Below are 56,367 nucleotides of genomic sequence, written 5' to 3' on the forward strand. Positions count from 1 at the left end.
GCCAGCATGCGTTTCTGAGTGGCCCGCACCTCGAATTGACCGTCAACCTGCGTTACGCCACAGCCATCGCCTGGCTGCTGGTGGAAGAACAGAATACCCCCCTCCCCGCCCCGGATGATTTGTTGGGTATGGCCAGAATCTGGCGCCAGACCTTTCAGCCCCAGGGGCGTCTGCGTGATTTCACCTGCGCCTGGCAAACCTGTGTTTCACCCCTGAATCAGGTCGCCTGCTGACACGTCTGAATCCAAAGATCGCGCAACACGCCGCGATTCTGGTCGGATTGTCCTACAAAACCGCTCTAAATCAAGCGATACAGCCTATGGCGCCGGGACGAAAATATTGGTAATTTTCGCCCCGGTGATCACCAGGAGTTCTAATAATGAAAAAAGTAATGCTCAAAACCACCCTTAGCCTCGCCGTTGCCTTGGCATCCACCCAGATCTTCGCGAGTGGCTTTGCCCTCAACGAACAGAGCATCAGTGGAATGGGGACTGGTTTTGCGGGACGATCTTCATCTGCCGATGATGCAAGCACTGTTTTTGGCAACCCTGCCGGCATGTCGCGAATCAAGCGCCAGGAAGTCACTGGCGGGATCGCAGCTATCGATGCCTCGTCTGATATCAAAGACGCCCAAGGCGCCCACCCGGGTACCAACAAAGGCGACATGGTGCCATTCACAGCCGTTCCGATGGGCTATTACGTCAAGCCGATTGATGATCACTGGGCATTCGGCCTCGGTGTCTACGCACCTTTTGGTCTGATTACCGACTATGAAAATGGCTTCCAGGGTGCCGGTTTCGGCAGCAAGAGCGAAGTCAAGGTTGTCACCTTCCAGCCTACCGTCAGCTACGCCTTTAACGACAAAGTATCGATTGGTTTCGGCCCGACCATCAACCGCATTGGCGGCACTCTGGAGTCGGATGTACCTCTTTTTGGCGATACCCACGTCAAAATCAAAGGGGATGATGTCGCTCTTGGCTACAACTTCGGGGTCCTGGTACAAGCAACTGACACCACTCGTGTCGGCCTGACCTATCACTCGAAAGTGAAATACAAGATTGAAGGTCATACCGATATCAGCGCAGGCGCAAATTCACCTTCCGCCCTCCTGAAAAGCAATCGATACGATGCTTCGCTGAAAATCGAAACACCTGAATCTGTCGACTTCTCCGTGACACAACAGCTGACGGATGCGTGGACCCTTTATGCAGGTTCCACCTGGACTCGCTGGAGCCGTTTGAAAGACATCACCGTCAACAACGACGGCGTAACCGCGGCACAAGGCGGTGCATTGTCCCCGGCCCTGTTCGGCACCATTACGGAAGAGCAGAACTGGCACGATACCTGGGCCTACGCCATCGGTACCTCCTACCAGCTGAATAAGCAGTGGGTATTGCGCACCGGCCTGAGCTTTGACCAGTCGCCTACCAACAATACCGACCGATCCCCACGTATTCCTACAGGTGACCGCACAATCTTCAGCCTTGGCGCCGGCTACAACGTCACCGATGATCTGACCATCGACGTCGCCTACTCCTACCTGAAGGAAGAAGCTGTCAAGATGGATCGCTCCAACCTGGTAGACAGTTACAGCGCCAAGTACGAAAACAGCGCCAACGGTTTCGGTGTCGGTGCGACCTACCGCTTCTGATGATTCCCGGCGAGCCTGAACCGCTCGCCATCGGAATCAAAAAAGCCCCGCTCTCCTCACGGAGGCGGGGCTTTTCATTTGCAGGAGCAGCCGGTCGACGCTCGAATGCTCGCGATGGACGCGAACGATGACGCGTGCTTTCAGGATGTACGAGACGCCTTGAGGTTTTCGCGAGCAAGCTCGCTCCTGCAGGTCAGGGGGTCGAAACGAGCGGCGGTGAAGCCAGGGCTTTTTCCACCGCGGCGATGAACTCGGGATCATCCGGCCTGGTCAGGCTGGAGAAACTGGCGATCACCTTGCCCTGGCGATCCACCACATACTTGTAGAAATTCCACTTCGGCGCGCTGGTTTGACGGGCGAGGACTTGGAACAAGTGCGTCGCATCGTCGCCACGAACCTTTTGCGGTTCGGTCATGGTGAAGGTCACGCCATAGTTGACGTAGCAGACCTTGGCGGTTTCGGCACCGTCCCTGGACTCCTGTTTGAAGTCATTGGACGGAACGCCAATCACCTCCAGCCCTTGCCCCTTGAAGCGCTGGTTCAGCGCCTCAAGGCCTTTGAACTGCGGAGCAAAGCCACAGAAGCTTGCGGTATTGACCACCACCAACGGTTTACCGGCGAAGCGCTGGCACAAATCGATGGATTCCTTGGCACGCAACTTGGGCAACGAGCCTTGCAAAAGATCCGGGCAACCTGCCGCGTGAGCCAACCCGGTAAACGCGACCAGTAACGCGGGAACTGCCAGGCAGCGCATCAGCATGTCGGGACACCCTTGAGAATTCGTCAGGATTCGACGTTACTCGCCCCGCCATCCCGCTAGCAAGTCCCCATGCCCAACTGCAAAAGCGCCAGCCCGCCCTGATGCCAGCCCCACCATGTCAGGGCAAGCAGCAAGGCGCAGACAGCGCAAATCGTGATACGAGGCCAGAGACTGTTCATATCGCACTCATTTGTGTTTGCAGGCGCGCCACCGGCCGTTCACGCACCGGCCAGTTCAGGGCGGCGGCCAACAGGCTCAAGAGAATCGCGACCTGCCAGATCAAGTCATAGCTGCCGGTACGGTCGTACACCACGCCACCCAACCAGCCGCCCAGGAACGAACCGAGCTGGTGAAACAGGAAAACAATCCCGCCGAGCATGGACAGGTTTCGCACACCAAACAAGGTCGCCACCGTGCCGTTGGTCAACGGCACCGTCGACAGCCACAAAAAGCCCATGGCCATGCCGAATAGGTAGGCCGTGGTGGTTGTCACCGGCACCCACAGGAACAACGCAATGACCACCGCCCGCAGCAAGTACAAACCGGTGAGCAACCGCGGCTTGGACATGCGCCCGCCGAGCCATCCAGCGGTATAGGTGCCGAATATGTTGAACAGGCCGATCAGCGCCAGCACCGTGGTGCCGACCGTCGCCGGAAGATGTTGATCCACCAGATAGGCCGGCAAGTGCACACCGATGAACACCACCTGGAATCCGCACACAAAAAAGCCGAACGCCAGCAGCCAGAATCCGGAGTGGGAGCAGGCTTCGCGCAGCGCTTCGCCAAGGGTTTGTTCGTGCCCCAGGACAGGCAGCGGCTTGTCCTTGAGCATGCTCACCAGCGGCACGATCAGCGCCACCAGCAAGCCCAGCACCAGCAGCGCCGCGGACCAGCCAAGCCATCCGATCAAACCGAGGGTGCCGGGCAACATCGCGAACTGGCCGAACGAACCGGCAGCACTGGCGATCCCCATGCCCATGCTGCGTTTTTCCGGTGGCACCGCGCGGCCGACTACACCCAGAATCACCGAGAACGACGTACCGGACAGTCCGATGCCGATCAGCAGGCCGGCACTCAGCGACAGGGTCACCGCCGAGTCGGAGAGCCCCATGCACATCAGACCCGCTGCGTACAGGACGCCACCGATCAGCACCACTTTCGCTGCGCCGAAGCGGTCGGCCAGCGCGCCGGTGAATGGCTGGGCAAGGCCCCAGATCAGGTTCTGCAGGGCGATGGCGAAGGCAAAGACTTCCCGACCCCAGCCGAACTCGGCGCTCATCGGAGCCAGAAACAGCCCAAAGCCATGTCGAACGCCCAGAGACAACGCAAGGATCAGCGCACTCCCCAACAGAACCCAGCCGCATGTACGCCACATCGATGTCATTGTTGTTCTCCGGTAGCGGGTATATACCCGCTTATAATCGAAAAAACCGGCATCATGCCAGTTCATCCAGCAGCTTCAGTAAGATTTCGCGCTTCTCGGCCCCCAGGCGATCGATCAAACGCTGCTGCGCGCCCTCCCAGGCCGGCAAGGCGGCCTTGAGGCGCTCTGCCCCGGCCTCGGTCAGCAGGACGATGCGGTTGCGCATGTCCTCGCCCTCGACCAGCGTCACCAGGCCATCACCCTCCAGCACCCGCAAGTTGCGCCCCAAGGTGCTGCGATCCAGCCCCATGGCCTCGGCCAGGGTTGAGATGCTCGGCTGATCCAGGCGTTGCAGGTTGCACAGCAAAGAATACTGCGCAACGTTGATCCCGAAGCCGTCGAGAGCGCCGTCATAATGCCTGCTGACGCCACGGGCGGCGCGACGCAGGTTGATGCATAAACATTGGGAATCGAGCATGGTGCGTGTATATACCCGCGAGTCGGTTAAATCAAGTTACAGAACCGGAGTAACAGTCAGAACAGCGCCAAGCCTACCAGCACTGCAACTTCCAGCAACTCCAGCATCGCACCCGCCGTGTCACCCGTCGTGCCGCCCAGGCGCCGCAGCATCACCTGGCGCAACCAGACAAACCCCAGCGCTGCCAGCACCAGCGCCAGCACACCACTGACGCCGGCAATCAGCACACAAGCCAGTGCGCTGACCGCCAATACCTGCTTGCCCGTCGAACGCGGTAGATGATCGGCCAGCGCCTGACCCAAGCCACCGGCGCGCACATACGGTGTGGTCAGGAACAGGCCGAGCAAGGCGCTGCGCCCTATCAACGGCACGATGATCAATGCCAGCGAATGCGATTGCTCGATCAACGCCAGCAGCGCGGTGAACTTGAGCAACAACACCAGCACCAACGTCACCACCGCGATCGGCCCGCTGCGCGGGTCTTTCATGATGGTCAGCGTACGCTCACGGTCGCCAAAACCGCCGAGCCAGGCATCGGCGCTGTCCGCCAGGCCATCCAGATGCAACCCTCCACTGAGCAGCACCCAAACGCTCAGCAACAGCGCCGCGTGCAGCAACGTCGGCGTGCCCAGCAGCAGCCAGTTGAATACCCACAAAATCGCGCCAAACAGTAATCCCACCAGCGGATAAAACAGCAGCGACCGCCCCAGATCCCGGGGCTCAGGCATGCCGGGCAGGCGAATCGGCAGGCTGCTGAGAAATTGCAGGGCTATCCAGAATGGCAGCATGGTCAGAGCACTTCCTTCAACACGCCGACGGACTCCAGCGTCAGCGAAAACAGTGCGCCATGCCCGACCTCAACGTTGAGCAGTTGCTCTCGCGGCAGCCCCCGGGCTTTTGCCAGCAACAGGCGCATCACTCCACCGTGGCTGATCAGTAAAATGCGCTCACCGGCACAGGTCGCGTGCAAACGCTCCAGCGCTGCCAGCACCCGCGCCGAAAAATCTGCTACCGGTTCACCCTGAGGCGGCGTGAACGAATATGGATCGGCCCAGAACAAACCCAGCGCCTGCGCGTCGGTTTCCATCAACGCCGCCGCGCTCTGCCCTTCCCAGGCGCCGAAATGCAACTCTTGCAGGTCTTTATCCAGGTGCACCGGCACACCCGATTGCGCACCGAGTTCCTCGGCAAACCGCGCACAACGTTGCAAGGGTGAACTGACCAGCCGATCCCATGGCCCTTGCCCGACCACCGCGGCGCGCATCTGCGCCCAGCCCGTATCGGTCAATGCATCATCGATACTGCCGCGCAGGCCGCCGCCGAGTTCGGTTTCACCGTGCCGCAACAGATCCACGCGCAAGGTCATGCCGGACGATCTGCCACGGCGGCTTCGGCGAAGGTCGCCATCTGCCCGTGCAGGTCGCACGCCAGGCGCAGCAGCGGCACAGCCAATGCCGCGCCACTGCCTTCACCCAGACGCAGGCCGAGATCGAGCAAGGGTTGCGCCTTCAGGGCTTCCAGCACATGACGATGCCCCGGCTCGGCGCCGCGATGACCGAACAACAGCCACTGACGGCAATCAGGATTCAAGCGCACCGCAACCAGCGCCGCGACACTGCAAATAAAGCCGTCCACCAGCACCGCGACACCCTCCTGGGCACAGGCGAGATAGGCACCGACCAGCGCGGCGATCTCAAAACCGCCGAGGTTGAACAGGGTCTGCAAGGCATCGCCACGCTGCGCACCATGCAATGCCAAGGCGCGTTCGATCACTTGGGCTTTGTGGCTGACACCTTCTGCGTTGAGCCCGGTGCCTGGCCCGGTCAAATGGCCCACCGGGCAATCGAGCAGCGCACACGCCAGGGCGCTGGCGGCGGTGGTGTTGCCGATGCCCATTTCGCCACCGATAAACAACTGCGCACCGGTGGACATTGCCCGCTGCACGCTGTCACGACCGGCCTGCAAGGCGAGTTTCCCCTGGGCCTGGGTCATGGCCGGCCCCTGGACAAAATTCGCCGTGCCTGGGCCGACATTCAGGTGCCGCACGCCCGGCAGGTTCAGCGACGGCGTCACCGTGCCGAGGTCCACCACCTCAAGGGAAGCGCCCAACTGCCGCGCCAGTACACTGATCGCCGCACCACCGCTGACGAAGTTGAGCAGCATCTGCCCGGTCACTTCCTGGGGAAACGCCGACACCCCCTCAGCGACCACACCATGGTCGCCGGCAAAAATCGCAATCCACACCTGCTCCAGACTCGGCTTGACCCGCCCCTGCAATCCCGCCAGTTGCACCGCCACCGCTTCCAGCTGGCCGAGGGAGCCGGCCGGTTTGGTCAGTTGCTGTTGCCGCGCCTGGGCCTGTTCGACCGCTTGGGTATCGACCGGCTTGCACGGGTTCAGCCACCAGGATTGAGTCATAACGCAGTTCCTTTCAGAGTCAGAGGCAGGCCGGCGACGGTCAGGACGACACGCTGACAACGCTCAGCCAGAGCTTGATGCAGCCAACCGGCTGCATCGACATAGCGGCGAGTCAATTCGCCCAGCGGCACGACACCCATTCCGGTCTCGTTGCTGACAAAAATGATTTCACCCGGCAACAACGCCAGGCAGTCCAGCAAGGCATCACGCTCGGCTTGCAAGCGCTCGGCATCGTCGAGCATCAGCAGGTTGGTCAGCCACAGGGTCAGGCAATCCACCAGCAGGCAGCGGTCGGCGCGGGCGGATTCGCGCAGCACCCGGGCCAGCTCCACCGGCTCTTCGATCAATGCCCATTCGGCAGGACGACGGGCGCGATGATGGGCCACCCGCTCGCTCATTTCTCCATCGAGTGGCTGGCTGGTGGCGATGTATGTGACGGCCAGAGCGCTGTCGATGGCGAGTTTTTCAGCCAGACGACTCTTGCCGGAGCGGGCACCGCCGAGGATCAGTTGGAGCATGGTTGTTTCCTTGAAATCTTCGGTGAGGCGACTGGCCCCTTCGCGGGCAAGCCCGCTCCTACAGTTGACCTGCGTCGATCATAAATATTGGGTACACCTCATAACCCTGTAGGAGCGGCGATGCGGCGGTCCGACTTGCCCGCGAAGGGGCCATGACAGTCACCTCATACCCCACAGAGTTTCCGCAACAGCCCGGTATCCAAATGCTTCTCCACCAGATCCGCCAGCCGCTCGATATCACGTTCGCGCAAGCCGTGGTAATCCACGTCCTGCACCTCCTGCAAACCCGCCCAGCGCAGCAGCGCACTGCACGCCGCCGGCGATTCGAACAGCCCGTGCAGGTAGGTGCCGAAAATCTGCCCGTCAGCACTTTGCGCACCATCACAGCGGCCGTCATCCAGATGCACGGCGGCATGTTCCAGGGCCGGTCCGGTGGTCACGCCAGCATGAATTTCATAACCCGCAACGGGCGCATCTTCCAGCGCCAGGCGACCACGCACATTGCGCAACTGCTTCTCTTGTTCGAGCAGAGTCTGGAACGCCAGCAGCCCCAAACCGGCACTGGAACCCGGCGCACCTTCGAGACCCAGCGGGTCATGCACTTGCTCACCGAGCATTTGCAGGCCGCCACAAATTCCCAGCAGTTTCCCGCCGTAACGCAGATGCCGGGCGATGGCGGTGTCCCAGCCGTTGGCCCGCAGGTACGCGAGGTCGCTGCGCACACTTTTCGAGCCAGGAAGAATGATCAGGTCGGCAGGCGGAATCGCCTGGCCGGGGCCAATGAATTGCAGGTCCACTTGCGGATGCAGGCGCAGCGGATCGAAATCGGTGTGATTGCTGATGCGCGGCAGCACCGGCACCACCACCTTCAGCACCTGCTCGGCTTTGTCGGTCTGGCGTTGATCGATGCCGTCCTCGGCCTCCAGGTGCAGGTCCATCACGTACGGCAGCACGCCGATCACCGGTTTGCCGGTGCGCTCTTCGAGCCAGTCGAGACCGGGTTGCAGCAACGCGATGTCGCCACGAAAACGATTGATCACGAAGCCTTTGACCCGCGCCTGTTCGCTCGGCGACAGCAGTTCGAGGGTGCCTACCAGGTGGGCGAAAACCCCGCCGCGATTGATATCGGCGATCAGCAGCACCGGGCAATCCACCGCTTCGGCGAAACCCATGTTGGCGATGTCGCCGGCCCGCAGATTGATTTCCGCCGGCGAGCCCGCGCCCTCGACCATCACCAGCGGATACGCCGCGCTCAAGCGCTCGTGGGAGGCCAGCACCGCTTGCATGGCGATGGTTTTGTAGTCGTGATAGGCGACGGCATTCATGGTCGTGACAGCGCGGCCATGGATAATCACCTGGGCACCGGTGTCACTGTTGGGCTTGAGCAACACCGGGTTCATGTCGGTGTGCGGTTCAAGGTGCGCGGCCTGGGCCTGTACCGCCTGGGCGCGGCCGATCTCGCCACCGTCGGCGGTCACCGCACTGTTGAGTGCCATGTTCTGCGGCTTGAACGGCACCACCCTTATGCCCTGACGTGTGACCCAACGGCACAGCGCGGTTACCAGCGTGCTTTTACCGGCGTCCGATGTAGTGCCCTGCACCATCAGCGTGGTCATTGGTTTTCCTTGGCGAAATCGTCGAACGCCCGCGCCAGTCGTACCCAGGCGATTTCGTCACCGGGCAAGCCGAATCGCAGGCTGCTGTTGTGCGTGAACAATCGCAGGAGAATGCCGCGCCGGGCCATGAACTCATGCAGCTCTTCGGCGCGCTCGGTGATCAGCCACTGGAACAGCGCACAACCGCCCTGAGGCTGGAACCCCTGTTGTTCCAGCAACGACGCAAGGCGCTCGCTGGCCTCATCCGCGCGCACCCGTTGCCGCGTCTGCCCTTCGGTATCGCGCAGGCAGGCCTGACCCACTACCCGGGTTGCCCCGCTCACGGCCCACGGCCCCACTTGTTCAGCCAGCAACTTGAGCAACTTGCGCTCGGCCAGCACAAACCCCAGGCGCACTCCGGCCAGGCCGAAAAACTTCCCGAAGGAGCGCAGGACGATCAACCCGACTTGATGGGCATACGGAGCCAGGCTCAGATGCGGCGTGTTATCCATGAACGCTTCGTCCACCACCAGCCAGCCACCGCGCTGGGCCAGCCGCGCGTGCCAGTCGAGGAGGCGACTGGGCGTCAGGCTCAAGCCTGTGGGGTTATTCGGATTGACCACCACCAGCACATCGAAACTGTCGATAAAGAAGTCGACTTCGTGCACCAGCACTTCACGCACGATGTAGCCGTTACGACGCCACGCTTCAGCGTGCTCGGCATAACACGGCGACAGCACGCCGACCTTGCCCGCCCGACGCAATCGCGGCAGCAGCTGGATTGCCATTTGCGAGCCGGCCACCGGCAAAGCCTGCAAGGTGCCGTAGTAATCACAGGCGGCTTGCTCCAGACCATCGTCCGCTTCCGGCAAACGGGCCCAGGCCCGCAGCGGAATATCCGGCACAGGAAACGGCCAGGGCGCAAGGCCCGTGGACAGATCCAGCCAGTCGGCTTCATCTATGCCGTATTCGAGCGCCGCCTTGCGCAATCGCCCCCCGTGTTCAAGCATAAAATTCGGCCCCCAGGCAGAGAATCAGCAGCCATAACCATACCCCGCGCTGGACCAATTGCCAGCCCCGGTCAATGGAGTCGGCATCCGCCGGCACGCCTTCGCCCAACTGCGGACGCTGATGCAGTTCGCCATGATAAATCGCCGCCCCGCCCAACTCGACGCCAAGGGCGCCCGCCCCTGCCGCCATCACCGGGCCGGCGTTCGGGCTGTCCCAGGTCGGGCCCTGGGTGCGCCAGCATTTCAACGCCAGCCGGGTTTTGCCCAGCAGCGCGTAAGTCAGTGCCACCAGGCGCGCAGGAATGTAATTGAGCACGTCGTCGACCTTCGCCGCCGCCCAGCCGAACCGTTCGAAGCGCTCATTGCGATAACCCCACATCGCATCCAGCGTATTGCTCAGGCGATAGAGCACCACGCCCGGCGCACCCGCCACGGCAAACCAGAACAACGCCGCGAACACTGCGTCGCTGCCGTTTTCCAGTACCGACTCGGTAGCGGCACGGGCGACTTCGGTTTTATCCAGATCACTGGTTTTACGGCTGACCAGATAACTCACACGTTTGCGCGCTTCATCAAGATCATCGCCGCGCAATGCCTTGGCCACAGGCGTGACGTGCTCACCGAGGCTGCGCATGCCGAGGGCGCAATAGAGCGCGAGAATCTCGATGATCCAGCCGACATAAGGCGCCCAGGACAATGCCGTGACCAACAGCGTCAGCGGCAACACGGCGATCACCCACGCGGTGACGCCATGACTGCGCCAGCCGCGACCGCCGCCATTGAAGCGTTGCTCGATGCGGTCGGCAAAACGGCCGAACGCCACCAGCGGATGCCAGCGTTTGGGTTCGCCCAGCAGCGCATCCAGCGCAACCGCAGCGACACTCAACAACGCCACACTCATTGACTCACTCCCCAATAGTTTTCATACAGCAATTCATGTAGCGGACGCGCCTGCGCCCAGCCTTCTAGCACCAGCATCGGTGCCGGATAGAACTCCTTCACCGGCCCAAGGCACAGCACCGCCAGCGGTTTGGCTCCCGGTGGCAGCCTCAACAGGTCCGCCAGTGCCTGTGGTTCGAACAGCGACACCCAGCCCATGCCCAGCCCTTCGGCGCGGGATGCCAGCCACAGGTTCTGGATCGCACAGGACAGCGAGGCCATGTCCATTTCCGGCAAGGTGCGGCGGCCGAAGATATGCTGCTCGCGGTCGTCCATCAGTGCGGCGACCAGTACCTCGGCGCAATCGTTGATGCCTTCCACCTTGAGCTTCATGAACTCGTCGCTGCGCTCGCCGAGGGCTTCGGCGGTGCGGACGCGTTCTTCTTCCACCAAGGCCTGGATTTGTCCGCGCAAGGCACGATCGCTGATGCGGATGAAGCGCCAGGGCTGCATCAGGCCGACACTCGGTGCCTGATGTGCGGCCTCGAGCAGGCGCAGCAGCAATTCGGGCTCGACGGTGCCGCCGCTGAAGTGGCGCATGTCGCGCCGTTCGGCGATGGCGCGATAGACCGCTGCGCGTTCGGCTTCGGAAAATGCGTCGTCCGTCATGGCCGTTTCGCTGGCAAGGCAGCTCCTACAGGGGCTAGCTGATCCATTGTAGGAGCTGGCTTGTCGGATCGCCGCATCGCAGCGAAAGCGGCTTCAAGGTCAGGCGCAAACAATGCGGCAATCGCCGAGGGGTTCGACGGAAAATAAAAGTGCACATAAGAGGCGGTCATCCGCCCTTCACGGTAGACCGCCTCCGCTCCGCGTCCGCCGTTAGGGCTCAAGCCACGGGCAATCGGCGCCAGTTCAGTGGTGGTCAGCGAATGGTGATAGGTGTGCCCGCGCAGCGAACCTTCCGGCAGTTCCACCGCTTGCAACGCCAGCGCGGCCAGACGCTTTTGCATGACCGCATCACCGGCCAGCAAGCCAACCAGTTCGGCGCGAGTGCCCTCGACATCGGTCAGGGAATCGAGCAGATACAGCATGCCGCCACACTCGGCGAGCAACGGTTTGCCTGCCCGGTGGTGGGCACGGATCGCGTCGAGCATCGCGGTGTTTTGCGCCAACCCAACATGGTGCAGTTCCGGGTAACCACCGGGCAGATACAGGCTGTCCGACTCCGGCAACGCACGGTCGCGGATCGGCGAGAAGAACGACAACTCGGCGCCCATCGCCCGCAGCAGATCCAGGCTCGCGCCGTAGGTGAACGCAAAGGCTTCATCGCGGGCGACGGCAATGCGTACACCGGCCAGCAGCGGTTCGGCTGCAATGACATCAGGGGCGGCGAACTCGACCGCCGGCGGCAGCGCAACCTCGCAACTACTGGCCAGTGCATCGGCGGCCGCATCGAGGCGCAGGTCGAGATCGTTCAGCTCACTGGCCTGCACCAGCCCCAGGTGCCGGCTCGGCAATTCGATCCCGGTTTCCCGGGACAGCGCGCCGTACCAGCGCAAACCTTCAGTCAGGCTGCCTTCGAGCAGTTGCGCGTGGCGCAGCGTACCGACACGATTGGCCAGCACCCCGGCGAACGGCAAGTCCGGCTGATAACGCGCCAGCCCCAGGGCCAGGGCGCCAAAGGTCTGGGCCATGGCCGTGCCATCGATCACACCCAGCACCGGCACACCGAAATGCCGCGCCAGATCGGCGCTCGACGGCGTACCGTCGAACAGCCCCATGACGCCTTCGATCAGGATCAGGTCGGCTTCAGCAGCGGCTTCCCACAGCAGCCGGCGACTTTCTTGCTCACCAACCATCCACATGTCCAGCTGATACACCGGCGCACCGCTGGCGCGCTCGAGGATCATCGGATCGAGAAAGTCGGGGCCGCACTTGAACACGCGGACCTTGCGCCCCTGATTGCGATGCAATCGGGCCAGCGCCGCGGTGACGGTGGTCTTGCCCTGGCCGGAAGCCGGCGCGGCAATCAGTACCGCCGGACAGAGTCGAGGCTGACTCACAATTCGACGCCTTTCTGCGCTTTGATCCCGGCCTGGAAGGCGTGCTTGATCATGCCCATTTCGGTGACGGTGTCGGCCATCTCGATCATTTCCGGCTTGGCGGCACGCCCGGTGACTACCACGTGTTGCATCGGTGGTCGGGCCTGCAAGTCGCTGAGCACCTGATCGAGATCGAGGTAGCCGTGCTTGAGGGCAATGTTCAGCTCATCCAGCACCACCAGACCGATGGACGGATTGCGCAGCAGTTGCTGCGACACCGCCCAGGCGGCTTCGGCGGCGGCGATGTCGCGCTGACGATCCTGGGTTTCCCAGGTAAAGCCTTCGCCCATCACATGAAAGCGCACCTGCTCGGGAAAGCGCCGGAAGAACAGCTCTTCGCCGGTGCTGTTGCGGCCCTTGATGAACTGCACCACGCCGCACTGCATGCCGTGCCCCATGGCGCGGGCAAGCATGCCGAAGGCCGAACTGCTCTTGCCCTTGCCGTTGCCGGTCAACACCAGCAGCAGGCCGCATTCGTTCGGGGAATTGGCGATGCGCTCGTCGATCACGGCTTTTTTGCGCTGCATGCGCGCCAGGTGGCGTTCGTCACGATCGGGGGTATCAGTCATGGGGGAGCTCTCCGTTGAGGCAGGAATAACGGCGGGCAGGCACAAGAATAGAAGGCAAAAAGCCTGGCATCGCCCACCGTGATGCCGCTGGATGAATCAGGCCGGTCTCCGGGCTCATGAGTGGCGCGAGGCCAGACTGTGCGCCTTCCCGCATCGAATCGACACAGTGGCATCACACACAGTTTTCACTCATTTACCGTTGCGGGGGCAGCGCCGGAATTGCGGGCCTTCGACCAACAGAAGGACTCACTCACCGGCTTCCCTGTTTCACTCTGTCGACCCAAGCCACAGAGCACCTGAAACAAGCCGCGAAGGTTAGAGGGTTGGGGGTGGAGCGTCAATTAAAGCCGGGAGGCGATCGACCGAATATCTGCCATCAATCAATAAACTGACGTCAATCTTGTGCCACGCCCAAAGCAGTGATATCAAAGAGCCACAACCCCACAACACAATAACAAGGGTGAACCCATGCAAGGCATGATCATCAGCAATCCAAAGCTGGAATTCCTGCGCCCGGTGCTCGAGCGCTGGTTCGAATGCATCGACCGCTATAACGCCGTCCGCGGTGATGGCGACACACCGTACTGGCACGACGAAAAGGCCAACCTCGGGCTGCTGTCCGCCGCCGCCTGGATGGCCGAGATGGTCACGCTGCAACAGACGCCCACCCGCAAACAGACCGAAGAAGGCGAACGCAACAGCCGTGCCGACCTGTTCCTCGCCTCGCCCGAAACCCGCGCGTACATCCAGACCAGCCAGCGCTGGCCACGGGTCAACAGCCTCAACCTGACCCAGGCCCTGCTCGACATCACCAGCGATGCAAAGCGACTGAGCCACGCCAGCGACCTGAAAGTCGGCTGCCTGTTCGTTGCCCCGCAAAAAGCCCAGCAAGGCGCAACGCCGGAAGAACTCCAGGACATGGTCGACGACCTGCAAAAGGAACACACCTGCGCCGTTGCCTGGTACTTCCCTTACGCCTATCGCAAGTTGCGCAACGAAGCCGGCAACTATCACCCCGGCATTGCGGTGCTGTTCAAGGAAGCACGTGGCTAAGGGTTGAACCATCGGACGACAACGCATCTCTATGATTAGAACAAGGCATTCATAGGGAACACCAGCATGCGCAAGCCCCCGCTCGTTCTCGTTATCGCACTCTGCGGAGGGCTCGCCGCTTGTGGCGAGACCTCCCGCCTGCAAGTCTCCGACGGCACCGGTCCATCGCCACAATTGCCGGAACCGAACAAAACCCTGATCCCGACCATGAACATCGCCCCGGCCATCGGTTGGCCGCCGGGTGCAAAACCCGTCGCCGCCACGGGCACTCAAGTGGCCGCTTTTGCCGAAGACCTGGATCACCCGCGCTGGCTTTATGTGCTGCCCAATGGCGATGTGCTGGTGGCGGAAACCGCCGCACCACCCAAACCCGAAGACGGCAATGGCATTCGCGGCTGGGTCATGAAGAAAGTCATGGGGCGTGCCGGCTCTACCGTGCCCAGCCCGAACCGCATCACGTTGCTGCGGGACAAGGATCACGATGGCATCGCGGAAACCCGCACGGTGTTTCTGCAAAACCTCAATTCCCCTTTCGGCATGACGCTGGTCGGCAACGACCTGTACGTGGCCGACACTGACAGCCTGCTGCGATTCCATTATGAAAACGGCGATACGCAGATCAAGTCACCAGCCATCAAGGTGATCGACCTGCCGGGCGGCCCGCTGAACCACCACTGGACCAAAAACGTCATCGCCAGCAAGGACGGCAGCAAGCTCTACGTCAGCGTGGGTTCCAACAGCAACGTCGCCGAAAACGGCATGGACAAGGAAGAAGGTCGCGCAGCGATCTGGGAAGTGGACCGTGCCACCGGCCGGCACCGGATCTTCGCCTCCGGCCTGCGCAACCCCAACGGCATGGCCTGGGAACCGCACAGTGGCGCACTGTGGACCGCGGTCAACGAGCGGGATGAAATCGGCGGTGATCTGGTACCGGACTACATCACCTCGGTGAAAGACGGCGCGTTCTATGGCTGGCCGTTCAGTTACTACGGCCAGCATGTCGATGTTCGTGTCGAGCCGCAGAACCCGGACCTGGTGGCCAAGGCCATTGCCCCGGACTACGCCGTCGGCCCGCACACGGCGTCACTGGGCCTGACCTTCGCCGAAAACAGCAAGCTGCCGGCGCCATTCACCCAAGGGGCATTCATCGGTCAGCACGGCTCGTGGAACCGCAAGCCACACAGTGGCTACAAAGTGATTTTCGTGCCGTTCAGCGCAGGCAAACCTGTCGGAAAGCCCATTGAAGTGCTCAGCGGTTTTCTCAACGACAAAGAACAAGCCATGGGCCGCCCGGTGGGCGTGGTGATCGACCGGCAAGGCGATCTGCTGGTGGCCGATGACGTGGGGAACAAGGTGTGGCGGGTTTCGGCTGCCAGGTAACGGGATACATCACCTGTGGGAGCGACGGTGCGGCGATCCGACCTGCTCGCGAATGCGCACGGTCAGTCGACAAATTTGGTGACTGATACACCGCTTTCGCGAGCAGGCTCGCTCCCACAAAGGCTTAGCGTTTGCGACAGAGTGTTAGCCCATCACCCAACGGCAACAACGACAGATCCACCCGCACATCGTCTTTCAACGCTCGGTTGAGCGCCTGGATTGCCCGGGTGTCCGCGCTCTCGGGGCTGGCCTCGAGCACACGCCCGCTCCACAGGGTGTTATCGAACACCGCCAACCCACCGACCCGCAGCAATCCCAGGGCGTGTTCCAGATAAGCCGGGTAGTTGGCCTTGTCGGCATCAATGAACACCAGGTCGTACTGCCCGCCCTGCCCTTGTCGCTCAAGCTCGGCGAGGGTTTCCAGCGCCGGAGCCAGTCGCAGGTCAATCCGCCCGGCGAGCCCCGCCTCTTGCCAGTAGCGCCGTGCGATGGCGTTGTAGTCGCCGGGGATATCACAGCAAATCAGCGAGCCATCAGCCGGCAATGCCGCCGCCATGCACAGGGCACTGTAACCGGTAAAGGTGCCGACTTCGAGCAAGCGCCCGGCCCCCGTCAGTTTCACCAGCAAAGCGAGAAACTGCCCCTGCTCCGGAGCCACCTGCCAACGTGCCATCGGCAGCGCCTGGGTCTCATCGCGCAAGCGCTTGAGCAGTGGCGTTTCGCGCAGGGAGACATCGAGCAGGTATTGGTACAGGGCGTCGTCGAGATTAAGCGTGCGAGCAGTCATGACCGGCAGCTCCGGACGTTACGGGTTGCGCGCCAGGTGTTCAGGCTGCAGAACACGCTTGGCGCTCAGATAAGCTTTTTGCCAATAGGCCTTGGACAAGCTGTCGAGCTTCACGGTGCCGCCAGTGGCTGGTGCGTGGACGAAGCGCCCTTCTCCCACGTAGATGCCGGCATGACTGACCTGGGAACCGCCATTGGTGGCGAAGAAAATCAGGTCACCGGTTTGCAGGCCTTCCTTGCCCACATTCGCCGCTTGCATGGAGATCATCTCGCGAGTGGTGCGCGGCAAGGAAATACCGGCGACATCGCGATACACGTAGCCGATCAGGCCGCTGCAATCAAATCCGGAATCCGGCGTGTTGCCACCCCAGCGATAAGGCGTGCCCACAAGGCCGAGCGCGCGAAACAGCACGTCTTCCGCTTCGGGCGAAAAAGCTTGTGAGGAGCCAAATACGATGGGAGCGCGAACCACCGGCGCAGGTGGCGGTGTACGACTGGCGCAGGCGCTGAGTAGCGCAGCGAAGAACATGATTGCGAGGCGGGCCGACGTCGTCATAAGCAGAGCATCCTGATCTGGCTGCGGCTTTTTTCTGCTGGGAATGCAGAAAAGAAAACCGCCTGCGCGTGACGCAGGCGGTTTGCCATCATTCATATATCAGGATTCTAGCGGTTATATGGCAAACTTCAAGTAAGACTTTAAGTTCGCCTTACAAATTGTCCGCTTATTTACGTGCAGTGACGATTGGCGACGCATTCGGTGCCATCGCCAGGGCGCGCTTGGCTTCGATGAAGGTCTTGCTCCAGTAGCTGTCACCCAGGCTATCGATCCGCACACCACCGCTACGGCGGCTGCTGGAGTGGATGAACTGGTTGTCACCCAGGTAGATCCCGGCGTGACTGACGCGACCGCGACGACCGTTGGTTGCGAAGAACAGCAGGTCGCCCGGCTCAAGCTTGCTGCGCGAGACCAGCGGAGCGTCCACGTTGATCATTTCGCGGGTGGAGCGTGGCAGGTTCATGCCCGCTTCTTCGCGGAACAGGTAACCGATGAAACCGCTGCAATCGAAGCCGGCTTCAGAAGTACCGCCGAAACGGTAACGGGTACCGATCAGGGACATGCCACGTTCGAGGATGCTGTCGGCCAGGACCGGAAGCTGGTAGGACTTGCCGCCAGCGAAGTCTGCGAGTTCTTTTTCGGTCGCCAGCTCTTCCTGAAAGAAAGCGGAAGACTGGGCAGTAACGGAGTTTTGAACCTGTTGCTGCGGGGCTTGCTGGGACACCGGAGTGTGGGCAGCGCAACCGAACAACAGGGTAACGAGTGCGAGAGGCACGAGGGGTGCGAAGCGATTTAGCATGGGCACGACCGTGGCTGATAGTTGTAAAGAAGCCGAGACTATGCCCGCTATCATCCTCATTTGCAAATTCAATCGATCTTTTTGTGACTTATCCGTTTCTCGTTTACATCTAAGCGCTTAAGCCCATTTTAAACATACGCGCAGCCTGCAACCGGGCAGGAAAGCTGGGTTTCTGGTGCCTGTAATTCGCCGAACTGGCTAAAAGCCCCGGATTCAGCGGGTTTACCAGCCGAGGGTTTCTTTCAAAAACGGGATTGTCAGCTTGCGCTGAGCCTGGAGGGAGGCCTGATCGAGACGCTCGAGCAGCTCGAACAGCGCACTCATGCTGCGGGTACCGCGAGTCAAAATGAAATGCCCGACTTCATCGGTCAGATGCAGCCCGCGACGGGATGCGCGCAATTGCAGGGCACGCAATTTGTCCTCATCGGACAGCGGGCGCATCTGGAAGATCAAGGCCAGGGTCAGGCGCGATTTGAGATCCGCCAGCTTCACCGGCAACTCACGGGGGGATGTCGACGCGGCAATCAGCAAGCGTCGACCACTGTCGCGCAAACGATTGAACAGATGGAACAGCGCCTCTTCCCAGTCCGCCTTGCCGGCAACCGCCTGCAGGTCATCGAGACAGACCAGCTCGTACTGCTCAAGGTTGTCGAGAATTTCAATACCGCGATCGAGCAACTCGGCCAGCGGCAGATAGACCGCAGGTTCCCCCAATTGCTCGAAGCGCAGGCAGGCGGCCTGCAACAGATGCGTACGCCCGACCCCATCCTTGCCCCAAAGGTATATCAGGCTCTCGGTCCAGCCGGCGTCGGCTTCGCACAGCCGCTCGACATAGCCGAGTGCAGCGGCATTGGCGCCTGGGTAGTAATTGATAAAGGTGGCGTCGTCACGCAGACGCACACCTAGGGGCAGCTGAATCGGTTTCATCCTGACTGAACAGTTCCAAAGGAACCGTTAGTGGCCTCTGTGTAAAGTTTGCGAAGTTTATACCCGTGAGCCGGGTCGCACAATGCGACAGACAACAAGCAAAATCAAAGGTTTGCGTTAATGCACCGGTTTTATGACAGTTTCTTTGGCGGTGCATGTGACAGTCGCGCGATGCAAGCAGGCTGATCCGGCATGAACCCGGGCAACCCGCCATCAACCATCGACGCCCCTTACCACTCCGGCTCGTCGACACTCCCGTAGATTTCAGAATCCTTATACAAATCATGCACATGACGCACCAGCACCATGATCACCGCCGCGACCGGCAATGCCAATAGCACACCGGTAAAGCCAAACAGCTCACCACCGGCCAGAATCGAGAAAATCACCGCCACCGGGTGCAGGCCAATCCGGTCACCAACCAGCAACGGCGTCAGCACCATACCCTCCAGCGCCTGGCCGACCATGAACACCGCGACAATGCCGAGCATCGGATAAAGATCACCACCGAACTGGAACAACCCCGCAAGCAGCGCCGCGCCAATGCCGATGATAAACCCCATGTACGGCACGATCGCTGCCAGACCGGCAATCAGGCCAATCAACAAGCCCAGTTCCAGCCCGACCAGCATCAGGCCCGCTGCGTAGATCACACCCAAGGCCACCATCACCAGCAACTGTCCGCGAACGAACGCGCCGAGCACTTCATGGCATTCACCCGCCAGGGATACCGCGCGCGCTTCACGATCACGGGGCAGCAGGCTGCGGATCTTGGCCATCATCAGGTCCCAATCCCGCAACAAGTAGAAGCTCACCACCGGAATCAACACCAGATTCGCCAGCCAGCCAATCAACGCCAACCCCGAGGCAGTGGCATGACTCAGCACCACGCCGACAATATCGGTGGTTTGGCTCATATGCTCGCTGATGGCGGCCTTGAGCTTGTCGAACTTCCAGAAACCTTCCGACAAGCCAAACTTCGATTGCGCCCAGGGCAACGCCGTGTGCTGTAGCCAGTCGAGCATCTGCGGGGCCAGCTCATACAAACGAAACAACTGCCTGGCGAGCAACGGCACCAATACCAGCAGCAGCGCGGTGAAGATCAATGTAAACAGGGCAAACACCGCCACGACGCCCCAGGTTCGAGACAGGCCTGCCTTCTCCAGCCGATCCACCAGCGGGTCGAACAGGTAGGCCAACAGCAGCGCCACCAGGAATGGCGTCAGGATCGGATGCAACAACCAGACAAACGCACAAAGCAGGACCACCCCACCGAGCCAGAACCAACGCCGCGTATCGGCCATGAACCACTCCATTGCTTCTATATAAAGAAAGAAAAACTACCAGCGATAACGCAGTTGTGGTGTCGGGGCTGGCGCTGGGGCAGGCACCGCACCACCGGCGGCAGGCTGAACCGGCACTGCCGGGGCCGGTGCCTGACCCGCAGGCGCTTCCTGCAGCCTCGCCAGCGACAGTTGTGCACGCAGCTGATCGGCGCTGCCATTGACCCTATAGACAATCCGGTCGCCGTCGACACTTTGCACACGCCCGCCAAATGGCTCCAGCAAGCGCCCAAGGGACGCGTAGTGCTCAAGATTCATGCCTTGCACCTCCAGCAATTGCTCACTCGAAGCACCGGCCTTGGCAACAAACCGCGGCGCCAGGCGCTCGTTGACCGCCAGCATCACCGCATCGGCCACGGCGGCCTGATCGGCGCCTTGCACGCTACCCGCCTCTTTTTTATCCCCCAGCCACAATTGCCACTTGGCTTGCCACTGCCCGCCCTCTTCCTTGGCGTGTACCGCGAGCAGGGCGTCGGCGTTGTAGCGTTCCGATGCCGCTTGCAAAGGCGCGGGATCTGCGCCCTCCAGATTCGGCGCGGTCGCGACGATCTGCTCATTCAAGTCCGCCAACGGCAAGCGCAATGGCAAGCCACGGTGCTGGGCCGCCCGACGCAGCGGCGCCGCGCTGGCCTGACCGTCGCCCACCAGGCTTGAACCCTCGGTGGAGTCATTCAACCACCAGCCGAGGATCGACGGCCGATTGCCCCCCCACATCGCCAGGCCGGCGCGGCGCAAGGCCTGCTCGGTGGTGCCCGGATCGAAATCGACTTTCAGGACTTCCGGCGGCCCCGCCTCAAAGCCGTATTGGCTGATGATCTGTTGCGGGTCTTTGCGAATCGCTGCCAGCCCTGGACTTTGAGCGGCCTTGGGGTCGCCGGTCAGGCGCAACACCAAGGTGTCCAACGCACGCTGGGTCGCCTGGTCGCGCTCCTCGGGCGATTGGCCATTCACCGGCTCGCGCACCTGGTAAAGGCCTTTGACAGTTTCGGCGTGACTGACCAGGCTGACTACTGACAAACAACTCACAAGCAAGAATTTACAAAAACGCATGGAAGATTCCTGACGACAAGAGCGGCTGGAACAGACCGCATGAAGACGATCGAGCAAGACTGTGACCGTTGCCCGACGCAAAACATTCACACGTTCCGGGTAAGTTTTCGCACTGTCATAACGATAGACGGTTAATCGCGATACCTTATACAGCCATGCAGGATGCCACCGACACCGCGCATCAACGGTTTTTTTTGAACGGATATGGCCCTGCTGTCGGCCTGAGGATGGCCGCTGCGGCTCAAGCCTGATAAAATCGCGCGCCTTCGCAGACCGGCAACAGCCGGGTAGTGTCCGAATAGCGCGCATGGTTCTCGCCTACGCAGTTTCGGCGCTCCCGACGGACTCGGTCGTTACCCAGAAATCCCCCCCCTAAAGGCCTGGATCATGAGCAAGCAACCCTCCCTGAGCTACAAGGACGCCGGTGTAGACATCGACGCCGGTGAAGCATTGGTCGAACGCATCAAGAGCGTCGCCAAGCGCACTGCGCGCCCGGAAGTCATGGGCGGCCTGGGCGGTTTCGGCGCCCTCTGCGAAATCCCGGCCGGCTACAAGCAGCCGGTGCTGGTTTCCGGTACTGACGGCGTCGGCACCAAGCTGCGCCTGGCCCTGAACCTGAACAAGCACGACAGCATCGGCATCGACCTGGTCGCCATGTGCGTCAACGACCTGGTGGTGTGTGGCGCCGAGCCGCTGTTCTTCCTCGACTACTACGCCACTGGCAAACTGAACGTCGACACCGCTGCCCAGGTTGTGACCGGTATCGGCGCTGGCTGCGAACTGTCGGGTTGCTCCCTGGTCGGCGGCGAAACCGCTGAAATGCCGGGCATGTACGAAGGCGAAGACTACGACCTGGCCGGTTTCTGCGTCGGCGTCGTGGAAAAATCCGAAATCATCGACGGCTCCAAGGTTGCTGCTGGCGATGCCCTGCTCGCCCTGCCGTCTTCCGGCCCGCACTCCAACGGCTACTCGCTGATCCGCAAGATCATCGAAGTGTCCGGCGCCGACATCGAAAACATCCAGCTCGACGGCAAGCCGCTGACCGACCTGCTGATGGCCCCGACCCGTATCTACGTGAAGCCGCTGCTCAAGCTGATCAAGGAAACCGGCGCTGTCAAAGCCATGGCCCACATCACCGGTGGCGGCCTGCTGGACAACATTCCGCGCGTTCTGCCAAAAGGCGCGCAAGCCGTGGTTGACGTGGCCAGCTGGAACCGCCCGGCAGTGTTCGACTGGCTGCAAGAGAAAGGCAACGTTGACGAGAACGAAATGCACCGCGTGCTGAACTGCGGCGTGGGCATGGTCATCTGCGTGGCTCAGGAGCACGTTGAAGCCGCCCTGAACGTTCTGCGCGAAGCGGGCGAGCAGCCTTGGGTCATCGGCCAGATCGCCACCGCTGCCGAAGGCGCGGCTCAGGTCGAACTGAAGAACCTTAAGGCACACTAATGCCTAAAACCTGTGATGTGGTGGTGCTGTTGTCCGGCACCGGCAGTAACTTGCAGGCCCTGATCGACAGCACGCGGACCGGCGACAGCCCGGTCCGCATCGCTGCGGTGATTTCCAACCGCGCCGACGCCTACGGCCTGCAACGCGCCAGGGACGCGGGTATCGATACCCGCACCCTGGATCACAAGGCTTTCGAAGGTCGCGAGGCCTTCGACGCCGCGCTGATCGAACTGATCGACGCCTTCAACCCCGAACTCGTGGTACTGGCCGGATTCATGCGCATTCTCAGCGCTGGCTTCGTACGCCACTATCAGGGTCGCCTGCTCAATATCCATCCTTCGTTGCTACCCAAATACAAAGGGTTACACACTCATCAGCGCGCACTGGAGGCCGGCGACACCGAGCACGGCTGCTCCGTGCACTTCGTCACCGAGGAACTCGATGGCGGACCACTGGTCGTACAGGCTGTAATACCGGTAGAGTTACAGGATTCGCCGCAGAGTCTGGCGCAGCGGGTCCATGTTCAGGAACACCTGATCTACCCGATGGCCGTACGCTGGTTTGCCGAAGGTCGTCTGACCCTCGACGAGCAAGGTGCTTTACTGGATGGACAGCTACTCGCGGCCAGCGGCCACTTGATTCGAAACTAGGAGATTTTATGCGTCGCGCCCTGCTCTTCGCTTGCGCTCTGCTCGCCTTGCCCTTCGCCCAGGCGGCGGACCTTCAACCCTTCTCCGCCAGCTACACCGCCGACTGGAAACAGCTGCCCATGAGCGGCACTGCCGAGCGCAGCCTCGAAAAAACCAGCGACGGCAAATGGAAGCTCAGTTTCAAGGCGTCGATGATGATCGCCAGCCTGTCCGAGGAAAGCACCCTGACCCCGGACAAGGACACGCTTCTTCCAGTGTCGTACCACTTTGAACGTGGCGGTTTGGGCAAGGCCAAGAAATCGGATCTGGATTTCGACTGGAACACCAAAGTGATCACCGGCACCGATCGCGGCGACGCGGTCAAGGTTGCCCTGAACCGCGGCATGCTCGACAAATCCACCTACCAGTTGGCCTTGCAGCAAGACGTTGCCGCAGGCAAGAAAAGCATGAGCTATCAGGTGGTCGACGGCAATGAAGTCGACACCTATGACTTCCGCGTGCTGGGCACTGAAAAAGTCGACACCAAGGCCGGCAAGATCGATGCGATCAAGGTTGAACGAGTACGCGACCCGACACAAAACAAGCGCATCACCGTGATGTGGTTCGCCAAGGACTGGGATTACCTGCTGGTCCGCCTGCAACAGGTCGAAACCGACGGCAAGGAGTACAACATCATGCTCCTGGACGGCACGGTCAACGGCAAGACTGTCAAAGGCAGCTGATCCGGATCGGTACCATGAAGCCCCGCAATCGCGGGGCTTTTTTGTGGGTTCGAAAATTGGAACACCCGACAAGCGCAATGGTTCTATACCTTCAAGGTCTTTTTTGATCGAATGAGTTTTTCTGATACCTGCGAGGTTTCCCATGACTGTCACCGTCAACACTGTCTGCGCCGAAGGTTTTCGCCACAGCGTACAAATCGATGACCACGAACTCTTCGCCGACGTGCCCGTCACGGCCGGCGGTGATGGCTCTGCGCCGGAACCGCACGATTATTTCGATGCCGCGCTAGGCGCCTGCAAGGCCCTGACCCTGAAGCTGTATGCCAGGAAGAAGGACATCCCGCTGACCGGTGTCGGCGTGGAGGTCAAGCGCGACAACAGTCAGGAACAGAAAGGCCAATACGCGCTGCACGTCAAACTGACCCTCAAGGGCGTACTCACCGACGCCCAGCGTGAAGAACTGCATCGCGTGGCCGATCGCTGCCCGATCCACAAGCTGATGACCACGTCTGAAGTGAGCATCGAAACGCATTTGTCCGAAGGCGCGTTCAGCCAATAGCGGCAAGGGCTGCGCAAGCGGGTTATGCTCGAACGCATCACCCGCTCAGCCTGGAACGCACCATGAACACTCCGCTCGTGATCCGCCCCCGCACCGAAGATGTCGAAGGCCAGCCGATTCTCCGCCCGTTGCCATCGGCCAAGTGCCGCAACGTCGGGCCATTCGTGTTTTTCGACCACATGCTGGAAACCCGTTATCCGCCGGGCAAAGGCATGAACATCCGCCAGCATCCGCACATTGGCCTGTCTACCCTCACCTACTTGTTCCAGGGGCAAATCCAGCACAAGGACAGCCTCGGTTCCGATCAAGTGGTCGGGACTGGCGATGTCAGCTGGATGACGGCCGGTAGCGCCATCGCCCACGTCGAACGCACGCCTGAGGCCCTGAAAGAAAGCGGCTTCACGATGCACGGCTTGCAGATCTGGCTGGCTTCGCCCAAGGACAAAGAGCAAGGTCCGGGGCATTACAGTCACCATCCGGCGTCGACTTTGCCGGTCAGCGAAAACCTGGGGGTGAAGATCCGCATGATTGCCGGGTCGGGCTTTTGCCTGGAATCACCAGTGCCGGTGCTTTCTCCTACGCTGTACGCGGAACTGCACCTGCAAACGGCGACGACATTACTGATCCCCACCGAGCATGAAGAACGTGCGCTGTATGTGTTGAGCGGCGAGGTGCAAATGGGTGGCGAGCCGCTGGAGCCGCATTCGCTGGTGGTACTGCCTGCCGGGGAAGAGATGACCCTGTTTGCTGAAAGCGACAGTCACGCCGTGTTGTTTGGCGGTGCTCCGCTGGACGGACCACGGCGGATCAACTGGAACTTTGTCGCGAGCGATCCGGCGGCGATTGATGAAGCACGCCGACGCTGGGCGGCCGGGGATTGGCCGACGGTGCCGGGGGAAAGTGAGCGGATCGAGCTGCCTTAAGCACTGTATTGCCTGCCAGGCCGCCATCGCCGGCAAGCCGGCTCCTACAAGGGAATTGCGTCATACACATTATTTGCCAACGACTCGATCAACTGTAGGAGCTGGCTTGCCAGCGAAAGCGTCCTCAAGATCGCCTTCGCCGGCAAGCCGGCTCCTACAGGGATCCGGATCAGCCCTTGAACACTTCATCCAGCAAGTTATGCATCGACGTGAACGCCCGGGCAGCTACCTTCGCGTCATACATCATCATGCCCGGCACCTTGGCGTGCGGGTCGGTGAACGAGTGGAACGCACCGCCATAGCTCAGCAACTGCCAGTCCACACCCGCCGCGTTCATTTCATCTTCGAACGCCGGCAACTGCTCTTTCGGCACCAATGGATCGGAAGCACCGTGCAGCACCAGGACCTTACCCTTGATGTTTTTCGCATCGACCGGATTCGGTGTGTCCAGCGTGCCGTGAAACGATACCGCGGCCTTCACCGGCGCGCCGGTACGGGCAAACTCCAGGGCGCAGCAACCGCCGAAGCAGAAACCGAAAGTGGCCAGTTTCGAAGTATCGACAGCCACTTCACCCTGGCTTTGCAGCTGTTCGAACGCCACCTGCATGCGCTTGCGCAGCAACGCACGGTCATTCTTCAACGGCATCATCGCCGCGCCCGCCTCGTCATTGTTCGTCGGACGAACCGATTGACCGTAAAGGTCGGCGACCAGCACAACGTAGCCGTTGGCCGCCACCGACTTGGCGATCTCCTCGGCACCGGCGCCGACGCCCATCCAGTTCGGCGCCATCAACAAGCCCGGGCGCGGGCCTTTATGGTCGGCATCGAAGGCCAGACGGCTTTCGTAAGCCTGGCCGTCAATCTGATAGGCAACGGAACGTACAGTGATTTGGCTCATTTCTGACTCCTGATGTTATAGCACCGGAATGAAAAAACCCGCCGAAGCGGGTTTTTCTACAACACAATCAAGCCGATAGTTCGACCAACAGCTTGTTCAGACGGCGCACATAGGCCGCCGGATCTTTCAAACTGTCGCCGGCCGCCAGCGCCGCCTGATCGAAGAGGATGTGCGACAGGTCGCCGAAGCGCTCGTCACTCTGCTCGTTGTCGAGCTTCTCGATCAGCGGGTGCGCCGGGTTGAATTCGAAGATCGGCTTCGAATCCGGAACCTTCTGGCCGCTGGCTTCCAGGATCTGGCGCATCTGCAAGCCCAGGTCCTGCTCGCCGATGGCCAGGATCGCCGGGGAATCGGTCAGGCGGTGGGAAACCCGCACTTCAGCAACGGATTCACCCAGCGCGGCCTTCAAACGCTCGACCAGACCTTCTTTGGACTTGGCGACTTCTTCCGCGGCTTTCTTGTCCTCTTCCGAGTCCAGGTTGCCCAGGTCCAGGTCACCGCGCGCCACGTCGACGAAGCTCTTGCCGTCGAAGTCGCTGAGGTAGCTCATCAACCACTCGTCGATGCGGTCGGTCAACAGCAGCACTTCGATGCCTTTCTTGCGGAAGACTTCCAGGTGCGGGCTGTTTTTGACCTGCGCGTAGGTTTCGCCGGTCAGGTAGTAGATCTTGTCCTGACCTTCCTTGGCGCGCGCCAGGTACTCGACCAGGCCAACAACCTGTTCGCCATCGTCGCCATGGGTCGATGCGAAACGCAGCAGACCGGCGATTTTTTCTTTGTTGGCGAAGTCTTCTGCCGGGCCTTCTTTCATGACCTGACCGAAGTTTTTCCAGAAGCCTTTGTATTGCTCTGGCTCGTTCTTCGCCAGTTTTTCCAGCATGTCGAGCACGCGCTTGGTCAGCGCCGACTTCATGGAATCGATGATCGGGTCTTTCTGCAGGATTTCCCGCGACACGTTCAGCGACAGGTCGTTAGAGTCGACCACGCCTTTGATGAAGCGCAGGTACAGCGGCAGGAAGGACTCGGCCTGATCCATGACGAACACACGCTGCACGTACAGCTTCAGGCCTTTCGGTGCTTCACGCTGGTACAGATCGAACGGAGCGCGGGCCGGCACGTACAGCAGCGAGCTGTATTCCAACTTGCCTTCGACCTTGTTATGGCTCCAGCTCAGCGGGTTTTCGAAGTCGTGAGCGATGTGCTTGTAGAACTCCTGGTATTCCTCGTCCTTGATCTCGGTACGCGGACGGGTCCACAGGGCGCTGGCGCGGTTGACGGTTTCCCATTCAACAACTGGCTTCTCCTCACCTTCGGCAGCGGCCACTTCTTTCGGCAGTTCGATCGGCAAGGCGATGTGGTCGGAGTACTTCTTGATGATATTGCGCAGACGCCAGCCATCGGCGAACTCGTCTTCACCGGATTTCAGGTGCAGGACGATGCGAGTGCCGCGTTCGGCCTTGTCGATTGTCGCGACTTCGAAATCGCCTTCGCCCTTGGACGACCAGTGCACGCCTTCGCTGGCAGCGCTGCCGGCACGACGACTGAACACATCGACTTTGTCAGCGACGATGAATGCGGAGTAGAAACCGACACCGAATTGGCCGATCAGGTGCGAGTCTTTCTTCTGGTCGCCGGTCAGGTGCTTCATGAAATCGGCGGTGCCGGACTTGGCGATGGTACCCAAGTGGGTGATCGCGTCTTCGCGGCTCATGCCGATACCGTTGTCTTCGAGGGTGACGGTTTTAGCGTCCTTGTCGAAGCTCACGCGGATTTTCAGTTCGGCGCCACCTTCCAGCAGCTCTGGCTTGGCCAGGGCTTCGAAACGTAATTTGTCGACAGCGTCAGAGGCGTTCGAGATCAATTCGCGAAGGAAAATTTCCTTGTTGGAATACAACGAATGGATCATGAGGTGCAGCAGCTGCTTTACCTCGGTCTGGAAGCCCAGGGTTTCCTTTTGAGTTTCCACACTCATGGTCATCAAACTCCAATCAGATGGCATAAGCCGCGACCTTGAGGGTCGACGGCGGGTTGTCCTCAGAGTTTGGGGCACCGTTCAGGATTTCAAGGGCTCTTCGAGTTTGAAATGTGCACGGGCCGTGGCAATGGGCTCGGCTTCGGTGCTTTGCCAGGCGGTAATCGCCACATTGGCGACCCGGCGACCCTGGCGCCAGACCTGGCATCGGGCCCAGGTATCGCGAAACTGCCCGGCTCGCAGGTAATCCAGGGAGAAGTCGATGATCTTCGGTACCCCGGGCGATCCGGTAAACACCAACAGGTGCAGCGCCGCGGCCAACTCCATGAAACCGGCGATCACACCGCCATGAATCGCCGGCAACAAAGGGTTACCGATGTTGTCCTTGTTCGCTGGCAGCTTGAACAGCAACTCATCTCCCACCCGTGAACATTCGACGCCGATCAGCCGGGCATAGGGAATCAAATCCAGCAGCGAGGCGTAATCGCCCTGCTCGTGGGCCTTTTGCAATTGGTCCTTCAGCGACTCGCTCATTGCGCACCTCCGGCAACCGCGCCACCAAAGCCCTTGGTGCCCTTGATGCCCTTGCCCATGCGCATGAAAGTGCCCATCACATGGGCAATCGGTTGCCCAGGGTCATCCTGATAGGCGAAGCCACGGGCAAAAATCACATCGGTGGTGACCCGATAACACTGGGCAAAGCCGTAGACATCTTTATGTGGCTCGGCGGCGTGCATGTAGTCGATGCGCAGGTCGAGGGTCGGGCAGACCTCGAATTCCGGGAGCACGCAGAGCGTCGCCATGCCACAGGCGGTGTCCATCAGCGAGGTCAGCGCCCCGCCATGAATCACGCCGGTTTCCGGATTGCCGACGATCTGCGGGCTGTACGGCAGCATAATCGTCAGCCCTTCGCTGCTGGCGCTGTGAACGTTTAGTCCAAGTACCTGACAATGTCGCAGCGCCGACAGAAAGCGCATCGCACGCTCAAAAACGGGGTTTTCGGCCATTTGATAAAAACTCTTGTTTATGTCCGTACTGTGCGGTGGCGGTCCGGGTAAAAGTTCCGCACTAGAACAAACTTATATATCTGAAAGACTTAAGGAACTTAACCCTGATGCCTGGGCTCTTAATGCCAGTAGATGCTTTTCATCAGGAGAAACACCCCATGCGTAAGACTTTAGCTATTGCCTTGATGTTGACCGCTTCCCTCGGTCTCGCTGCCTGCGATAAAAAATCCGAGGACAAAGCTCAAGATGCTAACCAACATGCTGAGCAAGCCCAGCAAAAAATGAACGAAGCTCAGGATAAAGTGAACGACGCGGCGAAAGAAAACGCCGAAGCCGCCAAAGATCAGGCTGCTCCGGCTGCTCCGGCCGCTCCGGCCGCTCCGGCTGCTCCGGCTGCTCCGGAAGCACCTAAGAACTAATACGGTTTTTAGAGTGGCATAAGAAAACCCGCCAAGTGCGGGTTTTTTTTGCCTTGAAAAAAGTGGTTAGAGCAAAATCGTTCGAAAGGTTGGACTAATCATCAACAACAGCGAACAGATTAATCCCACCAGCCAAACCGGACTGCGCTACCGAGCCAGATCCTTCCAGTAACACACTGGATAGCCAGCACGCGGGTACCCGATCAGGCCGCCTCTTTATTCACCTCGGGCAAGGGCGCCTCTGTAGGGGTATAGACCATCACGTCGAGAACGTCGGAGTGAAACTCGCGGCGATACAATACGAACACCACACCGGCACTCATCAACATGAACAGCCATGGACTAACGAACCAGGCCAGCATGGTCATGCCGAAGTAGTATGAACGCAACCCGAAGTTGAACTGGTTGGCGGCCATGGAGATAACGCGGGCTGCCCGACTCGCAAAGGCTTTACGCTCCTGCTCCGAGACATGACGCTCACCGACCATGGGTGCCGAGCCCACCAGGATGGCCGCGAAGTTGTACTGACGCATGCACCAGCTAAAGGTAAAGAACGCATAGACAAACACCAGCGCCAGGCACAGCAACTTGATTTCCGACATGCCTTGGGACGCCTGTTGCACCATCGGGATATCTGCCAGCAACGAAACCGCCCGCTCGGAAGCCCCGAGCACCGTGAGAATACCCGCCAGGATAATCAGCGTGCTGGAGGCGAAGAACGAAGCATTGCGCTCCAGGTTGCCGATCACGCTGGCATCGGCGATGCGGTTGTCGCGCAGCAGCATGCGGCGCATCCAGTCTTCGCGATAAAGGTGCAGAACACTGGCCAGGCACGCCGTATCACGGCCCTTCCATGTGGCATAGCGGGTGTAACCGCCCCAGCAGATAACGAACCAGATAGCGGCAAGAATGTGGATCAGGTTGGCTTGGATGAACGACATGCAGGTCCTTGTGAAGTAGTAACGGAACACTGAAACCTTGTGGGAGCGAGCCTGCTCGCGAAAGCGGTAGTTCAATCAACATTTCCATTGAATGTAAAACCACTATCGCGAGCAGGCTCGCTCCCACATAAGATTTTGGCAACCCTTCGACGTTAGCGCAGGGAAAAAGACACTGCCTGATGCCCATAAAAAATGCCCCGTATCGATTGATACGGGGCATTTCTGTTTCTGCTCAGAACCCGCTTGTGGCGGGTCGTGAAACGACTTAAGCCAAGGCTTCGGCGCGCTTGCCCAGCAGACGATCGCAAACTACCGCGACCACCAGTGTCATCACCGACGGCACCAGCCAGGCCAGACCCTGCTCGCTCAGCGGCAGGTGGGCCATTTGCGTCGGCATCCAGTCCGCCAGGCCTGCCCCCTTGAGGGCGTCGATCAGGCCGAAGATGAACGACACCAGCATGACCGGGCCGAGGATACGACCCTGCTCATGCCAGAAGTCCTTGCAGAAGCTCAACGCCACCAGAACGATACATGGCGGGTAGATCGCGGTCAGTACCGGGATCGAGAACGCAATCAGCTTGGTGAGGCCCAGGTTGGACACCAGCAGGGAGAATGCAGCAAGGATGATGACCAGCGTCTTGTAGGACAGTGGCAGTACACGGCTGAAGTACTCGGCGCAGGCACAGGTCAGGCCGACCGCGGTCACCAGGCACGCCAGTGAGATCAGCACGGCAAGGAAACCACTACCCAGCGAACCGAAGGTGTGCTGCACGTAAGCATGCAATACCGCCGCGCCATTGCTAGCGCCAGCGGCCACTTCATGGCTGCCCGAACCCAGACGGAACAGGCTGACGTAAACCAGCGCCAGACCCACACCGGCAATCAGACCGGCAATGATCGCGTAACGGGTGATCAGTGCAGGCGACTCGACGCCGCGGGAGCGGATGGCGTTGACGATGACGATGCCGAACACCAGGGCGCCCAGGGTATCCATGGTCAGGTAACCATTGATGAAGCCTTGGGAAAACGGCGCCGCCACGTATTCAGGCGTGGCTTGGCCAATGTCACCGGCCGGCAAGGCGAATGCTGCAATGCCCAGCACGGCCAAGGCGATGATCTTCAGCGGCGCGAGAAAGCGCCCTACGGTATCCAGCAGACGGCCCGGATACAGCGAGATGAAGAACACCAGCAGGAAGTAAACCGAACTGTACAGGAACAACGCCAGCGGGCTCTCGCCGGTCAGCGGCGCCAGGCCCACTTCGAACGATACCGTGGCGGTACGTGGCGTCGCGAACAGCGGGCCAACAGCGAGGTAGCACGCAGCCGCCAGCAGGCCACCGGCGACTTTACCGATCGGGCTGCTCAAGGCATCCATTGCACCGCCGACCTTGGCCAGCGCCACAACGGTGATCACCGGCAGACCAACCGCGGTGACCAGAAAGCCCAGCGCCGCCATCCAGACATTAGGTCCGGACTGCAAACCGACGATAGGCGGGAAGATGATGTTGCCAGCCCCGACGAACAGGGCAAACGTCATAAAACCAAGTGCCAGGATGTCCTGGCCTTTCAACACTTTCATTAAGGAAATACCACACTACTGAATCGGAATTTAGAGAGGGATTTCCCTATGGGTGAGGGAAATGCTGTCGGTCCGTATGAGACCAACCCTTTTAGCGCGTTGCTGCCTTGTGGGCCGCAGACGCAAAAATGGCGCGTAGACTAACGAATTCGGCCGATAAACGCACTGATTGAGGGCGAACTATCCGATACACGACATTTCCATGTCGCGTTTACATATTAAAAGATCAAAAGATCGCAGCCTGCGGCAGCTCCTACAGGGAAAAGTGATCTCATGTAGGAGCTGCCGCAGGCTCGGGCCGCGTTCGGACGATCTTTTGATCTTCAAGAATGACAAAGGCCACCCGAAGGTGGCCTTTGTCTGGTGAAGCGTCAGCCAAGCGCGAGGCTTACTTGACAGCCCAACCAGTCAGCTCGGCCAGGGCCTTGCCGATGTCTGCCAGCGAACGCACGGTTTTAACGCCTGCGTCTTGCAGAGCAGCGAATTTCTCGTCTGCAGTGCCTTTGCCGCCAGAGATGATTGCGCCAGCATGGCCCATGCGCTTGCCCGGAGGAGCAGTCACACCAGCGATGTAGGAAACAACCGGCTTGGTCACGTGTGCCTTGATGTAGGCAGCCGCTTCTTCTTCAGCCGAACCGCCGATCTCACCGATCATCACGATCGCTTCGGTCTTCGGGTCTTCCTGGAACAGCTTCAGGATGTCGATGAAGTTCGAACCCGGGATCGGGTCACCACCGATGCCGACGCAAGTCGACTGACCGAAACCGGCATCAGTAGTCTGCTTGACAGCTTCGTAGGTCAGGGTGCCGGAACGGGAAACGATACCGACCTTGCCTGGCAAGTGAATGTGACCTGGCATGATGCCGATCTTGCATTCGCCTGGGGTGATCACGCCTGGGCAGTTAGGGCCGATCAGGACTACGCCCAGCTCGTCACACTTAACTTTAGCGTCCAGCATGTCCAGGGTAGGAATGCCTTCGGTGATGCACACGATCAGTTTGATGCCGCCGAAGGCAGCTTCCAGGATCGAGTCCTTGCAGAAAGGAGCCGGAACGTAGATCACGCTGGCGGTGGCGCCAGTGGCAGCTACAGCGTCTTTCACGGTGTTGAACACTGGCAGGCCCAGGTGCTCGGTGCCGCCTTTGCCTGGAGTTACGCCGCCAACCATCTTGGTGCCGTATTCGATGGCTTGCTGGGTGTGGAAACTACCTTGCGAACCGGTAATACCCTGGCAGATAACTTTGGTGTCTTTATTGATCAGGACGCTCATTATTTGCCCTCCGCAGCTTTGACAACTTGTTGAGCAGCGTCGGTCAGGCTGGTAGCAGCGATGATGTTCAAACCGCTTTCTGCCAGTACTTTAGCGCCCAGCTCAGCGTTGTTGCCTTCAAGGCGAACAACAACCGGGATTTTCACGCCGACTTCTTTCACAGCGCCGATGATGCCTTCGGCAATCATGTCGCAACGAACGATGCCGCCGAAGATGTTGACCAGTACTGCAGCGACGTTAGTGTCGGACAGGATGATCTTGAACGCTTCGGTAACGCGTTCCTTGGTAGCACCGCCGCCCACGTCGAGGAAGTTGGCTGGCTTGCCGCCATGCAGGTTGACGATGTCCATGGTACCCATGGCCAGGCCAGCACCGTTGACCATGCAACCGATGTTGCCTTCCAGCGCTACGTAGTTCAGTTCGAACTTGGCAGCGTGCGCTTCGCGCGGATCGTCCTGCGACGGATCGTGGAAAGTCTTCAGCTTAGGCTGACGGTACATGGCGTTGGCGTCGATGTTGATCTTGGCATCGAGGCAGTGCAGATCGCCGTCAGCCTTGATCACCAGCGGGTTCACTTCCAGCAGGGCCAGGTCGTGATCCTTGAACAGTTTGGCCAGACCTACGAAGATCTTGGCGAACTGGGCAACTTGCTTGCCTTCCAGACCCAACTGGAATGCCAGCTCGCGACCCTGGAATGGCTGAGCGCCAACCAGTGGATCGATAGTGGCTTTCAGAATTTTTTCTGGAGTGTCGTGAGCGATTTTCTCGATGTCCACGCCACCTTCGGTGGAAGCCATGAACACGATACGACGGCTCGAACGATCAACGACAGCGCCCAGGTACAGCTCTTTAGCGATATCAGTGCACGATTCAACCAGGATCTTGGTGACTGGCTGACCATTGGCGTCAGTCTGGTAAGTCACCAGACGCTTGCCCAGCCACTGCTGTGCGAAGGCTTTGGCGTCTTCTTTGCTGCGAACCAGCTTTACGCCGCCCGCTTTACCGCGACCACCGGCGTGGACCTGGGCTTTGACAACCCACTCGCTGCCGCCGATTTTGTCGCAAGCTTCTGCTGCTGCTTCCGGGGTGTCTACCGCGTAACCGGTGGAAACTGGCAGGCCGTACTCAGCGAACAGCTGCTTACCCTGATACTCGTGAAGATTCATGCTTATTACCGTCTTCGTTAGGTACTGCGCATTCGGTGCTGCACTCATTCAAGTGCCGCACCACCTGTGACTGCTGCTTGCATAGCCTTTCCGGATACCCGGTGCAGCTATGCAAGACTGCGTCCAGCGGATATTCCGCGGTGAGTCTTGCATGCAAGGCTCACGACGGGCCAAACCGCCGTGGTTTCTTATTATCTATTAACGCTTCTTGCGGTTGGCGATGTGGATGGCGCCGCCATTCACTGCCAAAGCAGCTTCGTGCAAGGCTTCAGACAGGGTCGGATGGGAGAAAACCATCATGCCCAGGTCTTCAGCGCTGGTGCCGAATTCCATACCGATCGCGCCCTGCTGAACCAGTTCTGCAGCGCTTGGGCCAATCACGTGGACGCCCAGTACGCGGTCTGTCTTGGCATCTGCGATGACCTTGACGAAACCACCGGTGTCGTTGGCAGCCATGGCACGGCCAGAGGCTGCGAACGGGAAGGTGCCGACGTTAACTTCAACGCCTTCAGCTTTCAAGGCCTGCTCGGTTTTACCAACCCACGCGATTTCCGGGTGAGTATAAATAACCGAAGGGATCAGGTCATAGTTCATCTGGGCCTTGTGGCCCTTGATGCGCTCGACAACCATGATGCCCTCTTCCGAGGCCTTGTGCGCCAGCATCATGCCGCGAACCACGTCGCCGATGGCGTAAACGCCCGGTACGGTGGTGGCGCAGTGATCGTCAACGTGCACGAAACCGCGCTCGTCCAGGGTCACGCCGCAGTCGGCAGCCAGCAGATCAGTGGTCACCGGACGGCGACCAACGGCTACGATCAGCTTGTCGAAAGTGATGTTCTGTTCGCCGTTGGAATCGGTGTAGTTCACCACGACTTCGTCGCCGTTCACTTTGGAACCGGTGACGCGAGCGCCCAGCTTGATGTCCAGACCCTGTTTGGTCAGGGTTTTCAGCGCTTCCTTGGAAACGGCGGCGTCAGCGGCCATCAGGAAGGTGTCCAGGGCTTCCAGGACAGTCACTTCTGCACCCAGACGCGACCAGACCGAACCCAGTTCCAGACCGATCACGCCAGCGCCGATCACGCCCAGACGTTTTGGAACGGTTTGGAATTCCAGGGCGCCAGTCGAATCGACGATCACATTCTGGTCGACCGGAGCCGGCGGAATGTCGATCGGACGCGAGCCTGGAGCCAGGATCACGTTCTCGGCCTGGATGACTTCTACCGAGCCGTCCGGCTTGGTGACTTCAACTTGCTTGCCGGCCAGCAGCTTGCCGTGACCTTCAATGGATGTCACACCGTTGGCTTTGAACAGGGTGGCGACACCGGAAGTCAGGCCTTTGACGATGGTGGCCTTGCGGCCGACCATTGCTGGCACGTCCATGGTCACGCCAGCGTGGTTGATACCGTGGATCGCGAAGCCTTCTTTGGCTTCCTTGTACTTCCAGGAGCTGTCCAGCAGGGCCTTGGATGGAATGCAGCCGACGTTCAGGCAAGTACCGCCCAGAGCCAGTTTGCCTTCCTTGTCGGTGTACTTCTCGATGCAGGCCGTCGAAAGACCAAGCTGCGCGGCCTTGATGGCAGCCACGTAACCGCCAGGGCCCGCACCGATCACTACTACGTCAAATTTCTGCGACATTCAAAAAATCCTCTTTAGCGAAAAGCTTCAAGCCGCGAGCGGCAAGCCAGGCTGCGGGTTTTCCGACAGCTCGACTTGCAGCTCATGGCTGCTTCGATCAGATATCCAGCAACAGACGAGCCGGATCTTCCAGCAGGTTCTTGATGGTCACCAGGAAGGTCACAGCTTCTTTGCCATCGATCAGACGGTGATCGTAGGACAGTGCCAGGTACATCATCGGACGGATAACGACCTGACCGTTGATGGCCATAGGACGCTGGATGATGTTGTGCATGCCCAGAATGGCGGCTTGTGGCGGGTTGACGATCGGAGTCGACATCATCGAACCGAAAGTACCACCGTTGGTGATGGTGAAAGTACCACCGGTCATTTCGTCCATCGACAGTTTGCCGTCGCGGGCTTTCTTGCCGAAGGTGGCGATGCCGCCTTCGATTTCAGCCAGGCTCATCAGTTCGGCGTTACGCAGAACCGGTACAACCAGGCCGCGATCGCTGGAAACTGCAACGCCGACGTCAGCGTAGCCGTGGTAAACGATGTCGCCGCCGTCGATCGACGCGTTGACAGCCGGGAAGCGCTTCAGCGCTTCGGTAGCTGCTTTCACGAAGAACGACATGAAGCCCAGGCGTACGCCGTTGTGGGACTTCTCGAACAGATCCTTGTACTTCGAACGCAACGCCATGACTTCGGTCATGTCGACTTCGTTGAACGTGGTCAGCATCGCCATGTTCGACTGAGCTTCAACCAGGCGCTTGGCAACGGTGGCCCGCACACGGGTCATCGGTACGCGCTTTTCGATGCGCTCGCCAGCAGCGAACACCGGAGCAGCAGCGGCAGGTGCAGCAGCCTTGGCAGGCGCGGCAGCCGGAGCGGCTTTCTTGGCAGCAACGGCTGCAACCACGTCTTCCTTGGTCACGCGACCGCCTTTGCCGGTGCCGGCAACGGAAGCGATGTTGATGCCGTTCTCTTCAGCCAGCTTGCGGGCAGCTGGAGCAGCAACAGGATCGTCTTCGCCTTCGGCAGCTGGAGCAGCAGCCTGGGCAGCAGCCGGAGCAGCGGCAGCAGCTGGAGCAGCAGCACCGCCAGCCTGGATGGAGCCCAGCACTTCGTCAGACAGAACGGTATCGCCTTCGTTCTTGACGATAGCGCCCAGCACGCCGTCAGCGGTAGCCAGCACTTCCAGCACGACTTTGTCGGTTTCGATGTCGACGATCAGTTCGTCGCGCTTGACCGCGTCGCCCGGTTGTTTGTGCCAGGTGGCAACGGTGCCATCGGCAACCGATTCCGGGAAAGTGGGGGCTTTGATCTCGATAGCCATTATCTGTGGTTCCTTAAATTCGGTTTCAGGTGCGCGAAGGCGTTAAACAGTAAAGGCGTCTTGCAGCAGTTGTTCCTGCTGCTCGGCGTGCATCGATGCGTAACCGCATGCAGGTGCAGCAGAAGCCTCACGGCCCGCGTACTCGAGTACGAGAGACTTGTTGAGGTTGCCGACGCTGCGACGCAAGTGGTGTTGGCTGCAGTACCAGGCACCCTGGTTCATCGGCTCTTCCTGACACCAAACGATATGTTTGAGGTTGGTATAAGGAGCCAGGACTTCATTCAAGTCGTCCTCAGGGAATGGGTACAGCTGCTCGATACGCACGACGGCGATGTCGTCACGACCTTCGGCACGGCGTTTTTCCAGCAGGTCGTAGTAGACCTTGCCGCTACACAGAACAATGCGCTCGACCTTTTTCGGGTCTTGGGCATCGATTTCCGGGATAACGGTCTGGAACGAACCTTCGGCCAGATCTTCCAGCGTCGAGATGGCCAGCTTGTGGCGCAGCAGCGACTTCGGAGTCAGGACTACCAATGGTTTGCGCAGCGGGCGAATCACCTGACGGCGCAGCAAGTGGTAGATCTGAGCCGGCGTCGTCGGCATGCACACCTGAATGTTGTGCTCGGCGCACAGCTGCAGGTAACGCTCCAGACGAGCCGAGGAGTGCTCCGGACCCTGGCCTTCATAACCGTGCGGCAGCAGCATGGTCAGACCGCACAGACGGCCCCACTTGTGCTCGCCACTGGTGATGAACTGGTCGATAACGACCTGGGCGCCGTTGGCGAAGTCGCCGAACTGGGCTTCCCAGATAACCAGGGCATTCGGCGTGGTGGTCGAGTAACCGTACTCGAACGCCAGTACCGCTTCTTCGGACAGGAACGAGTCGTACAGGTCAAAACGCGGCTGACCGTCGTACAGGTTCTGCAGCGGGATGTAGGTGCCCGCGTCTTTCTGGTTGTGCAGGACAGCATGGCGGTGCGAGAACGTACCGCGGCCGATGTCCTGACCCGTCATGCGAATCGGGTGGCCTTCGAACGCCAGGGTCGCGTACGCCATGGTTTCGGCGTAACCCCAGTTGATCGGCAGGCCGCCGGCTTGCATCTTCTGGCGGTCTTCGTAGATCTTGGCAACCTGGCGCTGAACCACGAAGCCTTCCGGGATTTCCAGCAGCTTGGCGGACAGTTCCTGCAAGGTCTTGAGGTCGAAACGCGTGTCGTGACGCGCGGTCCAGGCGTGACCCAGGTATGGGCGCCAGTCCACGAACAACTCTTTGTTCGGCTCCTTGACCAGGCTCTTCACTACGTGCAGACCGTTGTCCAGCGCGTTGCGGTATTCGTCGACTTTCGCCTGAACACGCTCTGCGTCCAGCACACCGCTCTGGGTCAGACGATCGGCATACAGCTCACGGGTGGTGCGCTGTTTGGTGATCTGCTGATACATCAGAGGCTGGGTGCCACTAGGTTCGTCGGCTTCGTTGTGGCCGCGACGACGGTAGCAGAACATGTCGATTACCACGTCACGCTTGAACTGCATGCGGTAGTCGATGGCCAGCTGCGTCACGAACAATACGGCTTCCGGATCATCGCCATTCACATGGAGGATCGGCGCCTGGATCATTTTCGCAACGTCGGTCGCGTACTCGGTGGAACGAGCGTCCAGCGGGTTGCTGATGGTGAAACCGACCTGGTTGTTGATCACGATGTGCACGGTACCGCCGGTTTTGAAACCGCGGGTCTGCGACATCTGGAAGGTTTCCATGACCACGCCCTGACCTGCGAATGCAGCGTCACCGTGGATGGAGATCGGCAGAACCTTCTCACCGGTCGGGTCGTTGCGACGATCCTGACGGGCGCGAACCGAACCCTCGACCACCGGGGAAACGATTTCCAGGTGGGACGGGTTGAACGCCATCGCCAGGTGAACTTCACCGCCAGTGGTCATCACGTTGGACGAGAAGCCCTGGTGGTATTTGACGTCACCGGAACCCAGCTCGACCTTCTTCTTGCCTTCGAACTCGTCGAACAGCTCGCGCGGGTTCTTGCCGAAGGTGTTGACCAGCACGTTCAGACGGCCACGGTGGGCCATGCCGATGACGATTTCCTTGGTGCCGTAGGAACCGGAACGCTGGATCAGCTCGTCGAGCATCGGAATCAGGCTCTCGCCGCCTTCCAGACCGAAACGCTTGGTACCCGGGTATTTGGTGCCCAGGTATTTTTCCAGGCCTTCGCCGGCGGTCACGCGCTCGAGCAGGTGGCTCTTGATGTCGGCGGAGTACGTCGGACGACCGCGCACGCTTTCCAGACGCTGCTGGAACCACTGGCGCTGCTCGGAATCGGTGATGTGCGTGAATTCAGCGCCGATGGTGCGGCAATATGTCTGCTGCAACGCTTCGTGAATTTCGCGTAGGCTCGCTTCCTCTTTGCCGATGAACAGGTCGCCGGCACGGAAGGTCGTATCAAGATCGGCATTGGTCAAGCCGTAATGATTGATCGACAGGTCTGCAGGTGCAGGACGCTGCCACAGTCCCAGCGGGTCAAGCTGGGCTGCCTGGTGGCCACGCATACGGTAGGCCTGGATCAATCGCAGCACTTCAACTTGCTTCTTCTCGTGCTCACTGCTCACGCTGCCGGCGGAAACCGGTTGGGCGCGGCGCTGGTTCTTTGCCAGCAAGACGAAATGATCGCGAATTGTGGAGTGCGAAACATCGGTGGCAGTGTTGCCGTCAGCAGGCAACTTCTGGAAGTAGGTGCGCCACTCTTCTGGCACAGCGTTAGGGTCGTGCAGGTAGAGCTCGTAGAGCTCTTCCACATAGGCAGCGTTACTACCGGATAGGTAGGCGCTGTTCCACATGCGCTGCATCACGCTTTCTTGCATGCTTGGTCACCCTCGGTTAGGGGAACACCATCGGTGTCGACACCGAGCAAACTTGCAGAAGTCCGAATGCAGCGACCAAAACAAGCCACTAGGATCACACTGATAGTCCGGGTACCAGCCCGGATGCCCCTGCTTGTCTCATTTCTTCAAAATAAGAGCCGCAGCCTTTTAAGCTGCTGCTCAGGTTAAAACTACGGCGCCGGTTGAAGCCCGCGCCGTAGCATCTACGGGTACTGCGGTCCTACGGGTACAGCAGCTGAATCACACGCCGCTCGAGAGCAACATGTTACGGATGTGACCGATGGCCTTAGTCGGGTTCAGGCCTTTCGGACATACGTTGACGCAGTTCATGATCCCGCGGCAGCGGAATACGCTGAACGGGTCATCCAGCGAAGCCAGACGCTCGGACGTCTTGGTGTCACGGCTGTCTGCCAGGAAGCGGTACGCTTGCAGCAGAGCAGCTGGACCCAGGAACTTGTCCGGGTTCCACCAGAAGGACGGGCAGGAAGTCGAGCAGCAAGCGCACAGGATGCACTCGTACAGACCGTCCAGCTTTTCACGCTCTTCAGGGGACTGCAGACGTTCGATGGCCGGAGCCGGCGTGTCGTTCTGCAGGTATGGCTTAACCTTCTCGTATTGCTTGTAGAAGATGCTCATATCGACGACCAGGTCACGGATAACCGGCAAACCTGGCAGAGGACGAACGATCAACTTGTTACCTTTTACGACGGCGGACAGCGGCGTGATGCACGCCAGACCGTTCTTGCCGTTGATGTTCATGCCGTCGGAACCGCAAACACCTTCACGGCAAGAGCGACGATAGGAGAAACCTTCGTCCTGCTCTTTGATCAGGGCCAGTACGTCCAGCACCATCAGGTCCTTACCACCGGTATCGACCTGGAATTCCTGCATGAACGGCGCGGCGTCCTGATCAGGGTTGTAACGATAAACGCTGACTTGCAACATGGCGGCCACCCTTAATAAGTCCGAATCTTAGGTTCAAAAGTCGGAACAGTCTTCGGCGAGAAGTTCACGGCACGCTTGGTCACGCGCTTGTCACCCGGGAAGTACAGGGTGTGGCACAGCCAGTTTTCGTCGTCACGATCTTCGAAGTCTTCACGGGCGTGAGCACCACGGGACTCTTTACGCACTTCTGCAGCGATGGCGGTGGCTTCGGCCACTTCCAGCAGGTTCTGCAGTTCCAGCGCTTCGATACGTGCAGTGTTGAACGCCTGCGACTTATCGTTGATCTTCACGTTGGCGATGCGCTTGCGCAGGTCAGCCAGCTGGGCAATACCCTTCTGCATGTATTCGCCGGTACGGAATACACCGAAGTAGTTCTGCATGCAGTTTTGCAGCTCGCGACGCAGGGTAGCCACGTCTTCACCTTCGGTACGCTCGTTCAGAGCGGACAGGCGCGCCAGGGCCGCATTGATGTCGGCGTCGGTGGCGTCGTCGTAGTCGATACCGTCGGTCAGTGCTTTTTCCAGGTGCAGGCCGGCAGCGCGGCCGAATACCACCAGGTCGAGCAGCGAGTTGCCGCCCAGACGGTTGGCACCGTGAACCGATACGCAAGCCACTTCACCCACTGCGAACAGACCAGGGATGATGGCATCAACACCATCAGCGTCCTGAGTGATCGCCTGACCGTGAATGTTGGTCGCAACGCCGCCCATCATATAGTGGCAGGTCGGAACAACCGGAACCGGAGCAACAACCGGGTCAACGTGCGCAAAAGTCTTCGACAGTTCGCAGATGCCTGGCAGACGGCTGTGCAGCACTTCCTCGCCCAGGTGGTCGAGTTTGAGCATCACGTGGTCGCCATTCGGACCGCAACCGTTGCCGGCGATGATTTCCTTAACCATCGAACGGGCAACGACGTCACGACCGGCAAGGTCTTTGGCGTTCGGAGCATAACGCTCCATGAAACGCTCGCCGTGCTTGTTGATCAGGTATCCACCTTCACCACGGCAACCTTCGGTAACCAGTACACCAGCGCCGGCGATACCGGTCGGGTGGAACTGCCACATTTCAATGTCTTGTACCGGCACGCCAGCACGCAGCGCCATACCAACGCCGTCACCGGTGTTGATCAGGGCGTTGGTGGTCGAAGCGTAGATACGGCCTGCACCGCCGGTCGCCAGCACGGTGGCTTTGGCGCGGATGTAGGTGGTTTCACCGGTTTCGATGCAGATCGCGATCACACCGACGAACTCGCCTTCGCCGTTCTTCACCAGATCAACCGCGTAGTACTCGTTCAGGAACACGGTACCGGCTTTCAGGTTGCCCTGATAAAGGGTGTGCAGCAGTGCGTGACCGGTACGGTCGGACGCAGCGCAAGTACGAGCAGCCTGGCCGCCCTTACCGTAATCCTTCGACTGACCGCCGAATGGACGCTGGTAGATACGACCCTGCTCGGTACGCGAGAATGGCATGCCCATGTGGTCCAGCTCGTAAACGGCAGCCGGGCCCTCCTGACACATGTATTCGATAGCGTCCTGGTCACCGATGTAGTCGGAACCCTTGACGGTATCGTACATGTGCCAGCGCCAGTCATCGTTCGGGTCAGCAGACGCGATTGCGCAGGTGATGCCGCCTTGAGCGGATACAGTGTGCGAGCGGGTCGGGAAAACCTTGGTGATCACGGCAGTCTTGTGACCGCCCTGTGCCAGTTGCAGCGCTGCGCGCATGCCGGCACCGCCACCACCAATAATGATGGCGTCGAAAGAAATCGTTGGAATGTTAGCCATGAATCAGATACCCCAGAGAATCTGCACACCCCAGACGAAGTAAGCGAACATCGCAACGCCGCATACTGCCTGGAAAAGGAAACGCACTGCAGTCGCGGACTTGCCCAGCGCCATCGGCGTCAGGTAGTCGGTCGCGATGGTCCACATGCCGACCCAGGCGTGAGCACCCAGGGCCACAAGGGCCAGCAGACTGAAGATACGCATCCCGTTGTGGGCGAACAGGCCGTGCCATTGGTCGTAGCCAATGCCCGGGTTCGCAGCAAGGTATCCGATCAGGAAAATGAAATAAGCCGCGAGAACGACCGCAGACACACGTTGCGCCATCCAGTCATACAGACCGGAACGCGAAAGGTTCGTAACGCTGGTTACCATATCCAAACTCCTGCCAGAACGATCAACACCACGGAAACGGCGATGATAATTTTCGAGCCCAGGCGGCCGCCTTCCAGCGTCTCACCGATGCCCATGTCCATAATCAAGTGGCGCACACCGGCTACCAGGTGATACAGAAGAGCGGACAGGAGGCCCCATGCTACGAACTTGGCCAGCGGGCTGGTCAAGCATGCCTTCACCTCGGCAAAACCTTCCTCGGAACCCAGGGATTTGCCCAATGCATAAAGCATGAAGCCAAGGCCCAGGAAGAGGATGATGCCGGAAACACGGTGAAGAAACGACGTAACGCCGGTGATGGGGAGTTTGATGGTCCTTAGGTCTAGGTTTACAGGTCGTTGGCTTTTCACGGCTTTTTTTTCACACTGAAGAGCCCCTAACAATCAGGGCAAAGTTGTTGGGGAGTGCACTGGTCAGGTAACCACCACCCAGGGATGCGACCCCCAATAAAGCAGGCCCAAAAGCCCCTGGCGGTCGGTGGCCGAGTATAGACAGTTAGGCTACTAATGACAACGCAAAGACCTAACCCAAACAGCTGATTGCGCAACTGACATAAAAGGCGTAAATGGCAGCCAATTTCGAGAAAAAAGTCCGGTTAAAGCCTTCTGGAGCAAGACTTTAGGCAAATTGACATTCGAATTTATCTCACTATAGTGGTGCGGGCCCTGCGTGGGGGGTCTGTCTGATGATTTCAAGCATAAATAGGAGGCCACATGGCTGACAAAAAAGCGCAGTTGATCATCGAGGGCGCAGCCCCCGTCGAGCTGCCCATTTTAACCGGCACCGTTGGTCCCGATGTTATCGATGTTCGGGGCCTGACGGTCACGGGCCGTTTCACCTTTGACCCGGGTTTCATGTCGACCGCCTCGTGCGAGTCGAAGATCACCTATATTGATGGCGACAACGGCATTCTGCTGCACCGCGGCTACCCGATCGAACAGTTGGCCGAGAAGTCGGACTATCTGGAGACCTGCTACCTGCTGCTCAACGGCGAACTGCCGACCGCAGAACAGAAGGCACAGTTCGTCAGCACCGTGAAGAACCACACCATGGTCCACGAGCAGCTGAAGACCTTCTTCAACGGCTTCCGTCGCGACGCCCACCCGATGGCCGTCATGTGCGGCGTAGTCGGTGCCCTCTCGGCCTTCTACCACGACTCCCTGGACATCAAGAACCCGCAGCATCGCGAAATTTCCGCGATCCGCCTGGTTGCCAAGATGCCGACCCTGGCAGCAATGGTTTACAAGTACTCCATGGGCCAACCCATGATGTACCCGCGCAACGACCTGTCGTACGCGGAAAACTTCCTGCACATGATGTTCAACACCCCGTGCGAGATCAAACCGATCAGCCCGGTACTCGCCAAGGCCATGGACCGGATCTTCATCCTCCATGCCGACCACGAGCAGAACGCATCGACTTCCACCGTGCGCCTGGCGGGCTCTTCGGGCGCCAACCCGTTCGCCTGTATCGCCGCCGGTATCGCTGCACTGTGGGGCCCTGCCCACGGAGGTGCAAACGAAGCCGTTCTGACCATGCTTGACGAGATTGGCGATGTTTCGAACATCGACAAGTACATCGCCAAGGCCAAGGACAAGAACGATCCGTTCAAACTGATGGGCTTCGGTCACCGGGTTTACAAAAACCGCGACCCACGTGCCACCGTCATGAAGCAGACCTGCGACGAAGTACTGAAGGAACTGGGCATCAACAACGATCCGCAACTCGAACTGGCCATGCGCCTGGAAGAGATCGCGCTGACCGACCCTTACTTCATCGAGCGCTCGCTGTACCCGAACGTCGACTTCTACTCGGGGATCATCCTCAAGGCGATCGGCATTCCAACCAGCATGTTCACCGTGATCTTCGCCCTGGCGCGGACCGTCGGCTGGATCTCCCACTGGAAAGAAATGCTCTCCAGCCCGTACAAGATCGGCCGTCCGCGCCAGCTGTACACCGGCTACGAGTCGCGTGATATCACCAAGCTGGAAGACCGCAAGTAAGCGCTATCTTGCTGTAGGGTGTTGAGTTGTACCGGGAACGGCCTCTGCTTTTTATATAAAGAGCAGGAGGCCGTTTTTGTTTGTGCGCTTTGTCGCGTTTTTTTTTGATCGAGCGCATATCCGTTTCTTCGGTAACGGCCACTTAGGGTTCCGCTCTTACAGCGGGTCACTTGGAAAAGCGGAACGCCGCCCGGCCCCAAGTAACCAAGGGCTCTTGCCCCTGACATTCGGTGCCTCGCCTAGGCTCGGCATTCCCTCGCTCCGGTCCTGCTCCGTGGGCCCGCCGCCATCGGCCATCCATGGCCGGGGGCGGCCTACCGGCCGGCCTGTTTGCTGGGGTCGTTCGTCTGTGAGGTACCTGGTCGGCTGGCAGGCCGCCATCGCGAGCAAGCTCGCTCCCACAGAAGAGCAAAGACAGAGCGGTGTACACAGTCGCTCTTCACCACTCATCAGGCCGAGCGTTAGCTCGCCTGCAGCTTTTGATCTTGATCCACCCGCCCCCTCGGGAGGCTGAACGGAGGTGTTCATCCGGGGATGGGCGCGCAGCGCCGTTCGACGCAGTCGAACTCATTGCATGTAGGTCGAAGCGAAGCCGACCGGAGGGCAATGCCCCGGATGAATACCGCAGCGAGGGGCCGTACGTAAGGGGCGAGACCTTTGGTTACTTTGGGGCGTTTGCCAAAGTGACCCGCTGTAAGAGCGGAACCATAAGCCGCCGTTACCGCAGGAATGGATATGTACGCGGTCAACAAAAGACAGGTCGGCTGTCAGGCCGCCTTCGCGAGCAGGCTAGTTCCTACAGTAAATCGGCACATCCACGAAATTCAGGTCGATTACCGCCCAATAAAAAAATGCCCCGATCTCTCGACCAGGGCATTTCCAAACAACACAACTTAAACAGTCAAACCCAAACGCTTAGTGCGAAACAGCACCACTCGCCCCAAGACCCGTCTGCGAACGAACAAACTGCGGGAAGAACAGCGCCCGCTCATTGTCCGCAGCAGTGGACTTGTCGGTAACCGAGAAGAACCAGATCCCGACAAAGGCAATCATCATCGAGAACAGCGCCGGGTACTCATACGGGAAGATGGCCTTCTCGTGATGCAGGATCTGCACCCAGATAGTCGGACCAAGCACCATCAGGCCCACGGCACTGATCAGCCCCATCCACCCACCGATCATCGCACCGCGAGTGGTCAGCTTCTTCCAGTACATGGAAAGCAGCAGCACCGGGAAGTTGCAGCTCGCCGCGATGGAGAACGCCAGGCCCACCATGAACGCAATGTTCTGGCTCTCGAACAGGATACCCAGGCCAATTGCCAGCACCGCCAAGAAGATGGTGGTGATTTTCGAGACGCGAATCTCGTCCTTCTCGTTGGCCTTGCCTTTCTTGATCACGCTGGCGTACAGGTCGTGGGACACCGCCGAAGCACCGGCCAGGGTCAGACCGGCAACCACTGCCAGAATGGTCGCGAACGCTACCGCCGAGATGAAGCCCAGGAAGATACTGCCGCCCACCGCGTTGGCCAGGTGCACCGCCGCCATGTTGTTACCACCCAACAAGGCGCCAGCAGCGTCTTTGAAGGCCGGGTTGGTGCTGACCAGCAGGATCGCGCCGAAGCCGATGATGAAGGTCAGGATGTAGAAGTAACCAATGAAACCGGTTGCGTACAACACGCTCTTGCGGGCTTCTTTTGCGTCACTCACGGTGAAGAAGCGCATCAGGATGTGCGGCAGGCCAGCGGTACCGAACATCAGCGCCAGACCGAGGGAAAACGCCGAGACCGGATCTTTCACCAGACCGCCCGGGCTCATGATCGCTTCAGCTTTCGGGTGAACCTTGATCGCCTCGGAGAACAGCATGTTGAAGTCGAAGTTGACGTGCTTCATCACCATCAGTGCCATGAAGGAAGCACCGGACAGCAGCAGGACTGCCTTGATGATCTGCACCCAGGTGGTCGCCAGCATGCCGCCGAACAACACGTACAGGCACATCAGAATACCGACCAGGATCACCGCAACGTGGTAATCGAGACCGAACAACAACTGGATCAGCTTGCCGGCACCGACCATTTGCGCGATCAGGTAGAACGCCACCACCACCAGCGAACCGCAAGCGGACAGCGAGCGGATCTGGGTTTGCCCCAGGCGATAGGACGCCACGTCGGCAAAGGTGTATTTGCCCAGGTTACGCAGGCGCTCGGCGATCAGGAACAGAATGATCGGCCAGCCCACCAGGAAACCGATCGAATAGATCAGGCCGTCGTAGCCGGAGGTGAACACCAGCGCGGAAATACCCAGGAAGGACGCTGCCGACATGTAGTCACCGGCAATCGCCAGACCGTTCTGGAAACCGGTGATCTTGCCGCCAGCGGCATAGTAGTCGGCTGCCGAATTATTACGCTTGGAAGCCCAATAGGTGATGCACAGGGTGGCACCGACGAAGGCGACAAACATCAAGATCGCCGACACATTAAGCGGTTGCTTCTGCACGGCACCGGTCAGGGCGTCAGCCGCCCAGGCGCCAGGCGCGAAAGCTGCGATACTCAAAAGAGCCATTAGACGGCGGATCATTGCTGAGCCTCCTTGAGAATCGCATTGTTCAGGTCGTCGAATTCGCCGTTGGCGCGTCGTACGTAAATACCGGTCAGGACGAAAGCCGAAACAATCAGCCCGACACCGATCGGTATGCCCCAGGTAATCGAGGACTCAGGGCTGATTTTCGCCCCCAGCACCTGCGGTCCATAGGCAATCAGAAGGATGAATCCGGAGTAAAGCCCTAGCATGATCGCCGACAGAATCCAGGCGAATCGTTCCCTCTTGCTAACCAGCTCCTTGAAGCGCGGGCTGTTTTGAATCGAGAGGTAAATGCTGTCGTTCATTGTTTTTATCCTCGCAGCACAGATTGAGTTGCAACGGTATCCACTCTATGCGGCTGCGGGGCAGGTTCCAGACGACCTTAGTCTTAGACCCACATGGTGTTTTCGCCAATTATCAGCATGAACATATAAATGTAGGAGCGAGCCTGCTCGCGATAGCGTCGTGTCAGGCGACTTCTCAGTTAACTGACAGACTGCTATCGCGAGCAGGCTCGCTCCTACAGAGTACAGCGACGTGCCTGTTATTTAGTCCAGTCAGCAACACGATCAGGGTGTTTGGCGACCCAATCCTTCGCCGCCGCTTCAGGCTTGGCACCGTCCTGGATCGCCAGCATCACCTGGCCGATTTCATCCTTGGATTCCCACTGGAAGTTCTTCAGGAACTTGGCCACTTCCGGCGCCTTGGCCTCCAGGCCTTTGCTGCCGATGCTGTTCACGGTTTCAGCCGCGCCATACACGCCTTTCGGATCTTCGAGGAAGCGCAGTTTCCACTTGGCGAACATCCAGTGCGGCACCCAGCCGGTCACTGCGATGGATTCGTTCTTCTTCTCGGCACGGGTCAGCTCGGCGATCATGCCGGCGCCAGAACTGGCCTTGAGTTGATAGCCGGTCAGGTCGTAGTCCTTGATCGCCTGATCGGTCTTGAGCATCACGCCCGAACCGGCGTCGATGCCGACAATGCGGTTCTTGAAGGTGTCGTCGGTCTTGAGGTCGTCAATGGACTTCGCCTTGACGTATTCCGGCACGATCAGGCCGATTTTCGCGTCCTTGAAGTTCGGGCCGTAATCGACGACCTGATCCTTGTTCTTCGTCCAGTAATCGCCGTGGGTCACCGGCAGCCAGGCCGACAGCATGGCGTCGAGCTTGCCGGTGGCCACGCCTTGCCACATGATCCCGGTGGCGACGGCTTGCAGCTTCACGTCATAACCGAGTTTCTGCCTGATCACTTCGGCAGCCACGTTGGTCGTGGCAACACTGTCCGACCAGCCGTCGACATAACCGATCGTCACTTCCTTCCCAGCGGCACTGGCCACGGTAGAACTGATCGCCAGCACCAAAGCGGCACCTGCGCCCAAGAGTCGTCGCATCTTCATCGTTACTTCCCCGAAAGTGCTGCGCTCGACGGATGCCGAGTCGCTTAAACGTATTGTTATGGTGCACAGCGCCCCCATCACGCCTTACCGCAAACTCGTTCGAACATCAGCGGAGTACTGACGCCTTCGATGATCAACCTGACGCTCTTGGCGACCTGCTCTGCCAGCGACCTCAAGGCAACGAGAAACGACATCAGAACGCCATTAATCTTGAGCGCGACCAACGCACCGCAGACTCCGCCCGAACTTTGCATATCAAAATCATGCAAGCCACCAAGCACACGGTAAATGCAGGTAACATGCGCCGCTTTGCTCCCACACGGCCTTTCCATGTCCGCGACATCCCGCTTCCCTTTTGCTGCTTATCTATTCGCTTGCCTGCTCGGGCTGTTTGCCCTGGGCGGCTTCTGGTACGGCCTCGGCAAACCGGTGATATTGCCGGACGTGGCCAGCGCAACGCACAAGCTGCAATGCGCGTCCTACACGCCGTTCGACAAAGACCAATCGCCGTTCGACCAGCCCTTCAAGCTGCGCCCCGAGCGCATGGATGCCGACCTCGCGCTGCTGTCCAAAAGCTTCGAATGCATCCGCACCTATTCCATGACCGGCCTCGAAGCCCTGCCGGAACTGGCGCGCAAGCACGGCTTGAAAATGATGATTGGCGCTTGGGTCAACAGCAACCCGGTGGACACGGAAAAAGAAGTCGACCTGCTGATCGCCTCGGCCAATGCCAACCCGGATGTGGTGAGCGCCGTGATCGTCGGCAACGAAACCCTGCTGCGCAAGGAAGTCACTGGCGCGCAATTGGCGAAACTGATCAACAAGGTCCATAGCCAGGTCAAACAGCCTGTCACCTATGCCGACGTCTGGGAGTTCTGGCTCAAGCACCCGGAAATCGCCCCCGCCGTGGACTTCCTGACCATCCATTTGCTGCCGTACTGGGAAGATGATCCATCGAACATCGACGCCGCCCTGCAACATGTGGCCGAAGTACGCCAGGTGTTCGGCAACAAGTTCGCGCCCAAGGATGTACTGATTGGCGAAACCGGCTGGCCCAGCGAAGGCCGTCAGCGCGAAACAGCGCTGCCGAGCCGGGTCAACGAAGCCAGGTTCATTCGCGGTTTTGTCGCCATGGCCGAGCAACGGGGCTGGCACTACAACCTGATCGAAGCCTTCGACCAGCCATGGAAACGCGCCAGTGAAGGTGCAGTGGGTGGTTACTGGGGGCTGTTCGATGCCGATCGCCAGGACAAGGGCGTGCTGGCCGGGCCAGTGACAAACGTACCCTACTGGTCGCAATGGCTGGCGGTGGGTGGCTTGATCTTCATCGGCACGTTGCTGCTCGGCGGCAGGGTTCGCACGACGCGTTCGGCGCTGGTGCTGCCCTTGCTCGGCGCGTTGGCGGCGTGTTCGATAGGCGCCTGGGGTGACCTGGCACGGGTGACCACGCGTTTTACCAGTGAATGGCTATGGGTCGGATTGCTGACCGCGCTGAATCTGCTGGTGCTGGCCCATGCTGCGCTGACGTTGAGCCCTCGTACCGGTTGGCGCGGCCAGGCTTTCAACTTGCTGGAACGCCGTGCTGGCTGGCTGGTTGCAACGACAGGTTTCGCTGCAGCCGTGATGATGCTGGAACTGCTGTTCGATCCGCGTTATCGCAGCTTCCCGAGTGTCGCGTTCATCGTGCCGGCGCTGGTTTATCTGTGCCGCCCGGTGAATGTGCCGCGCCGCGAGATTGCGTTGCTGACCTTCATCATCGGTGCCGGCATTGCGCCGCAGTTGTTTCGTGAAGGCTTGCAGAATCAGCAGGCCTGGGGTTGGGCGCTGGTGAGTGTGTTGATGGTGGCAGCATTGTGGCGTTGCTTGCGCGTTCGCAAGGCTTAACTCTTTAGCGACCTGACTGGCCTCATCGCGAGCAAGCTCGCTCCCACATTTGATCTTTGTCGCACGCAAATTTTGTGTTCACTGAAGATCTACTGTGGGAGCGACGGTGCGGCGATCCGACCTGCTCGCGAAAGCGTCGGCTCAGACGCCGCGAGACTCTCTGACCAACCGCAACCCCGCTATCACCACCGCAAACACCGCCAGCGTCGTGTTGTACAACGCCAGCGCCGGAAACCCGAACACCAGCGCCAGCACCGCCAGCCACCAGCCTGCCCGCCCCGGCACGACAAAGCCGATGATCGCCGCGCCCAGCGCAGCCCAGCCCAGAACGCCGAAATGGATCATCAGCCCCAGATTCGATCGCACCTGGCATTCCCAGCGACTTGCCTCATCCACGCAAATGCCGACCCACTGTGCATCCTCCATGAAGCCATAACGCGCGCCATAACTGGCGGCCAGCCATACAGGCAGCAATACAAGCAGCAGAATCACGGGCAGACGGCGAGACATGAAACACTCCAATTGGCGAAAAACGGCGGCCAGCTTAATCGCCCGAAGGCGTTTCGCAAGCGATAACAACTGTTAACTGGTCTTTCAATCGCGGCGAAGTGTATCGTCCAGCTACTACTACTGCACAATCAGGCCTGTTTCGTGCCGATGGTTGGCACTTTGGCGCAGATCCGATGGTCATAGCCTGCGAAATTCATTCGGCACCTTCTTCTAAGGGATTTAGTCATGCTCCGTTCCTTGCGCTTCGCCGCCCTGTTTGGCGGCCTTATTTTGAGTGCGTCCGCACTGGCGGTCGATATAGATGCCGCCAGTTATGGCTACCCCCTGACCAACCCGTTCGAGGCGACCATCGCGACCACGCCGCCGGACTTGCGTCCGGAGTTGCCCCTGGACGATGACATCGATCAGACAGTGCGCAGCGTCACCTTGCGTCCGGAACGGGCGTTCGAATTGCCGGACAATTTCTGGGCGGTCAAGAAACTCGACTACCGCATTGCCACGCAGGATCACGCCGCACCGCTGATTTTCCTGATCGCCGGCACCGGTGCGCGCTATGACAGCAGCCTGAATGAATACCTGAAGAAGCTCTATTACAAAGCCGGCTACCACGTGGTGCAGTTGTCATCGCCTACCAGCTATGACTTCATGAGCGCCGCATCACGCTTCGCCACGCCGGGTGTGTCCAAGGAAGATGCCGAAGATTTGTACCGGGTGATGCAGGCCGTGCGGGCACAGAACCCGAAAGTGCCGGTCACCGATTACTACCTGACCGGCTACAGCCTGGGTGGACTGGATGCCGCTTTCGTCGCGCACCTGGACGAAACCCGCCGCAGCTTCAACTTCAAGAAAGTCCTGCTGCTCAACCCGCCGGTCAACCTCTACACCTCGATCACCAACCTCGACAAGCTGGTCCAGACCGAGGTCAAGGGCATCAACAACAGCACCACGTTCTATGAACTGGTACTGAACAAACTGACCCGCTACTTCCAGCAGAAGGGCTACATCGACCTCAACGACGCCCTGCTCTACGACTTCCAGCAGTCCAAACAGCACCTGACCAACGAACAGATGGCCATGCTGATCGGTACCTCGTTCCGCTTTTCGGCAGCCGACATCGCCTTCACTTCAGACCTGATCAACCGTCGCGGCCTGATCACCCCACCCAAGTTCCCGATCACCGAGGGCACCAGCCTCACGCCATTCCTCAAGCGTGCACTGCAATGCGACTTCGACTGCTACATCACCGAACAAGTCATCCCGATGTGGCGCGCCCGTACCGACGGTGGCAGCCTGCTGCAACTGATTGACCAGGTGAGCCTGTATGCGCTGAAGGACTATCTGCACGACAGCCCGAAAATCGCCGTCATGCACAACGCCGACGACGTGATCCTCGGCCCTGGCGACCTCGGTTTCCTGCGCCGGACCTTCGGCGATCGCCTGACCGTTTACCCGCTGGGCGGCCATTGCGGCAACATTAACTACCGCGTCAACAGCGACGCCATGCTGGAGTTCTTCCGTGGCTAAATACCTCCTGCTTTTCGCAGCGTTACTCTGTGCAGGCGTCGCCAATGCCGACAACAGCAAAGCCAACGCCCCCGTGGTCGTCGACAGTGATGGTTTCAAGGAACCGCTGAGCAAACTCAAATTCAACCCGGGCCTGGACCAGCGCGAGTTCGAGCGTTCGACGCTCAGCGCGCTGGCCGTCTACGATCCGCTGGAAGAGTGGAACCGGCGCGTCTATCACTTCAACTACCGCTTCGACCAATGGGTGTTCCTGCCGGTGGTCAATGGTTACCGCTACGTCACCCCGAGCTTTCTGCGTACCGGTGTCAGCAACTTCTTCAACAATCTCGGCGACGTGCCGAACCTGTTGAACAGCCTGCTGCAACTCAAGGGCCAGCGCTCGATGGAGACCACCGGACGCCTGCTGCTCAACACCACCATCGGCATCGCCGGCCTGTGGGACCCGGCCACCGCCATGGGTCTGCCGCGCCAAAGCGAAGACTTCGGCCAGACCCTGGGCTTCTACGGCGTGCCGGGCGGCGCTTATTTCGTCCTGCCGATCCTCGGTCCGTCGAACCTGCGCGACACCGGCGGCCTGGCGGTGGATTACACGGCCGAGAATGCGATCAACTTCCTCAACGTGGCCGAAGTCAGTTCCAACCATCCGGAAGTCTGGATCCTGCGCAGCATCGACAAGCGCCACCAGACCACCTTCCGCTATGGCCAGACGAACTCGCCATTCGAATACGAGAAAGTGCGTTACGTCTACACCGAGGCGCGCAAGTTGCAGATCGCCGAGTAATCCCGGCACCCCAAAAACACTGTGGGAGCGAGCCTGCTCGCTCCCACACTTGTCAGGTGTTGTCTTTAGCTTTTCAGTGCTTTCCAGATTTTGCTGGCAGCCAAAACGCCCACCAACACCGTCGCCCCAGCCACAATCCCCGCCAACCCATTGAGCAGCATCGACACGAAAAACCCGCCACCGCCCGCCCCGGCGCTGACATTTTCGATCCAGTGATGCACCACCGACACACCGTGGGTCAGGATGCCGCCACCGACCAGAAACATCGCCGCGGTGCCGATCACCGACAGGCTCTTCATCATGTACGGCGCAGCACGCAGAATGGCGCCACCGATGCTTTTCGCCATCTGCCCGGGCTTTTGAGTCAACCAGAGTCCAAGGTCATCCAGCTTGACGATACCCGCCACCAGGCCATAGACGCCGATGGTCATGACGATTGCGATCCCCGACAGCACGATGACTTGCTGGCTCAACGGCGCACCGGCCACGGTGCCGAGGGTGATGGCGATGATTTCTGCCGAGAGAATGAAGTCGGTGCGGATCGCGCCCTTGATCTTGTCCTTTTCGAACGCCACCAGATCCACCGCCGGGTCTGCCACCGCCTCGACCAGTTCAGCATGTTCGACCTGATCTTCGGCCTTGCTGTGCAGAAACTTGTGGGCGAGTTTTTCAAACCCTTCGAAGCACAGATAGGCACCGCCGACCATCAACAATGGCGTGACCAGCCACGGAATGAACGCACTGATGGCCAGCGCCGACGGCACCAGGATCAGTTTATTGATGAACGAACCCTTGGCGACCGCCCAGACCACCGGGATTTCCCGCTCGGCACGCACGCCGCTGACTTGCTGGGCATTGAGGGCAAGGTCGTCACCGAGTACGCCGGCCGTTTTCTTGGCGGCCATTTGGGTCATCAATGACACGTCGTCCAGTACGGCGGCGATGTCGTCAATCAGCACCAGCAAACTGCTTCCTGCCATAAATCGGGTTTCCTTCTGCAATGAATGCGCAGCAGCATAGCGCGGCATAACGGGTCGCGGTGCATTCTTGAGCGTCGCGCGAGGCCGGTGATACCATGCGCAACCGCCAGAACAGGCAAGGAATCACCCGGTTTATGAGCACTATCCGCGAGCGCAACAAACAACTGATCCTGCGTGCCGCCAGTGAGGAATTCGCCGACAAAGGCTTCGCTGCGACCAAAACCAGCGACATCGCAGCCAAGGCGGGATTGCCCAAGCCCAACGTCTACTACTACTTCAAATCCAAGGAAAACCTCTACCGCGAGGTCCTGGAAAGCATCATCGAGCCCATCCTGCAGGCGTCGACACCGTTCAACGCCGACGGCGTGCCCAGCGAAGTGCTCAGTGGCTACATCCGCTCGAAAATCCGCATTTCCCGCGACCTGCCCTTCGCCTCCAAGGTGTTCGCCAGCGAAATCATGCACGGCGCCCCGCATTTGAGCCCCGACCTGGTCGAGCAGCTCAACGGCCAGGCCAGGCACAACATCGACTGCATCCAGACCTGGATCGACCGCGGGCAAATCGCCCCCATCGACCCCAACCACCTGATGTTCAGCATCTGGGCCGCGACCCAGACCTACGCCGACTTCGACTGGCAGATCACCGCCATCACCGGCAAGGCCAGGCTGGATGAAGAAGATTACGAAGCGGCAGCGCAGACGATTATCCGGTTGGTGCTCAAGGGGTGTGAGCCGGACTGATAGCGGCCCAGGATCAATGCCGACTCGGCAGTCCATGAAAACTGCCGGTCGGGATTGCATGTTTCCGCCCTCTAAACCTTCGGCAGCGGATTCAACGCCACGGCTGCCCCGGGTTTTCTGAAGAAGATCCAGTAGACAACCGTGAGGATCAGCAGGAAAGGCACACCGAATACCAAGGTCATTTTGAAGGCATCGGTGAAGTAGGTGGTGATCATCACC

The 56,367-nt window shown here is 59.7% G+C and carries 54 protein-coding genes, 2 pseudogenes and 1 riboswitch (2 of these 57 only partly in view); of the genes and pseudogenes, 15 read left to right on the forward strand and 41 right to left on the reverse strand.

What is annotated here, in order from left to right:
- Together AC1D19_RS04005 and AC1D19_RS04010 are read left to right on the forward strand one after the other, a co-directional pair.
- A protein-coding gene (locus AC1D19_RS04005) for a hypothetical protein (protein ID WP_007984504.1) crosses the window boundary here: on the forward strand, positions 1–233 show its end. It extends 250 nt beyond the left edge of the window; only the last 233 of its 483 coding nucleotides appear in the window; the start codon falls outside the window, past its left edge; its stop codon occupies positions 231–233.
- 146 nt (positions 234–379) lie between these two features.
- On the forward strand, positions 380–1,651 hold the full coding sequence (locus AC1D19_RS04010) for an OmpP1/FadL family transporter (RefSeq protein WP_477762453.1): 1,272 nt from the start codon (positions 380–382) through the stop codon (positions 1,649–1,651).
- A gap of 193 nt (positions 1,652–1,844) precedes the next feature.
- Here AC1D19_RS04010 and AC1D19_RS04015 read toward each other — a convergent pair whose 3' ends face one another.
- From AC1D19_RS04015 to cobO, 13 genes are all read right to left on the reverse strand, one after another.
- On the reverse strand, positions 1,845–2,411 hold the full coding sequence (locus AC1D19_RS04015; protein ID WP_477762454.1) for a glutathione peroxidase: 567 nt from the start codon (positions 2,409–2,411) through the stop codon (positions 1,845–1,847).
- Between the two features lie 175 nt (positions 2,412–2,586).
- Positions 2,587–3,795 (reverse strand): MFS transporter, encoded by a 1,209-nt coding sequence (locus tag AC1D19_RS04020; protein WP_477762455.1) that lies wholly within the window; start codon positions 3,793–3,795, stop codon positions 2,587–2,589.
- Between the two features lie 52 nt (positions 3,796–3,847).
- Positions 3,848–4,252 (reverse strand): MarR family winged helix-turn-helix transcriptional regulator, encoded by a 405-nt coding sequence (locus tag AC1D19_RS04025; RefSeq protein ID WP_477762456.1) that lies wholly within the window; start codon positions 4,250–4,252, stop codon positions 3,848–3,850.
- Between the two features lie 56 nt (positions 4,253–4,308).
- The gene (locus AC1D19_RS04030; protein ID WP_477762457.1) at positions 4,309–5,040 is read right to left on the reverse strand and encodes an adenosylcobinamide-GDP ribazoletransferase; all 732 of its coding nucleotides are present in this window, start codon (positions 5,038–5,040) and stop codon (positions 4,309–4,311) included.
- Between the two features lie 2 nt (positions 5,041–5,042).
- Complete coding sequence (gene cobC / locus AC1D19_RS04035; RefSeq protein WP_477762458.1) at positions 5,043–5,618, reverse strand: alpha-ribazole phosphatase family protein; 576 nt, start codon at positions 5,616–5,618, stop codon at positions 5,043–5,045.
- Positions 5,615–6,670: a nicotinate-nucleotide--dimethylbenzimidazole phosphoribosyltransferase gene (gene cobT, locus AC1D19_RS04040; RefSeq protein WP_477762459.1), complete on the reverse strand. Its 1,056-nt coding sequence runs from the start codon at positions 6,668–6,670 to the stop codon at positions 5,615–5,617. The genes cobC and cobT overlap by 4 nt, the downstream gene beginning before the upstream one ends.
- Positions 6,667–7,188, reverse strand: a complete 522-nt coding sequence (gene cobU, locus AC1D19_RS04045; protein ID WP_477762460.1) for a bifunctional adenosylcobinamide kinase/adenosylcobinamide-phosphate guanylyltransferase — start codon at positions 7,186–7,188, stop codon at positions 6,667–6,669. The genes cobT and cobU overlap by 4 nt, the downstream gene beginning before the upstream one ends.
- Before the next feature lie 164 nt (positions 7,189–7,352).
- A complete protein-coding gene (locus tag AC1D19_RS04050) occupies positions 7,353–8,804 on the reverse strand; it encodes a cobyric acid synthase (protein WP_477762461.1) in 1,452 nt (483 codons plus the stop codon).
- Positions 8,801–9,793: a threonine-phosphate decarboxylase CobD gene (cobD, locus tag AC1D19_RS04055; protein WP_477762462.1), complete on the reverse strand. Its 993-nt coding sequence runs from the start codon at positions 9,791–9,793 to the stop codon at positions 8,801–8,803. The genes AC1D19_RS04050 and cobD overlap by 4 nt, the downstream gene beginning before the upstream one ends.
- Positions 9,786–10,694: an adenosylcobinamide-phosphate synthase CbiB gene (gene cbiB / locus AC1D19_RS04060; RefSeq protein ID WP_414873660.1), complete on the reverse strand. Its 909-nt coding sequence runs from the start codon at positions 10,692–10,694 to the stop codon at positions 9,786–9,788. Before cbiB ends, cobD begins: the two co-directional genes overlap by 8 nt.
- The gene (gene bluB, locus AC1D19_RS04065; RefSeq protein WP_477762463.1) at positions 10,691–11,341 is read right to left on the reverse strand and encodes a 5,6-dimethylbenzimidazole synthase; all 651 of its coding nucleotides are present in this window, start codon (positions 11,339–11,341) and stop codon (positions 10,691–10,693) included. Before bluB ends, cbiB begins: the two co-directional genes overlap by 4 nt.
- Entirely contained in the window at positions 11,338–12,735 is a 1,398-nt protein-coding gene (locus AC1D19_RS04070; RefSeq protein ID WP_477762464.1) for a cobyrinate a,c-diamide synthase, read from the reverse strand. The genes bluB and AC1D19_RS04070 overlap by 4 nt, the downstream gene beginning before the upstream one ends.
- Positions 12,732–13,343 carry a cob(I)yrinic acid a,c-diamide adenosyltransferase gene (cobO, locus tag AC1D19_RS04075; protein ID WP_477762465.1) on the reverse strand — a complete coding sequence of 204 codons (612 nt, stop codon included), beginning with the start codon at positions 13,341–13,343 and terminating at the stop codon, positions 12,732–12,734. The genes AC1D19_RS04070 and cobO overlap by 4 nt, the downstream gene beginning before the upstream one ends.
- 82 nt (positions 13,344–13,425) lie before the next feature.
- Positions 13,426–13,658: riboswitch (cobalamin riboswitch) on the reverse strand.
- 153 nt (positions 13,659–13,811) lie between these two features.
- On the opposite strand from cobO, the gene AC1D19_RS04080 reads away from it, so the two are divergent.
- Both AC1D19_RS04080 and AC1D19_RS04085 read left to right on the forward strand, forming a co-directional pair.
- Positions 13,812–14,396 (forward strand): hypothetical protein, encoded by a 585-nt coding sequence (locus AC1D19_RS04080; RefSeq protein WP_477762466.1) that lies wholly within the window; start codon positions 13,812–13,814, stop codon positions 14,394–14,396.
- A gap of 66 nt (positions 14,397–14,462) precedes the next feature.
- Positions 14,463–15,776, forward strand: coding sequence for a PQQ-dependent sugar dehydrogenase (locus AC1D19_RS04085; protein WP_477762467.1), 1,314 nt, complete (start codon positions 14,463–14,465; stop codon positions 15,774–15,776).
- Positions 15,777–15,900: 124 nt separating this feature from the next.
- Here the strand turns inward: AC1D19_RS04085 and AC1D19_RS04090 are convergent, their stop codons facing one another.
- The 6 genes from AC1D19_RS04090 to AC1D19_RS04115 form a co-directional block, all read right to left on the reverse strand.
- Positions 15,901–16,563: a class I SAM-dependent methyltransferase gene (locus AC1D19_RS04090; RefSeq protein WP_477762468.1), complete on the reverse strand. Its 663-nt coding sequence runs from the start codon at positions 16,561–16,563 to the stop codon at positions 15,901–15,903.
- A gap of 18 nt (positions 16,564–16,581) precedes the next feature.
- Positions 16,582–17,118, reverse strand: a complete 537-nt coding sequence (locus AC1D19_RS04095; protein ID WP_477762469.1) for a C40 family peptidase — start codon at positions 17,116–17,118, stop codon at positions 16,582–16,584.
- A gap of 166 nt (positions 17,119–17,284) precedes the next feature.
- Entirely contained in the window at positions 17,285–17,917 is a 633-nt protein-coding gene (locus tag AC1D19_RS04100; RefSeq protein WP_477753344.1) for a C40 family peptidase, read from the reverse strand.
- A gap of 222 nt (positions 17,918–18,139) precedes the next feature.
- The gene (hda, locus tag AC1D19_RS04105) at positions 18,140–18,844 is read right to left on the reverse strand and encodes a DnaA regulatory inactivator Hda (RefSeq protein WP_007898944.1); all 705 of its coding nucleotides are present in this window, start codon (positions 18,842–18,844) and stop codon (positions 18,140–18,142) included.
- Between the two features lie 230 nt (positions 18,845–19,074).
- Complete coding sequence (locus AC1D19_RS04110; RefSeq protein WP_477753345.1) at positions 19,075–20,148, reverse strand: AI-2E family transporter; 1,074 nt, start codon at positions 20,146–20,148, stop codon at positions 19,075–19,077.
- Between the two features lie 36 nt (positions 20,149–20,184).
- On the reverse strand, positions 20,185–21,237 hold the full coding sequence (locus AC1D19_RS04115; protein WP_477762470.1) for a DUF2066 domain-containing protein: 1,053 nt from the start codon (positions 21,235–21,237) through the stop codon (positions 20,185–20,187).
- A gap of 387 nt (positions 21,238–21,624) precedes the next feature.
- Between AC1D19_RS04115 and purM the strand changes: the two genes are divergently transcribed.
- The 5 genes from purM to AC1D19_RS04140 all read left to right on the forward strand — a co-directional run bounded on the left by purM (position 21,625) and on the right by AC1D19_RS04140 (position 25,537).
- Positions 21,625–22,683, forward strand: coding sequence for a phosphoribosylformylglycinamidine cyclo-ligase (gene purM / locus AC1D19_RS04120; protein ID WP_057399405.1), 1,059 nt, complete (start codon positions 21,625–21,627; stop codon positions 22,681–22,683).
- Positions 22,683–23,333 carry a phosphoribosylglycinamide formyltransferase gene (purN, locus tag AC1D19_RS04125; RefSeq protein WP_477762471.1) on the forward strand — a complete coding sequence of 217 codons (651 nt, stop codon included), beginning with the start codon at positions 22,683–22,685 and terminating at the stop codon, positions 23,331–23,333. The genes purM and purN overlap by 1 nt, the downstream gene beginning before the upstream one ends.
- 8 nt (positions 23,334–23,341) lie before the next feature.
- The gene (locus AC1D19_RS04130) at positions 23,342–24,055 is read left to right on the forward strand and encodes a DUF3108 domain-containing protein (RefSeq protein ID WP_477762472.1); all 714 of its coding nucleotides are present in this window, start codon (positions 23,342–23,344) and stop codon (positions 24,053–24,055) included.
- Positions 24,056–24,197: 142 nt separating this feature from the next.
- The gene (locus tag AC1D19_RS04135) at positions 24,198–24,614 is read left to right on the forward strand and encodes an OsmC family protein (protein ID WP_477753349.1); all 417 of its coding nucleotides are present in this window, start codon (positions 24,198–24,200) and stop codon (positions 24,612–24,614) included.
- A gap of 62 nt (positions 24,615–24,676) precedes the next feature.
- Positions 24,677–25,537, forward strand: a complete 861-nt coding sequence (locus tag AC1D19_RS04140) for a pirin family protein (protein ID WP_477762473.1) — start codon at positions 24,677–24,679, stop codon at positions 25,535–25,537.
- A 169-nt stretch (positions 25,538–25,706) separates the two neighbouring features.
- Here AC1D19_RS04140 and AC1D19_RS04145 read toward each other — a convergent pair whose 3' ends face one another.
- From AC1D19_RS04145 to AC1D19_RS04160, 4 genes are all read right to left on the reverse strand, one after another.
- On the reverse strand, positions 25,707–26,435 hold the full coding sequence (locus tag AC1D19_RS04145; RefSeq protein ID WP_477762474.1) for a dienelactone hydrolase family protein: 729 nt from the start codon (positions 26,433–26,435) through the stop codon (positions 25,707–25,709).
- Positions 26,436–26,502: 67 nt separating this feature from the next.
- Positions 26,503–28,407 carry a molecular chaperone HtpG gene (gene htpG, locus AC1D19_RS04150; RefSeq protein ID WP_477762475.1) on the reverse strand — a complete coding sequence of 635 codons (1,905 nt, stop codon included), beginning with the start codon at positions 28,405–28,407 and terminating at the stop codon, positions 26,503–26,505.
- 81 nt (positions 28,408–28,488) lie between these two features.
- Positions 28,489–28,941: a PaaI family thioesterase gene (locus tag AC1D19_RS04155; RefSeq protein WP_110659453.1), complete on the reverse strand. Its 453-nt coding sequence runs from the start codon at positions 28,939–28,941 to the stop codon at positions 28,489–28,491.
- A complete protein-coding gene (locus AC1D19_RS04160) occupies positions 28,938–29,414 on the reverse strand; it encodes a PaaI family thioesterase (protein WP_477762476.1) in 477 nt (158 codons plus the stop codon). Before AC1D19_RS04160 ends, AC1D19_RS04155 begins: the two co-directional genes overlap by 4 nt.
- Positions 29,415–29,572: 158 nt before the next feature.
- Here AC1D19_RS04160 and AC1D19_RS04165 point away from each other — a divergent pair, with 158 nt between their 5' ends.
- A complete protein-coding gene (locus tag AC1D19_RS04165) occupies positions 29,573–29,833 on the forward strand; it encodes a hypothetical protein (protein WP_477762477.1) in 261 nt (86 codons plus the stop codon).
- Positions 29,834–29,899: 66 nt separating this feature from the next.
- Here the strand turns inward: AC1D19_RS04165 and AC1D19_RS04170 are convergent.
- From AC1D19_RS04170 to sdhC, 12 genes and pseudogenes are all read right to left on the reverse strand, one after another.
- A pseudogene (locus tag AC1D19_RS04170) lies at positions 29,900–29,980 on the reverse strand (MAPEG family protein); the annotation flags it as partial.
- A 56-nt stretch (positions 29,981–30,036) separates the two neighbouring features.
- Positions 30,037–30,774: a DUF599 domain-containing protein gene (locus AC1D19_RS04175; protein WP_477760055.1), complete on the reverse strand. Its 738-nt coding sequence runs from the start codon at positions 30,772–30,774 to the stop codon at positions 30,037–30,039.
- A gap of 265 nt (positions 30,775–31,039) precedes the next feature.
- Positions 31,040–32,353 carry a branched-chain amino acid transport system II carrier protein gene (brnQ, locus tag AC1D19_RS04180; protein ID WP_477755726.1) on the reverse strand — a complete coding sequence of 438 codons (1,314 nt, stop codon included), beginning with the start codon at positions 32,351–32,353 and terminating at the stop codon, positions 31,040–31,042.
- Between the two features lie 388 nt (positions 32,354–32,741).
- Complete coding sequence (gene sucD, locus AC1D19_RS04185) at positions 32,742–33,623, reverse strand: succinate--CoA ligase subunit alpha (protein ID WP_007919877.1); 882 nt, start codon at positions 33,621–33,623, stop codon at positions 32,742–32,744.
- Entirely contained in the window at positions 33,623–34,789 is a 1,167-nt protein-coding gene (sucC, locus tag AC1D19_RS04190; protein ID WP_007919879.1) for an ADP-forming succinate--CoA ligase subunit beta, read from the reverse strand. The genes sucD and sucC overlap by 1 nt, the downstream gene beginning before the upstream one ends.
- Positions 34,790–34,987: 198 nt before the next feature.
- The gene (lpdA, locus tag AC1D19_RS04195) at positions 34,988–36,424 is read right to left on the reverse strand and encodes a dihydrolipoyl dehydrogenase (RefSeq protein WP_477762478.1); all 1,437 of its coding nucleotides are present in this window, start codon (positions 36,422–36,424) and stop codon (positions 34,988–34,990) included.
- Positions 36,425–36,521: 97 nt separating this feature from the next.
- The gene (gene odhB, locus AC1D19_RS04200; protein WP_477755728.1) at positions 36,522–37,739 is read right to left on the reverse strand and encodes a 2-oxoglutarate dehydrogenase complex dihydrolipoyllysine-residue succinyltransferase; all 1,218 of its coding nucleotides are present in this window, start codon (positions 37,737–37,739) and stop codon (positions 36,522–36,524) included.
- A 42-nt stretch (positions 37,740–37,781) separates the two neighbouring features.
- Positions 37,782–40,613, reverse strand: coding sequence for a 2-oxoglutarate dehydrogenase E1 component (locus AC1D19_RS04205; protein WP_477760054.1), 2,832 nt, complete (start codon positions 40,611–40,613; stop codon positions 37,782–37,784).
- 261 nt (positions 40,614–40,874) lie between these two features.
- Entirely contained in the window at positions 40,875–41,579 is a 705-nt protein-coding gene (locus tag AC1D19_RS04210) for a succinate dehydrogenase iron-sulfur subunit (protein ID WP_003223007.1), read from the reverse strand.
- Between the two features lie 11 nt (positions 41,580–41,590).
- Positions 41,591–43,363 carry a succinate dehydrogenase flavoprotein subunit gene (gene sdhA, locus AC1D19_RS04215; RefSeq protein WP_477762479.1) on the reverse strand — a complete coding sequence of 591 codons (1,773 nt, stop codon included), beginning with the start codon at positions 43,361–43,363 and terminating at the stop codon, positions 41,591–41,593.
- Between the two features lie 3 nt (positions 43,364–43,366).
- Complete coding sequence (gene sdhD / locus AC1D19_RS04220) at positions 43,367–43,735, reverse strand: succinate dehydrogenase, hydrophobic membrane anchor protein (protein ID WP_007977503.1); 369 nt, start codon at positions 43,733–43,735, stop codon at positions 43,367–43,369.
- Positions 43,729–44,103: a succinate dehydrogenase, cytochrome b556 subunit gene (gene sdhC / locus AC1D19_RS04225; RefSeq protein WP_015096190.1), complete on the reverse strand. Its 375-nt coding sequence runs from the start codon at positions 44,101–44,103 to the stop codon at positions 43,729–43,731. Before sdhC ends, sdhD begins: the two co-directional genes overlap by 7 nt.
- Positions 44,104–44,466: 363 nt before the next feature.
- On the opposite strand from sdhC, the gene gltA reads away from it, so the two are divergent.
- Positions 44,467–45,756, forward strand: coding sequence for a citrate synthase (gene gltA / locus AC1D19_RS04230; protein ID WP_477754857.1), 1,290 nt, complete (start codon positions 44,467–44,469; stop codon positions 45,754–45,756).
- A 915-nt stretch (positions 45,757–46,671) separates the two neighbouring features.
- Here the strand turns inward: gltA and AC1D19_RS04235 are convergent.
- From AC1D19_RS04235 to AC1D19_RS04245, 3 genes are all read right to left on the reverse strand, one after another.
- On the reverse strand, positions 46,672–48,330 hold the full coding sequence (locus AC1D19_RS04235; RefSeq protein WP_477754858.1) for a cation acetate symporter: 1,659 nt from the start codon (positions 48,328–48,330) through the stop codon (positions 46,672–46,674).
- Positions 48,327–48,638 carry a DUF485 domain-containing protein gene (locus AC1D19_RS04240; protein ID WP_110746318.1) on the reverse strand — a complete coding sequence of 104 codons (312 nt, stop codon included), beginning with the start codon at positions 48,636–48,638 and terminating at the stop codon, positions 48,327–48,329. Before AC1D19_RS04240 ends, AC1D19_RS04235 begins: the two co-directional genes overlap by 4 nt.
- Before the next feature lie 239 nt (positions 48,639–48,877).
- Positions 48,878–49,729 carry a glycine betaine ABC transporter substrate-binding protein gene (locus AC1D19_RS04245; RefSeq protein ID WP_477754859.1) on the reverse strand — a complete coding sequence of 284 codons (852 nt, stop codon included), beginning with the start codon at positions 49,727–49,729 and terminating at the stop codon, positions 48,878–48,880.
- A 288-nt stretch (positions 49,730–50,017) separates the two neighbouring features.
- Here AC1D19_RS04245 and AC1D19_RS04250 point away from each other — a divergent pair, with 288 nt between their 5' ends.
- Complete coding sequence (locus AC1D19_RS04250) at positions 50,018–51,613, forward strand: glycoside hydrolase family 17 protein (protein ID WP_477762480.1); 1,596 nt, start codon at positions 50,018–50,020, stop codon at positions 51,611–51,613.
- A 141-nt stretch (positions 51,614–51,754) separates the two neighbouring features.
- On the opposite strand, the gene AC1D19_RS04255 is transcribed toward AC1D19_RS04250, so the two are convergent.
- Positions 51,755–52,123, reverse strand: coding sequence for a hypothetical protein (locus AC1D19_RS04255; protein WP_477762481.1), 369 nt, complete (start codon positions 52,121–52,123; stop codon positions 51,755–51,757).
- Between the two features lie 225 nt (positions 52,124–52,348).
- Here AC1D19_RS04255 and AC1D19_RS04260 point away from each other — a divergent pair, with 225 nt between their 5' ends.
- Positions 52,349–53,647 (forward strand): serine/threonine protein kinase, encoded by a 1,299-nt coding sequence (locus AC1D19_RS04260; protein WP_477762482.1) that lies wholly within the window; start codon positions 52,349–52,351, stop codon positions 53,645–53,647.
- A complete protein-coding gene (locus tag AC1D19_RS04265) occupies positions 53,640–54,428 on the forward strand; it encodes an MlaA family lipoprotein (RefSeq protein ID WP_477754863.1) in 789 nt (262 codons plus the stop codon). Before AC1D19_RS04260 ends, AC1D19_RS04265 begins: the two co-directional genes overlap by 8 nt.
- A 65-nt stretch (positions 54,429–54,493) precedes the next feature.
- Here AC1D19_RS04265 and AC1D19_RS04270 read toward each other — a convergent pair whose 3' ends face one another.
- Positions 54,494–55,408, reverse strand: a complete 915-nt coding sequence (locus tag AC1D19_RS04270) for a DUF808 domain-containing protein (protein ID WP_477762483.1) — start codon at positions 55,406–55,408, stop codon at positions 54,494–54,496.
- A 134-nt stretch (positions 55,409–55,542) separates the two neighbouring features.
- Between AC1D19_RS04270 and AC1D19_RS04275 the strand changes: the two genes are divergently transcribed.
- A complete protein-coding gene (locus tag AC1D19_RS04275; protein ID WP_477762484.1) occupies positions 55,543–56,148 on the forward strand; it encodes a TetR/AcrR family transcriptional regulator in 606 nt (201 codons plus the stop codon).
- 71 nt (positions 56,149–56,219) lie between these two features.
- Here AC1D19_RS04275 and AC1D19_RS04280 read toward each other — a convergent pair.
- Positions 56,220–56,367, reverse strand: a pseudogene (locus AC1D19_RS04280) (amino acid permease); its annotated part runs 35 nt beyond the window's last position; the annotation flags it as partial.

The organism is Pseudomonas sp. P1_C12, assembly GCF_056406435.1.

What these genes read in the sequence shown, in the direction of transcription:
- AC1D19_RS04010 (WP_477762453.1), top strand. Translation starts at nt 380, where the DNA reads ATGAAAAAAGTAATGCTCAAAACCACCCTTAGCCTCGCCGTTGCCTTG.
- AC1D19_RS04015 (WP_477762454.1), bottom strand. Translation starts at nt 2,411, where the DNA reads ATGCTGATGCGCTGCCTGGCAGTTCCCGCGTTACTGGTCGCGTTTACC.
- AC1D19_RS04020 (WP_477762455.1), bottom strand. Translation starts at nt 3,795, where the DNA reads ATGACATCGATGTGGCGTACATGCGGCTGGGTTCTGTTGGGGAGTGCG.
- AC1D19_RS04025 (WP_477762456.1), bottom strand. Translation starts at nt 4,252, where the DNA reads ATGCTCGATTCCCAATGTTTATGCATCAACCTGCGTCGCGCCGCCCGT.
- AC1D19_RS04030 (WP_477762457.1), bottom strand. Translation starts at nt 5,040, where the DNA reads ATGCTGCCATTCTGGATAGCCCTGCAATTTCTCAGCAGCCTGCCGATT.
- cobC (WP_477762458.1), bottom strand. Translation starts at nt 5,618, where the DNA reads ATGACCTTGCGCGTGGATCTGTTGCGGCACGGTGAAACCGAACTCGGC.
- cobT (WP_477762459.1), bottom strand. Translation starts at nt 6,670, where the DNA reads ATGACTCAATCCTGGTGGCTGAACCCGTGCAAGCCGGTCGATACCCAA.
- cobU (WP_477762460.1), bottom strand. Translation starts at nt 7,188, where the DNA reads ATGCTCCAACTGATCCTCGGCGGTGCCCGCTCCGGCAAGAGTCGTCTG.
- AC1D19_RS04050 (WP_477762461.1), bottom strand. Translation starts at nt 8,804, where the DNA reads ATGACCACGCTGATGGTGCAGGGCACTACATCGGACGCCGGTAAAAGC.
- cobD (WP_477762462.1), bottom strand. Translation starts at nt 9,793, where the DNA reads ATGCTTGAACACGGGGGGCGATTGCGCAAGGCGGCGCTCGAATACGGC.
- cbiB (WP_414873660.1), bottom strand. Translation starts at nt 10,694, where the DNA reads ATGAGTGTGGCGTTGTTGAGTGTCGCTGCGGTTGCGCTGGATGCGCTG.
- bluB (WP_477762463.1), bottom strand. Translation starts at nt 11,341, where the DNA reads ATGACGGACGACGCATTTTCCGAAGCCGAACGCGCAGCGGTCTATCGC.
- cobO (WP_477762465.1), bottom strand. Translation starts at nt 13,343, where the DNA reads ATGACTGATACCCCCGATCGTGACGAACGCCACCTGGCGCGCATGCAG.
- AC1D19_RS04080 (WP_477762466.1), top strand. Translation starts at nt 13,812, where the DNA reads ATGCAAGGCATGATCATCAGCAATCCAAAGCTGGAATTCCTGCGCCCG.
- AC1D19_RS04085 (WP_477762467.1), top strand. Translation starts at nt 14,463, where the DNA reads ATGCGCAAGCCCCCGCTCGTTCTCGTTATCGCACTCTGCGGAGGGCTC.
- AC1D19_RS04090 (WP_477762468.1), bottom strand. Translation starts at nt 16,563, where the DNA reads ATGACTGCTCGCACGCTTAATCTCGACGACGCCCTGTACCAATACCTG.
- AC1D19_RS04095 (WP_477762469.1), bottom strand. Translation starts at nt 17,118, where the DNA reads ATGACGACGTCGGCCCGCCTCGCAATCATGTTCTTCGCTGCGCTACTC.
- AC1D19_RS04100 (WP_477753344.1), bottom strand. Translation starts at nt 17,917, where the DNA reads ATGCTAAATCGCTTCGCACCCCTCGTGCCTCTCGCACTCGTTACCCTG.
- hda (WP_007898944.1), bottom strand. Translation starts at nt 18,844, where the DNA reads ATGAAACCGATTCAGCTGCCCCTAGGTGTGCGTCTGCGTGACGACGCC.
- AC1D19_RS04110 (WP_477753345.1), bottom strand. Translation starts at nt 20,148, where the DNA reads ATGGCCGATACGCGGCGTTGGTTCTGGCTCGGTGGGGTGGTCCTGCTT.
- AC1D19_RS04115 (WP_477762470.1), bottom strand. Translation starts at nt 21,237, where the DNA reads ATGCGTTTTTGTAAATTCTTGCTTGTGAGTTGTTTGTCAGTAGTCAGC.
- purM (WP_057399405.1), top strand. Translation starts at nt 21,625, where the DNA reads ATGAGCAAGCAACCCTCCCTGAGCTACAAGGACGCCGGTGTAGACATC.
- purN (WP_477762471.1), top strand. Translation starts at nt 22,683, where the DNA reads ATGCCTAAAACCTGTGATGTGGTGGTGCTGTTGTCCGGCACCGGCAGT.
- AC1D19_RS04130 (WP_477762472.1), top strand. Translation starts at nt 23,342, where the DNA reads ATGCGTCGCGCCCTGCTCTTCGCTTGCGCTCTGCTCGCCTTGCCCTTC.
- AC1D19_RS04135 (WP_477753349.1), top strand. Translation starts at nt 24,198, where the DNA reads ATGACTGTCACCGTCAACACTGTCTGCGCCGAAGGTTTTCGCCACAGC.
- AC1D19_RS04140 (WP_477762473.1), top strand. Translation starts at nt 24,677, where the DNA reads ATGAACACTCCGCTCGTGATCCGCCCCCGCACCGAAGATGTCGAAGGC.
- AC1D19_RS04145 (WP_477762474.1), bottom strand. Translation starts at nt 26,435, where the DNA reads ATGAGCCAAATCACTGTACGTTCCGTTGCCTATCAGATTGACGGCCAG.
- htpG (WP_477762475.1), bottom strand. Translation starts at nt 28,407, where the DNA reads ATGAGTGTGGAAACTCAAAAGGAAACCCTGGGCTTCCAGACCGAGGTA.
- AC1D19_RS04155 (WP_110659453.1), bottom strand. Translation starts at nt 28,941, where the DNA reads ATGAGCGAGTCGCTGAAGGACCAATTGCAAAAGGCCCACGAGCAGGGC.
- AC1D19_RS04160 (WP_477762476.1), bottom strand. Translation starts at nt 29,414, where the DNA reads ATGGCCGAAAACCCCGTTTTTGAGCGTGCGATGCGCTTTCTGTCGGCG.
- AC1D19_RS04165 (WP_477762477.1), top strand. Translation starts at nt 29,573, where the DNA reads ATGCGTAAGACTTTAGCTATTGCCTTGATGTTGACCGCTTCCCTCGGT.
- AC1D19_RS04175 (WP_477760055.1), bottom strand. Translation starts at nt 30,774, where the DNA reads ATGTCGTTCATCCAAGCCAACCTGATCCACATTCTTGCCGCTATCTGG.
- brnQ (WP_477755726.1), bottom strand. Translation starts at nt 32,353, where the DNA reads ATGAAAGTGTTGAAAGGCCAGGACATCCTGGCACTTGGTTTTATGACG.
- sucD (WP_007919877.1), bottom strand. Translation starts at nt 33,623, where the DNA reads ATGAGCGTCCTGATCAATAAAGACACCAAAGTTATCTGCCAGGGTATT.
- sucC (WP_007919879.1), bottom strand. Translation starts at nt 34,789, where the DNA reads ATGAATCTTCACGAGTATCAGGGTAAGCAGCTGTTCGCTGAGTACGGC.
- lpdA (WP_477762478.1), bottom strand. Translation starts at nt 36,424, where the DNA reads ATGTCGCAGAAATTTGACGTAGTAGTGATCGGTGCGGGCCCTGGCGGT.
- odhB (WP_477755728.1), bottom strand. Translation starts at nt 37,739, where the DNA reads ATGGCTATCGAGATCAAAGCCCCCACTTTCCCGGAATCGGTTGCCGAT.
- AC1D19_RS04205 (WP_477760054.1), bottom strand. Translation starts at nt 40,613, where the DNA reads ATGCAAGAAAGCGTGATGCAGCGCATGTGGAACAGCGCCTACCTATCC.
- AC1D19_RS04210 (WP_003223007.1), bottom strand. Translation starts at nt 41,579, where the DNA reads ATGTTGCAAGTCAGCGTTTATCGTTACAACCCTGATCAGGACGCCGCG.
- sdhA (WP_477762479.1), bottom strand. Translation starts at nt 43,363, where the DNA reads ATGGCTAACATTCCAACGATTTCTTTCGACGCCATCATTATTGGTGGT.
- sdhD (WP_007977503.1), bottom strand. Translation starts at nt 43,735, where the DNA reads ATGGTAACCAGCGTTACGAACCTTTCGCGTTCCGGTCTGTATGACTGG.
- gltA (WP_477754857.1), top strand. Translation starts at nt 44,467, where the DNA reads ATGGCTGACAAAAAAGCGCAGTTGATCATCGAGGGCGCAGCCCCCGTC.
- AC1D19_RS04235 (WP_477754858.1), bottom strand. Translation starts at nt 48,330, where the DNA reads ATGATCCGCCGTCTAATGGCTCTTTTGAGTATCGCAGCTTTCGCGCCT.
- AC1D19_RS04240 (WP_110746318.1), bottom strand. Translation starts at nt 48,638, where the DNA reads ATGAACGACAGCATTTACCTCTCGATTCAAAACAGCCCGCGCTTCAAG.
- AC1D19_RS04245 (WP_477754859.1), bottom strand. Translation starts at nt 49,729, where the DNA reads ATGAAGATGCGACGACTCTTGGGCGCAGGTGCCGCTTTGGTGCTGGCG.
- AC1D19_RS04250 (WP_477762480.1), top strand. Translation starts at nt 50,018, where the DNA reads ATGCAGGTAACATGCGCCGCTTTGCTCCCACACGGCCTTTCCATGTCC.
- AC1D19_RS04255 (WP_477762481.1), bottom strand. Translation starts at nt 52,123, where the DNA reads ATGTCTCGCCGTCTGCCCGTGATTCTGCTGCTTGTATTGCTGCCTGTA.
- AC1D19_RS04260 (WP_477762482.1), top strand. Translation starts at nt 52,349, where the DNA reads ATGCTCCGTTCCTTGCGCTTCGCCGCCCTGTTTGGCGGCCTTATTTTG.
- AC1D19_RS04270 (WP_477762483.1), bottom strand. Translation starts at nt 55,408, where the DNA reads ATGGCAGGAAGCAGTTTGCTGGTGCTGATTGACGACATCGCCGCCGTA.
- AC1D19_RS04275 (WP_477762484.1), top strand. Translation starts at nt 55,543, where the DNA reads ATGAGCACTATCCGCGAGCGCAACAAACAACTGATCCTGCGTGCCGCC.